This window comes from Planifilum fimeticola (genome assembly GCF_003001905.1).
Classification (GTDB): Bacteria; Bacillota; Bacilli; order Thermoactinomycetales; family DSM-44946; genus Planifilum; species Planifilum fimeticola.
Genome location: NZ_PVNE01000009.1, coordinates 1 through 57,671, shown reverse-complemented (window position 1 = coordinate 57,671; position 57,671 = coordinate 1). Strand labels below are relative to the sequence as shown.

Annotated in this window: 46 protein-coding genes and 1 pseudogene (1 of these 47 running past the window's edge); 12 read left to right on the top strand and 35 right to left on the bottom strand. The window is 56.9% G+C overall.

Annotated elements, in window-relative coordinates; translation table 11 throughout:
- The 8 genes from CLV97_RS07340 to CLV97_RS07305 form a co-directional block, all read right to left on the bottom strand.
- Positions 1 to 7 carry the start of a nitrous oxide reductase accessory protein NosL gene (locus CLV97_RS07340; protein WP_170070399.1) on the bottom strand. The gene continues 455 nt to the left of window position 1, outside the view, so 7 of the gene's 462 nt are visible here — the first part of the coding sequence; its start codon is at positions 5 to 7; the stop codon falls past the left edge of the window.
- A gap of 30 nt (positions 8 to 37) precedes the next feature.
- On the bottom strand, positions 38 to 1,429 hold the full coding sequence (nosD, locus tag CLV97_RS07335) for a nitrous oxide reductase family maturation protein NosD (protein ID WP_106344877.1): 1,392 nt from the start codon (positions 1,427 to 1,429) through the stop codon (positions 38 to 40).
- The gene (locus tag CLV97_RS07330; protein ID WP_245891424.1) at positions 1,393 to 1,995 is read right to left on the bottom strand and encodes a hypothetical protein; all 603 of its coding nucleotides are present in this window, start codon (positions 1,993 to 1,995) and stop codon (positions 1,393 to 1,395) included. The genes nosD and CLV97_RS07330 overlap by 37 nt, the downstream gene beginning before the upstream one ends.
- 66 nt (positions 1,996 to 2,061) lie before the next feature.
- On the bottom strand, positions 2,062 to 3,900 hold the full coding sequence (nosZ, locus tag CLV97_RS07325) for a Sec-dependent nitrous-oxide reductase (RefSeq protein WP_106344876.1): 1,839 nt from the start codon (positions 3,898 to 3,900) through the stop codon (positions 2,062 to 2,064).
- 767 nt (positions 3,901 to 4,667) lie between these two features.
- On the bottom strand, positions 4,668 to 5,510 hold the full coding sequence (locus CLV97_RS07320; RefSeq protein WP_106344875.1) for a nucleotidyltransferase domain-containing protein: 843 nt from the start codon (positions 5,508 to 5,510) through the stop codon (positions 4,668 to 4,670).
- A gap of 20 nt (positions 5,511 to 5,530) precedes the next feature.
- Positions 5,531 to 6,844 carry a DRTGG domain-containing protein gene (locus CLV97_RS07315; RefSeq protein WP_106344874.1) on the bottom strand — a complete coding sequence of 438 codons (1,314 nt, stop codon included), beginning with the start codon at positions 6,842 to 6,844 and terminating at the stop codon, positions 5,531 to 5,533.
- Positions 6,845 to 7,039: 195 nt separating this feature from the next.
- Entirely contained in the window at positions 7,040 to 7,330 is a 291-nt protein-coding gene (locus CLV97_RS07310) for a hypothetical protein (protein ID WP_106344873.1), read from the bottom strand.
- A gap of 253 nt (positions 7,331 to 7,583) precedes the next feature.
- A complete protein-coding gene (locus tag CLV97_RS07305) occupies positions 7,584 to 8,273 on the bottom strand; it encodes a metal-dependent hydrolase (RefSeq protein ID WP_106344872.1) in 690 nt (229 codons plus the stop codon).
- A gap of 248 nt (positions 8,274 to 8,521) precedes the next feature.
- Between CLV97_RS07305 and CLV97_RS07300 the strand changes: the two genes are divergently transcribed.
- From CLV97_RS07300 to CLV97_RS07280, 5 genes are read left to right on the top strand one after another with little or no spacing between them, the layout of a single operon-like run.
- A complete protein-coding gene (locus CLV97_RS07300) occupies positions 8,522 to 9,952 on the top strand; it encodes a YheC/YheD family endospore coat-associated protein (protein ID WP_170070398.1) in 1,431 nt (476 codons plus the stop codon).
- A complete protein-coding gene (locus CLV97_RS07295; RefSeq protein ID WP_106344870.1) occupies positions 9,949 to 11,046 on the top strand; it encodes a YheC/YheD family endospore coat-associated protein in 1,098 nt (365 codons plus the stop codon). Before CLV97_RS07300 ends, CLV97_RS07295 begins: the two co-directional genes overlap by 4 nt.
- 3 nt (positions 11,047 to 11,049) lie before the next feature.
- Positions 11,050 to 12,429 (top strand): YheC/YheD family endospore coat-associated protein, encoded by a 1,380-nt coding sequence (locus tag CLV97_RS07290; RefSeq protein ID WP_106344869.1) that lies wholly within the window; start codon positions 11,050 to 11,052, stop codon positions 12,427 to 12,429.
- A 17-nt stretch (positions 12,430 to 12,446) separates the two neighbouring features.
- A complete protein-coding gene (locus CLV97_RS07285; protein ID WP_106344868.1) occupies positions 12,447 to 13,778 on the top strand; it encodes a YheC/YheD family endospore coat-associated protein in 1,332 nt (443 codons plus the stop codon).
- Complete coding sequence (locus CLV97_RS07280; RefSeq protein ID WP_106344867.1) at positions 13,775 to 14,251, top strand: GNAT family N-acetyltransferase; 477 nt, start codon at positions 13,775 to 13,777, stop codon at positions 14,249 to 14,251. Before CLV97_RS07285 ends, CLV97_RS07280 begins: the two co-directional genes overlap by 4 nt.
- 84 nt (positions 14,252 to 14,335) lie before the next feature.
- On the opposite strand, the gene CLV97_RS07275 is transcribed toward CLV97_RS07280, so the two are convergent.
- The 3 genes from CLV97_RS07275 to CLV97_RS07265 form a co-directional block, all read right to left on the bottom strand.
- Positions 14,336 to 15,025, bottom strand: a complete 690-nt coding sequence (locus tag CLV97_RS07275; RefSeq protein WP_245891423.1) for a C40 family peptidase — start codon at positions 15,023 to 15,025, stop codon at positions 14,336 to 14,338.
- A 328-nt stretch (positions 15,026 to 15,353) separates the two neighbouring features.
- Positions 15,354 to 16,124, bottom strand: coding sequence for an RCC1 domain-containing protein (locus CLV97_RS07270; RefSeq protein ID WP_106344865.1), 771 nt, complete (start codon positions 16,122 to 16,124; stop codon positions 15,354 to 15,356).
- Between the two features lie 257 nt (positions 16,125 to 16,381).
- Positions 16,382 to 17,794 carry a SpoVR family protein gene (locus CLV97_RS07265; protein ID WP_106344864.1) on the bottom strand — a complete coding sequence of 471 codons (1,413 nt, stop codon included), beginning with the start codon at positions 17,792 to 17,794 and terminating at the stop codon, positions 16,382 to 16,384.
- A gap of 189 nt (positions 17,795 to 17,983) precedes the next feature.
- Here CLV97_RS07265 and CLV97_RS07260 point away from each other — a divergent pair, with 189 nt between their 5' ends.
- The 3 genes from CLV97_RS07260 (at position 17,984) to CLV97_RS07250 (ending at position 21,513) form a co-directional block, all read left to right on the top strand.
- Positions 17,984 to 19,177: an MFS transporter gene (locus CLV97_RS07260; protein WP_106344924.1), complete on the top strand. Its 1,194-nt coding sequence runs from the start codon at positions 17,984 to 17,986 to the stop codon at positions 19,175 to 19,177.
- A 189-nt stretch (positions 19,178 to 19,366) separates the two neighbouring features.
- Positions 19,367 to 19,636 carry an acylphosphatase gene (locus CLV97_RS07255; protein WP_106344863.1) on the top strand — a complete coding sequence of 90 codons (270 nt, stop codon included), beginning with the start codon at positions 19,367 to 19,369 and terminating at the stop codon, positions 19,634 to 19,636.
- 380 nt (positions 19,637 to 20,016) lie between these two features.
- Positions 20,017 to 21,513, top strand: coding sequence for a golvesin C-terminal-like domain-containing protein (locus tag CLV97_RS07250; protein ID WP_106344862.1), 1,497 nt, complete (start codon positions 20,017 to 20,019; stop codon positions 21,511 to 21,513).
- A 79-nt stretch (positions 21,514 to 21,592) separates the two neighbouring features.
- Here CLV97_RS07250 and CLV97_RS07245 read toward each other — a convergent pair whose 3' ends face one another.
- The 3 genes from CLV97_RS07245 to CLV97_RS07235 form a co-directional block, all read right to left on the bottom strand.
- Complete coding sequence (locus CLV97_RS07245; RefSeq protein ID WP_106344861.1) at positions 21,593 to 22,117, bottom strand: DinB family protein; 525 nt, start codon at positions 22,115 to 22,117, stop codon at positions 21,593 to 21,595.
- Between the two features lie 151 nt (positions 22,118 to 22,268).
- Positions 22,269 to 23,093, bottom strand: a complete 825-nt coding sequence (locus tag CLV97_RS07240; protein WP_281257593.1) for an AAC(3) family N-acetyltransferase — start codon at positions 23,091 to 23,093, stop codon at positions 22,269 to 22,271.
- Between the two features lie 171 nt (positions 23,094 to 23,264).
- On the bottom strand, positions 23,265 to 24,167 hold the full coding sequence (locus tag CLV97_RS07235; protein ID WP_106344860.1) for a TIGR01777 family oxidoreductase: 903 nt from the start codon (positions 24,165 to 24,167) through the stop codon (positions 23,265 to 23,267).
- Between the two features lie 239 nt (positions 24,168 to 24,406).
- Between CLV97_RS07235 and CLV97_RS07230 the strand changes: the two genes are divergently transcribed.
- On the top strand, positions 24,407 to 24,610 hold the full coding sequence (locus CLV97_RS07230; RefSeq protein ID WP_146130428.1) for a hypothetical protein: 204 nt from the start codon (positions 24,407 to 24,409) through the stop codon (positions 24,608 to 24,610).
- A 288-nt stretch (positions 24,611 to 24,898) separates the two neighbouring features.
- On the opposite strand, the gene CLV97_RS18080 is transcribed toward CLV97_RS07230, so the two are convergent.
- The 19 genes from CLV97_RS18080 to CLV97_RS07140 form a co-directional block, all read right to left on the bottom strand.
- Positions 24,899 to 25,054, bottom strand: a complete 156-nt coding sequence (locus CLV97_RS18080) for a protein kinase family protein (RefSeq protein WP_170070397.1) — start codon at positions 25,052 to 25,054, stop codon at positions 24,899 to 24,901.
- Positions 25,055 to 25,180: 126 nt separating this feature from the next.
- Positions 25,181 to 26,152, bottom strand: a complete 972-nt coding sequence (locus CLV97_RS07225) for a hypothetical protein (protein WP_106344858.1) — start codon at positions 26,150 to 26,152, stop codon at positions 25,181 to 25,183.
- 281 nt (positions 26,153 to 26,433) lie between these two features.
- Positions 26,434 to 27,060: an ABC-2 transporter permease gene (locus CLV97_RS07220; protein ID WP_106344857.1), complete on the bottom strand. Its 627-nt coding sequence runs from the start codon at positions 27,058 to 27,060 to the stop codon at positions 26,434 to 26,436.
- A complete protein-coding gene (locus tag CLV97_RS07215) occupies positions 27,057 to 27,941 on the bottom strand; it encodes an ABC transporter ATP-binding protein (protein ID WP_106344856.1) in 885 nt (294 codons plus the stop codon). Before CLV97_RS07215 ends, CLV97_RS07220 begins: the two co-directional genes overlap by 4 nt.
- A 20-nt stretch (positions 27,942 to 27,961) precedes the next feature.
- Positions 27,962 to 28,336, bottom strand: coding sequence for a GntR family transcriptional regulator (locus CLV97_RS07210; RefSeq protein WP_106344855.1), 375 nt, complete (start codon positions 28,334 to 28,336; stop codon positions 27,962 to 27,964).
- A 147-nt stretch (positions 28,337 to 28,483) separates the two neighbouring features.
- Positions 28,484 to 30,589, bottom strand: a complete 2,106-nt coding sequence (locus tag CLV97_RS07205; protein ID WP_170070396.1) for a glycoside hydrolase family 2 protein — start codon at positions 30,587 to 30,589, stop codon at positions 28,484 to 28,486.
- Between the two features lie 260 nt (positions 30,590 to 30,849).
- On the bottom strand, positions 30,850 to 32,727 hold the full coding sequence (locus CLV97_RS07200; protein WP_211295702.1) for a glucoamylase family protein: 1,878 nt from the start codon (positions 32,725 to 32,727) through the stop codon (positions 30,850 to 30,852).
- Positions 32,728 to 32,812: 85 nt separating this feature from the next.
- Positions 32,813 to 35,170, bottom strand: coding sequence for a beta-galactosidase (locus tag CLV97_RS07195; RefSeq protein WP_245891422.1), 2,358 nt, complete (start codon positions 35,168 to 35,170; stop codon positions 32,813 to 32,815).
- Between the two features lie 24 nt (positions 35,171 to 35,194).
- Positions 35,195 to 36,064: a carbohydrate ABC transporter permease gene (locus tag CLV97_RS07190; protein ID WP_106344852.1), complete on the bottom strand. Its 870-nt coding sequence runs from the start codon at positions 36,062 to 36,064 to the stop codon at positions 35,195 to 35,197.
- Between the two features lie 4 nt (positions 36,065 to 36,068).
- Positions 36,069 to 36,959 carry a carbohydrate ABC transporter permease gene (locus tag CLV97_RS07185; protein WP_106344851.1) on the bottom strand — a complete coding sequence of 297 codons (891 nt, stop codon included), beginning with the start codon at positions 36,957 to 36,959 and terminating at the stop codon, positions 36,069 to 36,071.
- Between the two features lie 240 nt (positions 36,960 to 37,199).
- Positions 37,200 to 38,489 carry an ABC transporter substrate-binding protein gene (locus CLV97_RS07180; RefSeq protein ID WP_245891421.1) on the bottom strand — a complete coding sequence of 430 codons (1,290 nt, stop codon included), beginning with the start codon at positions 38,487 to 38,489 and terminating at the stop codon, positions 37,200 to 37,202.
- 13 nt (positions 38,490 to 38,502) lie between these two features.
- Complete coding sequence (locus CLV97_RS07175) at positions 38,503 to 39,144, bottom strand: YesL family protein (protein ID WP_106344850.1); 642 nt, start codon at positions 39,142 to 39,144, stop codon at positions 38,503 to 38,505.
- On the bottom strand, positions 39,101 to 40,153 hold the full coding sequence (locus tag CLV97_RS07170) for a LacI family DNA-binding transcriptional regulator (protein ID WP_106344849.1): 1,053 nt from the start codon (positions 40,151 to 40,153) through the stop codon (positions 39,101 to 39,103). The genes CLV97_RS07175 and CLV97_RS07170 overlap by 44 nt, the downstream gene beginning before the upstream one ends.
- Positions 40,154 to 40,426: 273 nt before the next feature.
- A complete protein-coding gene (locus CLV97_RS07165; RefSeq protein ID WP_106344848.1) occupies positions 40,427 to 41,107 on the bottom strand; it encodes a 3-oxoacid CoA-transferase subunit B in 681 nt (226 codons plus the stop codon).
- Between the two features lie 5 nt (positions 41,108 to 41,112).
- On the bottom strand, positions 41,113 to 41,757 hold the full coding sequence (locus CLV97_RS07160; RefSeq protein WP_106344847.1) for a CoA transferase subunit A: 645 nt from the start codon (positions 41,755 to 41,757) through the stop codon (positions 41,113 to 41,115).
- A 307-nt stretch (positions 41,758 to 42,064) separates the two neighbouring features.
- Entirely contained in the window at positions 42,065 to 42,871 is an 807-nt protein-coding gene (locus CLV97_RS07155) for an ABC transporter permease (RefSeq protein WP_245891420.1), read from the bottom strand.
- Positions 42,852 to 43,676 carry an ABC transporter permease gene (locus CLV97_RS07150; RefSeq protein ID WP_106344846.1) on the bottom strand — a complete coding sequence of 275 codons (825 nt, stop codon included), beginning with the start codon at positions 43,674 to 43,676 and terminating at the stop codon, positions 42,852 to 42,854. The genes CLV97_RS07155 and CLV97_RS07150 overlap by 20 nt, the downstream gene beginning before the upstream one ends.
- Positions 43,677 to 43,680: 4 nt before the next feature.
- On the bottom strand, positions 43,681 to 44,664 hold the full coding sequence (locus tag CLV97_RS07145) for an ABC transporter ATP-binding protein (protein WP_106344845.1): 984 nt from the start codon (positions 44,662 to 44,664) through the stop codon (positions 43,681 to 43,683).
- Positions 44,665 to 44,996: 332 nt separating this feature from the next.
- Entirely contained in the window at positions 44,997 to 49,187 is a 4,191-nt protein-coding gene (locus CLV97_RS07140; protein WP_106344844.1) for a GH92 family glycosyl hydrolase, read from the bottom strand.
- Between the two features lie 341 nt (positions 49,188 to 49,528).
- Between CLV97_RS07140 and CLV97_RS07135 the strand changes: the two genes are divergently transcribed.
- The 3 genes and pseudogenes from CLV97_RS07135 to CLV97_RS07125 form a co-directional block, all read left to right on the top strand.
- The gene (locus CLV97_RS07135; RefSeq protein ID WP_106344843.1) at positions 49,529 to 50,722 is read left to right on the top strand and encodes an amino acid deaminase/aldolase; all 1,194 of its coding nucleotides are present in this window, start codon (positions 49,529 to 49,531) and stop codon (positions 50,720 to 50,722) included.
- Positions 50,710 to 52,050 carry a D-arabinono-1,4-lactone oxidase gene (locus tag CLV97_RS07130; RefSeq protein ID WP_425440553.1) on the top strand — a complete coding sequence of 447 codons (1,341 nt, stop codon included), beginning with the start codon at positions 50,710 to 50,712 and terminating at the stop codon, positions 52,048 to 52,050. Before CLV97_RS07135 ends, CLV97_RS07130 begins: the two co-directional genes overlap by 13 nt.
- 158 nt (positions 52,051 to 52,208) lie before the next feature.
- Positions 52,209 to 52,805, top strand: a pseudogene (locus CLV97_RS07125) (aldo/keto reductase); the annotation flags it as partial.
- 445 nt (positions 52,806 to 53,250) lie between these two features.
- Here CLV97_RS07125 and odhB read toward each other — a convergent pair.
- Both odhB and CLV97_RS07115 read right to left on the bottom strand, forming a co-directional pair.
- A complete protein-coding gene (gene odhB, locus CLV97_RS07120; protein ID WP_106344841.1) occupies positions 53,251 to 54,501 on the bottom strand; it encodes a 2-oxoglutarate dehydrogenase complex dihydrolipoyllysine-residue succinyltransferase in 1,251 nt (416 codons plus the stop codon).
- Positions 54,498 to 57,371 carry a 2-oxoglutarate dehydrogenase E1 component gene (locus CLV97_RS07115; protein WP_425440552.1) on the bottom strand — a complete coding sequence of 958 codons (2,874 nt, stop codon included), beginning with the start codon at positions 57,369 to 57,371 and terminating at the stop codon, positions 54,498 to 54,500. The genes odhB and CLV97_RS07115 overlap by 4 nt, the downstream gene beginning before the upstream one ends.
- Positions 57,372 to 57,671: the final 300 nt, after the last annotated feature.

The window sequence follows — 57,671 nt, the reverse complement described above, 5'->3', positions numbered from 1 at the left end:
TCCCCATCATTTCAACCTCCCGTTCGCCGGTTTGTCATCACCGGTTTCTTCTGTGTACGGTCCAAAACGCTCCTCCGCCCGTCAAAAGCAGGGCCGCGGAAATCACCCATGCGAAAGCCGCTTTCCCGCCCGCTTCCGAGCGTCGTCGCAATCGGTCGTAGGTTTCATGACGGACGGGTTTCATCAGCGGATACGGATCCGTCACACTCGGCCGGGAGACAACGGGAAACCAGCGGTCAATCGCCTCGAGCATTTTGGCCGTCGGACTCTGAATGAAGAGACGGGTGTGCGGATATTTGGTCATCAAATACTCAAACAGGTTGCCGGATTGATATTTCGGCTTACCGATTCCCTCCCCGTCTACATCCACTCCCTCATAATCGCTCCAGTAATTGCCCCTCTCCTCCTTGAACCAGTCGATTTTCGTCGTTTGCTCATTGATCGCCAATTGTTGCAGGTTGTCGATGAAATTGTTCTGGTAGACAGCCCCGTCCCAATTGCTGCCCAGCATTTCCATTCCGATGTCATTGGCCAGGAAGGTGTTGTGGTGGATTTGGATGTTTCGGGACAAATCACTGAAGACGCCGATGGAGTTGTGCAGGAACAAATTGTCGTAGGCTTCGCTGTCCTCCACGGTTTGGAAAAACATCCCGAAGGAACGCAGCCCCTGGCTGTTCTCAAACCGGTTGTTTGTCAATTTCACCCGTTTGGAGTACATGATCGCCGCTCCCGACACGTTGCGAAGAAACACATTCCCCTCAAACACATTGTCATCGGACCACATATAGTGGACACCGTACCGGGAATCCTCCACCCGGTTGGAGTGAAGCCGGTTGCGGTGGGAAAACTCCACATAGATCCCGTCCCGCACATGGCGAAAGCGGTTTCTCTCCACCCGGTTGCCGTGGGAATAATAGATTTGAAGACCGTTCCCCCGCTCGGAAAAGGAGCGCTTTTCCCGGCCGACGATATCGTTTCCCCGGATCACATGGTTGCTCGACTTTTTCAGGTAAATGCCGAAGAGGGATCGCCGAATCCGATTGTTTTCGATGCGGGCGCCGTCCCGGTTCACCATGATGGCGGCGTCGTTTTTCAAATAGTTGAGCCCACCGGAGGAAATCTCAAACCCCCTGATGGTCACCCCGGGGTGATCAATGGTGATCACATTCCCCTCTCCGTCGCCGATGATTTTCGCTCGTCCCTCCTCCACCGCCTCCAGAGTGACGGATCGGTCGATCACCAGATTTCCGCGGTATTCACCGGGATAAACGCGGATCACGTCGCCGTTCTCCGCCTCGCGCAGGGCCTCGGCCAGTTGCGCATTGGGCTTCCCTTCGCCCACTTCCCGGACGGCGGATTCCGCTTTTTCCGGCATCCACACGAAAAGGATCGCTATGAAGAACAAGCAGAGGATGACTTTTCGTTCCACAGCCGATCCCCCCAGAGCCCCAGCGCTATTGCCACCATCCCGAGAAGCAGGAAATAGAAACCTCTTTTAAAACCGGTATACGTCGTAAAATTGGCCAGCTGATTCTCCCCCACGACCGGCGGTACAAAGGGATCGATTTGTATCGGTGCCCGGGGATCCAGTTGCGTGCCGAAAGTATGCAGCCAATGATACATGTCGTATATCCCGAAAATCCCTCCGATCGCGATCAGACCGATCATCACATGGCCCAACCTCTTGGATCCGGCAGCGGCGGTGAAGGCAAAGCCGATTGCAATTCCCCAAATCGCATAGGGGATGTACTGAAACTCCGGAAAATCCTCCTCATGGATCTCTTTCATGCCGATATAATGGTTCAAAATGTTGATCGTATCCAATTGCCCCTCCAGCTTGTAGGGATAAACGTATAGATTCAAGCCTTCGGGATACATGGTCGCGATCAGCTTCATCCCCCACCAGGGAAAGTAGACGGATATCACCAACAGGGCGGCTCCGACCAAGATCAGTCCCCGGGAGCGCATGGACATTCGGGAGCGCTTCAGTCCCACTGGAATCCCTCCTGTTTCATGCTGCAGAGAGGGGTGTTTCCCCTCTCTGCAGCAGATGATGGGCCGTTATTTCTTGGGTTTGACCAGGAGATAACCCTGCATTTCCTGGTGGAGCGCCGAACAGAAGTTGGAGCAGTAGAAGGGATACACTCCCGGCTTGTCCGCCACAAATTCGATCTTTTTCGTCTCTCCGGGCTGCACTTCCACATCGATGTCATAGAGGTTGATGGCGAAGCCGTGGGTGATATCCTGGTCCAGATCGATGTTGGTCAAATAGATCGTCACCTTGTCTCCTTCGTTGACCTCGATCTTATCCGGATAGAACCGGGTCCGGACCGCCAAACCGTGTACCGTCACATGGTTTCCCTCGCGCTCGATGCGCACATCTTCCTTCTTCCAGACCGAGTGGGGGCGCTTCTCATCTTTTTCGTACTTCAGTATCGGCTTGATTTTATCCGCTTTGACCATTTGCGCGTAATGGGGTTCCGGATCGATCGGCGCCTCGTTGATCACCTTCATTTTGTCTCCGGAAATGTCGATCAGCTGCATATTTTCCGGATGGGAGGGTCCGACAGAAAGATGCCGGTCCTTGGAAAGCTTGTTCAGCGCCACCAGGTATTTCCCGTCCGGAGACACCGTGTCCCCTTCCGCGGCGGAACTGTGGCCGGGACTGTAGTGAACGGTCACTTTGTCCAGCACCTTCCATTCGCCCAGCTTCCACTTGGCCACGGCGCTTTCCACAAACAACGTGGTGTAGGCGTAACCGTCCGGTCCGAACTGGGTGTGGAGAGGGCCCAATCCGACCTTCACCGTTGCCTCTTTCACCGACTCGAAATTGACGACGGGCAGTCCTTTTTTCGTCCCGGAGAAATCTTCCTTTTCAATGGCCTTGATGAACTTCTTGAAATCGTACACCGTCACCGTGGGATCCAGTTTGCCGCTACCCACGATCCAGCGACCGTCCGGAGAAACGTCAACCCCGTGGGGGCTTTTGGGCAGCGGAATCAAATAGGCGATTCCTTTCACCTTCGTCGGATCCACCACTTTGACGCCGTTGATCACCTCAAACTTCTTGTCCTTAACGGCTTGTTCCGCTTTTTTCCAGTTAATCGCGACCAGATAGTCGGTTTCGTTGGCGGATGCGTTGATCTCCAAAAGCTCCGTCGCTTCTTCCGTGTTGTAGGTGGTGAAGAAGGCCCAGTCGCCGCTGATTTTCTTCCCGGCATCGGAGAGATCGTAGTTCCAGGGCGGCAGTTTCAACTGCCAGGCGACCTTCATCTTGCCTGTCTTCTGGTCGATTTTCTGGGCAGACAAGGCTCCATGGTACTCTTTACTGTATTTGTCCAGGGGCGCATATTTCCCGCCCATGGGAACGGAAAAACGTGTCGCCATCATGAAATATTCCGTGTTGGGCGTAACAAACGCCGCCGAATGGGGGCCCATAATGTTGGGGATCGGACCCAAGATCTGCTTCGTGGTAAAGGTTTTCAAATCGATCATCGCCGCCCGGTTGTTGGCGTTATCATTGACGTAAAGAAAGCGTCCGTCATACTCGCCGTCGGTTTCACTGAGGGCCGGATGGTGCAAATCCCCCCAGGTGTAGCCGCCGAGCATTTTTTTGGACTCCTCGTCCCAACCATATCCGGTGGCGGAATCCCGGCTGAAGACGGGAATCGTGCGAATTCTGCGCATGGATGGAATTCCAATCACATATACCTGCCCCGAATGCCCTCCCGAGGCAAACATATAATACTCATCCTTTTTACCGGGAGGGACAAAAGCACCGGAAACCGCCTGCTCTCCCTCCGTTGTCGGGGCCGGACTGACATAGCTGACGATGGAACCGGCCACAAGTCCCAGGATTACTCCCAGTGCCACGGGAACATACCATTTCCCCAGCTTCATGTTTTCACCTTCCTCAGTCTTTTGTGGGTCCGTCTCGTGGTTCAACAATTTTCGCTCAGGCTCCAGTGGTCTCAGCCCAGAAACAAAAGAATTCCCGCAAAGCCGATAACCAGTCCCACCGCAAACAATACCACCCACCGAAGCGTCGGATTCACTGTAAATCCACCTTCTTCCCAATGAATCGGATTCCGTGAGAAGGGACGGACGGCATCTCTTAACACGATCGCGGAGAGTTCCCGTTTTCACCTCCCGCGCAAAATACGGTACAGTTTTTATCAAATCATCAAGTTATTGTTATAAATGTGATTATTTTCACTCTAAATGCCGACAGTTATGTATTTTCTGTGGAGCGCGAGCGCCATCCATTCATTTCTTCTCGCTCCACCTTAATGAAATCAAAACCGAATCAGCATAATTGTGATTCAGAACACAAATTGTTTGTACGTTTTTTGCCCGTATAAGGGCAAATTATTGATCCTTCATATTTAAAAAGGGGTGTTTCGTGATAAAAATCACATATAGCAAACCGCCCGGAGCGCGGGTGGCCGGCGGAAAATCCCGAAAAAATCACGCCCCTCGAAAACGAGCGTTTAGATATAAAAGGAACGACAAAACCCGATGGACGGGGTCATCCCCGGTGGCAGCACCTCTTCACGATGGGTGGTTTTAAACATCAGCTGGAAATGAATGCACCAAAAAACGCATGAAGATGAACTTCATGCGCCGTTGAACGTATGGCTTTTTTGTGCGGAATCGGTCCGCTCCCTCTAGCGCCGGACCAATTCCTCCGTCTCGGATATGAGCTGCCGAAGCGTGGCGACAGCCTCCTCCGTACTCCGGCTGTCCTTTGAAGACAGCTTTGTAAACACCTGATCGACCCGTTCCTTGTAATGTTCCGGCTTGAGAGGGAATCGGGCCGCCATCGCCACCGCCTTTTTCTCGTTGATGCAATATTCCTCGTTCTTGGCAAACAGGACGTGATTCAAAGAGGCCACGGTGCGGAAGCAGCACCCTGCCACATAGGAGAGATCATCGTTTCCTCGATGGGCCTCGGCATGCACCAGCGAAAAGGACGCTTCGAACAGAAACCGGCCGATGACGACCACCTGCAAGGCTTCCGGGTACGGCCGGGTTTTGGCCTTCAGCTCCGCAATCCGCCCCTCCGGATCGGCCAGCACCCTGCACAGGTCCACTTCGCCCATATACATCAGGTTCAAATAGGCGTGGGGATGCCCGGTCTGATAATCCGCCGTGACGATTCCTTTCGCGCAATCGTCGATCACCCGAGCAACCCGTCTCACGTCGCGAAACAAAAAGTCCACGTGATATCCACCGATGACGAGCCAGCCGCCGCCATTGACCCAAGGTCCCCATGCCCCCAGGGGCGTGATCAGTTCGGTTCGGTGCTCATCATCCAGCTCCGTCGCGATCTCCTCCACGGACCGTACCTCGAAGCCTTTGCTTTCGTCGTAATAGATCCCGATATCGATGTCGGAATCGGGCCGGTGAGTCCCCTTTGCCCGGGAACCTCCCAGCACCACTCCCACGACCCCGGGAAGCCCTTCCAGCTTTCGCGTCACATCATCCAAAATCTTTTGCACCGGGTCCACGCTCGTTCATCCCCTGTACTTTACCGCTCGATCATCTGCGCCGTCAGCATGGCCTTGGACACCAGGTTGCCGTCGTGAAACACTTCCAGTTCCAATTTGGCCGATTTCCGCCCCATTTCCAAAACCCGGGGGATCAATTCCACTTCGCTCTCCAGCTGCACCGGCTTCAGGGAATAGATGGTCAGGTTCTCGGTGACCAGATCCCCCCTCCGATGCCGCCGGAGGATCCGGATCGCCGCCTCCGTCATCAGACCGGTCAACACGCCGATGCTGAGGGTTCCGAGGGAATCGCTCATTTGCGGCGTCACCTTTCCGCGAAAGACGAGGGTGCCGTTCTTTTCCCGGACCTCTTCAAAGCCCCGGAAAATAATGTCGTTGATCGTTTCCCCCACCTGCGGCTGCTTCTGCATATACTGCAGCGACTTGATCACATCTTGCCTGCTGATCACCCCGAGGAGGCGCCGCTGATCATTCACCACCGGGAGCAATTCGATTCCTTCCCACACCATTTCGTGGGCGGCGGACGCCAGGGAGGTTTTCGGAGTCACCGTGATCGGATTCCGGGTCATCACCCGCTCGATCCGTTCCGTCGAGTCGTGACCCACCACATCCTTCGCCGTCACCATTCCCTGCACCTTCCCGCCGTCGTCCACCACGGGATAGCGGCTGTGGCCCGTCTCCTTCACCTTCTCGTGAAAACGGGCGACCGGATCATCCACTTTCAGATAGACCGGCTTGTGATCCCGCGCGATCACGTCTTCCACCAGCAGAATCTCCTTTTTGATCAGACGGTCGTAGATCGCCCGGTTGATCATGGACGCCACCGTGAAGGTGTCATAGCTGCAGGAAATCACCGGAAGCTCCAGTTCGTCTGCAAGCGCTTTCACTTCTTCCGTCGTGTCAAAACCGCCGGTGATCAAGACGGCCGCCCCCCGTTGAAGCGAGATGCGGTGCACGTTATACCGGTTTCCGACGATCAACAGGTTTCCCGGTTCCACATAGCGCATCATCGCCTCCAGCTTCATGGCGCCGATGACAAACTTGTTGAGGGTCTTGTGAAGCCCGGCCCGTCCCCCCAGCACGTGACCGTCCACGATGTTGACCACTTCGGCGAAGGTGAGCCGCTCGATGTTGGAACGCCGTTTCCGCTCAACGCGAACCGTTCCCACCCGTTCCACGGTATTGACCAGCCCTTGGTTTTCCGCTTCCTTGATCGCCCGGTACGCGGTCCCTTCGCTCACCCCCAGCTCGCGGGCGATGGTGCGGACGGAAATCTTCTCACCCACGTCGAGCTGTTCAATATACCGGAGAATCTGTTCGTGCTTCGTGGGCATTCGCATCCCTTCTTTCCTTTCAACGATAAAACCCTGTTACAATCATTATACAACACAGTCCAAAAACAAAATAAATAGGGGGTTTCCCTCAAGCCCCCTACAAACTTTGATACAGTAAATCGGAAAAGGATGATACAATCCTCCCGAACCCTCCGCTTGTCCGGCTGAAGCAGACATGGCGGGCGAGTGCGCCCCTCAGGAAAACAACCGCCTTCGTTGTCCCGCCCCCGTTCCGAAGCGCCGCTGCTTGCGCTGGGCCTCCAGCCAGCGAAGCCTCCTTTCCCATTCGGAGCGCCGCTCCCTCTCCTCGTCCACCCGGAGCACCATCCGCCAGTTGGCGGCGATCACCAGAAGAGCCAAGGCCAGCCACGAAAGAGCGAAAACGGAATCGGCATCCGCTTCCAGTGCCACCGGCAGCCGGGGAACCGCCATGAACAGCAGGCCCAGGGCCAGCACCAATGCGATTCCGTACTTACTCCGCCACACGCTCGATCCCCCCATTCTGTACCCATCATACGTACAAGCCCCGGCCTTTATGCCAAGATCCCGGCTTCTTTTGGGCGAAAATCGCAGTTGCTCGCGGCGGGTGGGACCGGCTGCCGTCCCTTCTTTTCGCAAAAAAAAAGAGACGGTAGTTCCAGCCGCCTCCAAATAAGGGGGTTTTCATCCTGTAAATATAGTAAGCAATACGTATTACACTCAAGTTACAAGGTATTTACAGTTCGTTGTCGTTTTTTACCTACCATTCCCTCGTTTCGCCGCTCTCCATGACCACGCCTTTGATCCCTTTCGCCTCCAGGTTCCGGACAAAGGCGACCGCATCCTGTTCAATGAGCGGGAAGGTGTTGTAATGCATGGGGATCACCCATTTGGCCTTCACCCACTCCGCCGCAGTCAGGGCGTCCTCGGGACCCATGGTGAAGTTGTCGCCGATCGGCAGCATCGCGATATCGACCGGATGCCGTTCCCCGATCAATTTCATGTCGGAGAAAAGGCCCGTGTCACCGGCATGATAGACGGTCTTGTCCCCCAGCATCAACAAAATTCCCGCCGGCATCCCCAGATAGATGATCTCCTTCCGGTCATCCACGGTAAAGCCGGAGCCGTGGAAGGCCTGGGTCAGTTTCACGCGGCCGAAGGGAAAGGCATGGCTTCCGCCGATATGCAACGGATGGGCCTTCACCCCCTGCCAACCCAACCATTCGGCCAATTCAAAGGGAGCGATCACCGTGGCATCATTGTTCTTGGCGATTTCCAGCGCGTCCCCCACATGATCGTTGTGGCCGTGGGTGAGGAGCACATAGTCCACCTTGATATCCTTGGGATCCGCCTTCGCCATGGGATTTCCCCGCAAAAAAGGATCAATGATCAGCCGGTGGCCTTCATGGTGAATTTCGAAACAGCTGTGTCCGTGAAAGTGAATCTTCATATTGAAACTCCTTTCTTCTGTATCTAGGTTGAAGGAGAGCTCCTTCCGAATCGGCATCGCCCGTCGACCAACCGCATCGCCCTTTCAATCCGCTTTTCGACATCCCCATTATGCCATATACCACACGGCGAAAAAAAATCCTCCCGCCTTCAGCCTCCGCGATTCCTAAAACCAAGCCCCTTTTTTTCACCCGAATATACATGCCCACATACGATGAAGTAGTCAGCTCATGCCGGAGGGGATCCCGAATGGGGATTGCACGCTGTGAAATTCAGGTAGTACCCGACCACACTTTTCCTCAAAGCATCAACATGGTCATGAGCCGTACCCTGGCGGAAAAACTGAACCTCTCCCATTTTCCTGTCTGGGTCAAATTCGGATCGAGAGTCGCCAAGGGATGGATTGCCATTCATTCGGCAAAATCCCCCTTGATCAGGATCAGCTCCCATCTTGCCCGTTCCCTCAAACTGCCGGACCACCTCTCCATTTGCGCATCCTACGATTCCCAGTCGCACTGCTTACGCATCGGTCCCCTCCTCGGGATCCTCATCAACACCGAAACAACCATGAATCAACCGGTTTTCGGCGCCATGACCCGCTTTCTGGAGGAATGCTCCCTGACCGGCCAGGAGCGGGGGGTATGTGTCGCCGTTTTTACGCCGGAGCAAATGATGGCGGAAGGCGGGACCAGCAAGGGTTGGCTGTTCCATAACAGAAAGTGGCGATCCAGAGAGCTCCCCTTTCCGGATGTCCTTTACAATCGGATCACATCCCGGCGAATCGAGAGGAAGCCGCGCCTTCAGAGCATCCTCCGATTTTTGCGCATGCACCACGGTGTCTATGTCTTCAACACAACCTTTTTGGATAAGCGGCAGGTCCACGAAACCCTGATGCGGGATCCCCGCATGCAGAACATGCTCCCGGAAACCCATCCTTATCATCCCAATCGAATCCGGACCATGTTGAACCGCCACGGCAGCCTCTATCTCAAGCCGACCAACGGAAGCCTCGGATCCGGCATCATTCGCCTCATCAAAACCGGACGCTTCATCGTCTGTCAATATGCCACCGCAAATGGAACGACCACCCGCGTGTACAGAAAGATCGAAACGGTCATCACCCACTTGAACCGTCGCGTAAAAGGCTCGTCCTACCTGATCCAGCAGGGACTCCACCTGGTCACCTCCAGGGGGCGTCCCGTCGATTTCCGCGTCCTGGTTCAAAAAAATCTGCACGGCAACTGGGCGATCACCTCCGTCGTCGGACGCATCGCCAACGATCAGCATATCGTCTCCAACCTGGCCCGGGGCGGCACCGTGCGGAAAGCCTCCGACGTCATCGAGGAGCTGGATGCCCATCAGTCCAGACCCTCCATCTCCAAAATCCGGTCAACGGCGCTGGATGTGGCCAACGCCTTTGAAGAGCTGGTCGATGGCCATTACGCCGAGTTGGGCATCGATCTGGCCGTTGACAAGGCGGGAAAAGTCTGGCTTCTCGAAATCAATTCAAAACCCTCCAAAACCGATGACACCGTCATCAATCCGTCCCTGTCCACGCGTCCCTCGGTGATCCGCCTCATCGATTACACCCTGTATTTAACCCGTTTCGCACAAATCAGGGGTCCGTTCCCACAACCCCGAAACCAACCCCGAAACGTTGCCGGGAGGAAACGAATATGAGGACCCTCGGAATCATCGTCTGCACGGTTCGCAAGTCCCCGCCCTTTCACGAAGCAGGCTTTTTCAAGCGCCTCGCCCTGGAAGGCAGGCGGCTGGGCGTCGGACTGCTGATCTTTTCCCCGAAACAGGTGGACTGGAACCGTCGACGGGTGAAAGGATGGACCTTCTCAACGGAAGAAAACCGGTGGGTGGCCGGTGAGCATCCCCTGCCGACGCTGGTCTACGACCGCTGCTTTTACACCCACAGCAGCCAATACAGGGAATACAAACCCTTTGTCATGCGACTGGATAAGGATCCCCACGTTCAGCTGCTCGGCCGGGGACTCGTCGGGAAATGGGACACCCACCTCATCCTGTCCCGAAACGCTTCGCTCCTTCCCCACCTGCCGGAAACCCGTAAATGGGAAGGCCCCGACAAGGCCCTCTCCTTTCTCCGGCAACACCGAAAGATCGTGATCAAGCCCAACGGCGGTAGCCACGGCAGGGGAGTGGCGGCCATCCAGCAAAGCGGAAACGGATATCAAGTGCACGGTCGGACCAGGGAAAACCGGTTCTTTCACCTCACCTTCGACGACGAATCCTCCTTGAAACAATGGTTGAGCCGCTTTGTCGCAACCACCCGCTACGTGATGCAACCCTACCTTGAATTGAACACCCCGGACGGAAGGCCGTACGATCTGCGCATGCTGATTCAGAAGAACGAACGGGGCGAGTGGATAACCACCGGAATGGCCATACGCACCGGAAAACCCCACAGCCTCACCTCCAACCTGCACGGGGGTGGCCGGGCGGAGAAGGCGCTTCCCTTTCTTCTCCGCCACTTTCGCCGGGAACAGGTAGAGGACATCATGGAAAAGATCCACTGGCTCGCGGCAGTCGTTCCTCCACACATCGAGCGTCACCACGGCCGTCTTTTGGAATTGGGGCTGGATGTGGGCATCGACGCCGACGGTCGCGTATGGATACTGGAAGTCAATTCCAAACCCGGACGCAGCGTTTTCCTCCTCACAGGACAAAAGGATGTCTACCGACAGGCGACCCTGCTTCCGATCCGAGTGGCCCAGGCCATTTTCAACAGGCAAACGGGAGGGTAAGGCATGAACTCCATCATTTGCAGAATTCGTCTCGTACCCAACGCCCCCACCAAAGCCGTCATTCTTTCGAAATTCCTGATGAACCGGTGGGGATGCATCCATGGTCAATCCATAAAAATCCGCCTCGGTAACAAAACGTTGATCAGCCGCGTCGTAGGGGTTCGCGGACGAGAACCCGTGATTTATCTACCCCCATCGATCGTCCGACAACTGTCGATTCCCTATCTGGGAGAAACCCGGGCTTCCTTCGCAAACCGGCAACTCCGCCTCGGTCCGGTCCTCGCCATCCTGACCACCGGCTTCACCGGTTCGCCATCCCAGCCCTTCGGCAGCCGATCATCCCTGTTTCGCCAATTCATCCTGGCGGGCATGGAGGAAAAACCCTTTTTCTATGTATTTACCCCGGAGATGGTGAATTGGGCCAACCGAACGATTTCCGGCTGGTTTTATCGGAAAGACGAATCGGGAAACATGGGGTGGGTTCGAATGACCGCACCGTTCCCCGATGTGATCTACGAACGGGTGCCCAACCGAAAATCCGAATCCCTCCCCCAGGTCCAGGTATGTCGCGAACGCTTAACGAGACTTGGGCATGCGCGGATATTCAACCAGGGATTTTTCAACAAGTGGACGGTGCACGAGCGGCTCTACAGGCATCCGGACACCTATGACCTGATCCCCGAAACCTCCCTGTCCCCTTCCATCGAAACCATTCGCCACATGATCGACAAATACGGAATGGTCTATCTGAAACCCAGCGGCGGAAGCCTGGGACTGGGCATCTTTCGAATCACACGCGACCCGAATGGAGGGTACTATTGCCGGTTTCGGAATGGCGACAAAAACATTTTGTACCGGTTCCGCTCACTGGAAAAACTGATTCGCTACGCCTTCGGCAATCAAAAATCCCGGATTCACCGCTACCTGGTCCAGCAGGGCATCCGCCTGATCAAATACCAGGGACGTCCGGTCGATTTCCGGGTTCACCTGCACAAGGACCGCACCGGGGAATGGCGGATCGTCGGAATCGGTGCAAAGGCCGCCGGACCGGGCAGTGTCACCACTCACGTCCGCACCGGCGGATCGCTCCTCTCCGCCTCGGAGCTTCTGCGCAAAGTGTTCGGAATGGATGGGCCGAGGGTGGAAAGCAACATACGCAACGCCGCCATCCGGATCGCCAAAACCCTGGAACATCAAGTAAACGGTCCCCTCGGCGAATTGGGCATGGACATCGGGGTGGACCGGGACCTCCGCGTATGGCTGTTTGAAGTCAACTCCAAACCGGGCCGGCACATCTTCCACCATCCGAGCCTGCGCCAGGCAGGCTGGAGATCCGCCAAGTACATCACCGAATACAGTCTGAAACTGGCCAATTTCCTTTGACAGGGAGGAGGTACACCGTGACGTATCCCACCGCGGGCTGGTTGGCCGTACAAGGGTCCAAAAAACCGTCAGCTTTTATTCCCTATCCACAACAGGTGAAGCAATCACTGCCGGAACAACTTCGACTGATCCTGGGCGGACGCATGACGGTGGAAGTTCCGGTCAGACAACATCGCGGATTTCAACCGTCCGCATCCCTTTTGCCAGTCCGGCTCACGCAAACCCAGCCTCATACTTATAAAGCGGGACCCTTCATCGCCATCCTGACATCCGACGGAAATCGCACCTTCCGGGGAAACCGGAAAAATTTCATCGACCTGATTCGCATGGGGAGAAAAATGGGGGTCACGATTTTCGTGCTCACCCCCAGCGGCATTCAGCCCGGAAAATCAACGGTACGCGGTTTTATCCACCGGCCGCTGAAAACCGGGGATCCTTTCATCCCGGCGACGCTTCCCCTGCCGGACGTGGTATACAACCGGATTCCCACGCGAAATGCCGAACAGCGGAAAAGTGAACAACAAGCCCTTCAATATCTGGGAAAGACCCTGGGGATTCCCCTGTTCAACCCGGGATTTTTCAACAAATGGACCCTATACCAATTCCTCCGACAATCGGGAGAACTGGCTGAACTGGTACCGGCGACGGGAAAGTGGAATGCCGACAAACCGCCGGTACACATCTTGAAGCGTTTTCCGACGGTCTACCTGAAACCCAACGATGGATTGGCCGGCAACGGAATGATCCGCATCGCCCGGAACAGCTCGGGGTATGAGGTGGTTCTCCAAACCCTCAAGGAGAAGAAGCGGTTTCCGGTAAGAGACATGGCGAACCTGCTGAAATTGCTTCGAAGGGTGGCGGGCAAGCGATCCTATGTATGGCAGCAGGGCATCCCCTTGGCCACCTTTCGGGGGCGCCCCTTCGACCTGCGGATTCTCCTGCAAAAGGGAGGAAACGGCAGGTGGGGCATCACGGGCATCGGCATCCGCGTGGCGGGGCCGGATGCCATATCCACCCATGTGCCGATGGGCGGCACCATTGAAAACCAGCAATCCGTTTTGAAGACCGTCTTTGGAGACCGCTGCCGGGAAGTCACTCGACGGATCGAGGAAACGGCCCTGCGCATCGCCCGCCAGATCGAGCGGAGCCAGGAAGGGAACATCGGGGAAATGTCGATCGACATGGGAATCGAAAAGAGCGGCCGACTCTGGTTTTTCGAGGCCAACGCCAAGCCGATGAAATTTGACGAACCCGATATCCGAGAGCGTTCCCTCAAGCGGCTGATTCAATATTCCCTTTACCTGAGCGGTTTCCAGGGGGCGCGCAGGAAAGGAGGCGCATCCCTGTGAGAATCAAATCCCTGACCCCGGAAGGGATGGCCGCCATCCGATCCTCTCTCCTGGCCTTTTGCCGAAAATACGGGGATCGCCGGATCACCCACCGCGCTCTCCGCTGGTTTCAACGCCTTCCATCCACCCGGTGGGGGCAGGGAACGCTGGTGGCCATCGCCGCCGAAGGAAAGAAGCTTGTCGGAGTGATCGCCTTCGGATCTTACGGATTGGAGGAATCCTTCATCGTCGTCCATCCGGATTACCGCAACCGAGGGATCGGGGAACAATTGCTTACCCACTCTCTGAAATTGTTGAACAAGGTGTACACCCGGGTGGCCTGCGACAATCTTCCCAGCCTGAAACTCTGTTTCTCCTGCGGACTGGTCGCCTTCCGACTGATTCGCGGACCCACCGGCAAACCGACCCTCTGCTTGGCCGGCGGCAACTGGAACCCGGCGGAAGTCCCCTGGGGGACATCCGCCAGCGCCTGAAACCCCCGCGCCCTGCCGAAAAGCATCGAGCCCTCTTCCCCTTCGGGGGACAGAGGGCTCGACTTAAAATCTCGGGAAATGTCTTTATTGGATCACCCGACGGGCCGTAACATAGCTTTCCCGCAGCCACTTCATGCCGTTCATGTCATCGTAGCGGACGCCACCGGGACCCCAGGAGTGCAGTATCTTGTTGTTTCCGGCATAAATGCCGACATGGGCGATTTGGTTGGGAGAGTAGCTGGTGGTGAAGAAGACCAGGTCTCCTTTTTGAAGCTGGCTCTTGGGTACGTGGGTTCCCACCTTCGCCTGCTGTCGCGAGGTGCGGGGCAGGTTGATCCCGTTTTCCTTAAACACCCGCTGGACGAAGGAAGAACAGTCGAAATAGTTAGTCTGATTGGACGATGCTCCGTACTTGTAAGGGGTGCCCAGATACTTTTCACCGGTTTGGATAATCCGGTCCGCCAAGGCGGAAGACTTCGGTTGCTCCGGCTTGGTCGGTTGCTCGGGCTGGGCCGGTTGCTCTTGTCTGCCCTCTTCCTGCGGAGGAGGGGTCGGCGCCGGTGCCGGTTTCACCTCATCGCTCTTCGGAGGCGTCTTGGCCTTCGCCTTCGGCACCTCGTATTTCAGTCCGACCCGGTTAAAGATGCTCTGAATCAGGCTATGGGCATCGTCAGCAGCAGCCGCATGGCTTGTCCCAACCGGAATGAACGCAGACACAGCCAGCGTCAAAGCTCCCATCCACAAGACTTTCTTGAAGCGTTTAAAAAACCGCATGGCAACCTCCTTTGGGTTTCGGATTTGCATCCGTTAATCACGTTAAATGGTAACATAAATAACAGTTGATATATTATGCAATTATATCCAGTTTGCATTATTTTCTGTAAAATTTCGCATGAAAAGAAAATTGACGGATGAATCCCCTCGTTCCTGTTCCTCCAAGGCTTGTGAAAAGAAAAATGGCGAGGAGTTTTCCTCGCCTTATCCGATAAAATGCGGATAGATAACGCCCCAATAGCTTGTCCCAAAATAAGATGGTGAATCGGTGACTATCTAAGGATATGCGCGGATGTCAACCGGTCATCAGGACATTGATACCTGAATACTAATTGCCGGGCAGTTGGATGCCGCGCCAGCCGCTTACATTGCATTGGCCAAATTGATTATCACCCACAGCAATTAATTGAAGCCCGACGGTATGGACGCACCCCGCCGCGATCGCCACAATATCGCGCCAACCGCTTACATTGCATTGGCCATGCTTGCTCCAACCCACAGCCACTACCGTGCCGTCCGATTGAAGTCCAACGGTACGCCGCCAGCCCGCGGCAACCGCCACAATATCACGCCAGCCGCTTACATTGCATTGACCTTCATTATTTTGACCCACAGCCACAACCGTGCCGTCCGATCGAAGTCCAACGGTACGCCGCCAGCCCGCGGCAACCGCCACAATATCACGCCAGCCGCTTACATTGCATTGACCTTCATTATTTTGACCCACAGCCACAACCGTGCCGTCCGATCGAAGTCCAACGGTACGCCGCCAGCCCGCGGCAACCGCCACAATATCACGCCAGCCACTTACATTGCATTGACCATGTTTGTTCCAACCCACAGCCACTACCGTGCCGTCCGATTGAAGGCCGATGGTATGAGCATTACCCGTGTTCGGAGCCATATGAACATTGCCCGCCGCGACCGCCACAATTTCGCGCCAACCGCTTACGTTGCATTGTCCAAATTTATTATCACCCACAGCCGTCACCGATCCGTCAGATTTAAGGCCTACGGTGTGACGACGACCCGCCGCTATGGTATCTTTAGGCCACCGTTTCACCCTTAACGACGCTTTGTTCGGTGAATTGCAATCCATGTTTTACCTCCTTGATGCCGCGAAATTCGTGTTTCTGGGCGATCCACGTCTCCACTGCGGGCAACATCCAGCTCGGGTCGGTGAAGTCGCGGGCACGGCCCGAACCCGCCACTCGGGGTGCCGTATAGAATCACCGCCGTGCGCCTTGGGTAGGGTAGGTCCCACAGCTCAAATAAGAGTTATGGGACCTTATTTTTTACCCTTGATCTTGGGGCCTTCTCGAACGTTTCCTTTTCTCGTCCGATTCTACGGTCTCATCAAACGAACCGTCTGCTGCATTTTTTTCCATTATAACTGAACACCACCGGTCGATCCTCGACGACCGTCTCCAGATGAACCGACCTGCCCCACAAAGCGTAGACGTGGGGCAAAGTTTTCTCCAGGTATTTCAAATCCAGCTCGATCCCCTCGTACCGATGTTCCAGGTACAGCTCCCCGTTCCGGAGATAATCCCCGTCCTTGACGACAATATAAGGGTGACCGCCGTTTACCCGGCTGGCGACGAGCTGGTCCCGCACGCGCCTCCAATCCTTGTCCGTAACGGTCCAGGCATTGCCCGTCCGCTCAAACACATACAAGTCCAGCTCCTCCACCAAATCCTTGGTCAAGTAATTGCGCAGGAAGGAAATGTCGGATTCCAGTTCACGCACTTCGAAAATCTTTTCCCTCCCCTTTCCGGGAAGGCGCCCGTACTTCTCCCGCTCCTCCTTCGTGGGATGATCCCAGCGCTTCTCGATGTCCTCGAAAATCTTCAGTCCCAGATAGTAGGGATTGATGGAGGTGGCGAACGGCTGGATTACGGCGGCGTTCAGCTTGGCAAATTCGATCGTCTCTTCCTCCGTCAGGTCCATCTCCCGGAGAATCCGGATGTGCCAATAGGAGGCCCATCCCTCGTTCATGATCTTGGTCTCCAGCTGGGGCCAGAAGTAGAGCATCTCATTGCGGAGGATGGACAGGATGTCCTGTTGCCAATCCTCCAAAATCCGGCTGTGATTCATGATAAAGAGGAGCAGATCCTTTTCCGGGGTTTCCGGAAACCGTCTTTGGACCGGCTTTTCCTCCTCTTTTTTCTCCGGCAGACCGTCCAGCCGCCACAAATCGTCATAGGGTGTTTTCACACGGCTTCTTCTCGGCTGCTCCGTTTTTTGATCCTCCCGTTTGCGCCTCGGTTTTGTCAAACTGGGGTCAATATGCTCCTGGATCGACAATGCGTGGTCGAGAAACTCCTCGACCCGTTCCTTTCCGTATTTCATTTCGTAAAAGCGGATGCGTTCGGCGCTGGCCGCCATGGTTTCCACCATGTCCCGGGAAGTGTTGGAAAAGCGGACGTTGTTCTTGAAAAAATCGGAGTGGGCGAGGACATGGGCGACGATCAGCTTGTTTTGAATCAGACTGTTTCCCTTGAGCAAAAAAGCGTAACAGGGATTGGAATTGATGACCAATTCGTAAATCTTGTTCAGTCCCAGATCGTATTCCATTTTCATGCGGTGGAAAGCCTTGCCGAAACTCCAGTGGGAAAAGCGGGTCGGCATACCGTACGCTCCGAAGGTGTAGATAATGTCCGCCGGACAAATCTCAAAGCGCATCGGAAAAAAATCGAGCTGAAACTTCCGGGCGATCTCGGTGATCTCCTCTATGGCCTTCTCCAGCTTCCGGATTTCCTCGGTCATGGCCTTTATCCTCCCTTTTCCGTCGGAGAACCATCCATCACGGTTTGTACCTCCTCCCTGTTATCCTATGACGGGGCGACGGCTCCGAACACCGACAGGTCCCGCGGGGTTCCCGCCGGAAGCCGCGTTTGCAAAAATTCCGCGACCCTCGCTATAATGGGATTCAAAAACACGGGGAGAAACCGAACGATGAGCCGACTCACCGAAGGAACACCCGCTTTCCGGCGGGCCAACGGGGCTTTGTTTGCCGGCGGATTTGTCACCTTCTCCATCCTGTATGCCGTGCAACCGCTGATCCCCGTATTTGCGCAGGAATTTTCCATCTCACCCGCGATGGGAAGTTTGGCGTTGTCCGTGACCACGGCCTCCTTGGCCGTTTCCATGTTGCTCCTGGGTTCTTTATCCGACAGTTGGGGACGGAAGCCGATCATGGTCGTTTCCCTTTTTCTTTCTTCCTTGCTGGCGATGGTGACCGCCTGGAGTCCCAACTTTTCCTCCCTCCTGTTGTTCCGCCTGTTGGAGGGAATCATCCTGGCGGGACTGCCCGCGGTGGCGATGGCCTATCTGGGGGAAGAAATGGCTCCCTCCAGCCTCGGAGCGGCGATGGGACTGTACATCAGCGGCAACTCGATCGGCGGATTGGCCGGGCGCGTGTTGAGCGGCACCCTGACCGACCTCTTGTCCTGGCGGATGGCTTTGGCAACCATCGGCGGGATCAGCCTCCTTCTCAGCCTCTGGTTTTGGCGGGCCTTGCCCCCGTCCAACCACTTTCAACCCCGCCGGCCCGACGCCAAGGAGCTGCTCCTCTCGATGGGGCGCCATCTGAAAAACCCGTCGCTCCTGCGGCTCTTTTTCGTCTCCTTTGTCCTGATGGGAAGTTTTGTGACCCTGTTCAACTATATCGGTTTTCATCTTCTCGCTCCGCCCTATTCGCTCAGCCATTCGATCATCGGCTGGCTTTTCCTGGTCTACCTCACCGGATCCTTCAGTTCGGCCTGGATGGGCAGGGAGGCCGACCGCCGCGGCCGAAAAAAAGTGCTTTGGTCGGGTCTCGCGGTGATGCTGGTCGGAGCGATGTTCACCCTGTTGTCTCCTCTTTGGTGCAAGGTGTTGGGGCTCGCCCTTTTCACCTTCGGGTTTTTCGGTTCCCACTCCGTCGCCAGCGGATGGGTGGGAATCACGGCTCAAACCGCAAAGGCGCAGGCGGCATCCCTGTATCTGTTTTTTTATTACGCGGGTTCCAGCGTGTTCGGCACCTTGGGCGGGTGGTTCTGGAGCGGCTTTGGATGGTTCGGGGTGACCGGTTTGATCCTGTTTTTGATCCTGCTCTCCTTTCCCCTCACCCGGCCCCTGTCGGACAAGGAAACGGCTGCGACCAAATAAGCCTCACAGCGGATCGGCGGCTGAACACTCCATGCCCTTCCCCGGGAAAAGCATCGGTTGACCGTCCGCAAAAGCCGGCACATCCAGCTCAAGTGTAGACTCCGAGCCTTCGTGGAAAAAAGATTTACGGAACCAAATTCTGCGCTCAAACGGCGCGTCCCCTCATCGGAAAAGAAAGGATGGAGGCAAATGGTCCGAAAGCGGATCGTCGTTCACGGAAAGGTTCAGGGCGTCGGTTTTCGTTACCATGTGTATCAGCAGGCGCTCCGCATCGGCATTCACGGCTGGGTGAAAAACCTCCCCGACGGCACCGTGGAGATTGACGCGGAAGGTCCGTCATCCCGGATGAAACAGTTCGTAGAAGCGGTCAAAAGAGGAAGTCCGGCGTCAAAGGTCACCCACCTGGACATCCGCGACGAAAAGCCGACCGGTTTTCAACAGTTTGAGATCCGCTATTGAGAGGAGGTACCTTCGCAAGCCGCCCCCGGGAGTTTGAGACAAATCCGCTCAATTCCATCCCGGGGCGCGGGCCAAAATCGGTCTGCCGGCGCTATCCTCCTTTTAATTCTCGCTCTTGTTGTCACAAATTTTCCCCGCCATCCGGTGGAAAATTTATCAAATCCGCCCCCCTTCCGTCGGCGAATCGGCCGGACCATTTTCCCCCTTTGCTCGATTCCTCCTTGAATTTCCCTCTTCTCCTTGATGCATCTTCTTATAGATCTTCCCTGAATTCGCCGCGTTTGTTTTTATAATAAATATTTTTTAGTATTGTCTATAAAAATAAAATTGTTATATAATTGAAATAGAGGGAGCCATTTCACCTGAAGGGGGAATCCGGCATGAGAAAATGGGGAATCTCGGTGCTTCTTTTCAGCATGCTCCTTTTCATCCTGAGCCCTGCGACCGGTATCGCATCCGACCAGTTTCATCCGGGAAGTCTGTACAATACCTTCCGACAAGCCGCCGATGAATTTAAAGTCCCCAGCGAAATTTTGCTGGCAGTCAGCTATGTGGAGACGCGTTGGCAAGATCACAAGGGGCAGCCCAGCCAACTCAACGGTTACGGCTTGATGCACTTGGCCGACAACCCCTCCAACCAATCCTTGAAAGAGGCCAGCCGGTTGTTGGGACTCCCCGAATCGACGCTGAAGAAAAACATTAAACATAACATCCGGGGGGGCGCCGCCGTCCTGGCCGAACTGGCGAAGGAAAACAACGGCGGAACGATTCCGCAAAACCTGGCTGACTGGTATGTGACCGTAGCCGAATACAGCGGACTGTCTTCCGAGATCGCCGCCAAATGGTACGCGGATGAAGTGTTCAAAGTGATCAACGAAGGGGCGCAACGGGTGATTGACGGGAAAGATATTTTTATTCTGCCGACGCCGGTGACACCGCATAAGGGCAAATATGAAAACATCGAAAAGTCCATGGACAAACAGGCGACCCCGGATTATCCCGGCGCAAGATGGATTCCCGCTTCCAGCACCAACTACACGGCGGCCAACCGGGAAAGCGACGGCAATTCCATTGACTACGTCATCATTCACACGACCGAGGGCTCCTACAGCGGAACGATCAGCTGGTTCCAAAACCCTGCCTCCAATGTGAGCGCCCACTACGTAATCCGTTCCAGCGACGGCGAGATCACACAAATGGTGCAAAACAAGGATATTGCGTGGCACGCGGGCAACTGGAACTACAATGTCCACAGCATCGGGATCGAACACGAAGGATATGTCAGCGATCCGGCCTGGTACACGGATGCCATGTATCGCGCTTCCGCCAATCTGACCCGCTGGTTATGCGACCGGTACGGCATTCCGAAAAACCGGAACCACATTATCGCGCACAGCGAAGTGCCGGGAGCGACCCATACCGACCCGGGACCCCACTGGGATTGGAACTACTACATGTCCCTGATCAACCAGTCCGAGGAATACGTTTTTGACAACACGGGTCCCCATATGGCCAGCGACGCGTGGGGGACAAGCTCCTGGAATTCCCAAAAATACGGGAGCAATTATCGATTTGCCGACCCGGTTCTGGCCAGCGATCCCTTCTGGTACCAGATCACCGTCCCTTCCGCCGGAAACTACGATGTTTACGGCTGGTGGCCGGCCAACAGCGGCTACAACTCCAGAGCCCCCGTCGTCATCAAAACCACATCCGGATATCAAACGGTTTACGTCAACCAGCAGTTAAACGGCGGCAAATGGAACTACCTGGGCCGATTCAACTTGGCTCAGGGCACCGATTATTTCATCGGCGTATCCCGATGGACATCCAGTCCCGGATACGTCGTGGCGGATGCTTTCAAGCTGGTCAAGCAATGAGGTTTTCCGGATTTGCAAAAAACCGGCGGTATGCGCCGGTTTTTTGCGATCATGGTCTGACGATCCGAAAACTTCGACCTCACTCTCCCGCCTCATCGCCGTCCGGCTCCCGATGCAGGCCTAACCTCTCCCTGGTTTCCCTGATTTGCTCGAGATGCCTTTGTTCATGCAAACTGACAAATTCAACCCATTGCTCCAGGCTCATGGTCCCAAACAGAGGGTGGCGCATCGAGCAACGCCTCAGTTGATCCGGTGTCAAATCCCGCAAGACGCCGGCAAAAAACCGGTGGGAGCGACACAACTTCTCTCTCAGCGAATCAAGCGTCTTGAAATCGTCGCTCGGTTCCAGATCCGGAATGGGCACCTTCACCCGGAGACTGCGGTCCAAAAGCAGTCGAATCGGCTTTTCCCCGGAGATCTGCTTGTCCGTCCGATCTGCCGCCTTCTTCATCCGACGGGCCACGGTCAGTTCGGTCAAATACAAATGCTCCAGGATTTGCGCGATACTCCAACGATCCGGGGAGGGCTTCCGGTTGATCTCCTCATCCGACAGCCGCTCAACCTCTCGCCATACCTTCTGCCGAATCCGGGCGTTTGCGTCCATGGCGAAGCCTCTCTTTCTTGAGGGGTAATAACAGCATTTTCTACAGAACTTTCCGAACTCCTCCCCCTTCTTGGTTCGGAGGTTGATCCGGGCGGATTTTCCCTGTGCCCAACGATGGTCGGATCCGGACCGTCCCCCGCTCCGGACCGTTTTAACGTTCACTTCTTTCTTCGCGCTTCCGAAACCACTCCAGAGCGAAGTCCACCGCCGCCCGCTGGGGGAACAGGCGCACCTCACCGGGACCGATCCGGAACAACCGAACCTTTCCCGTCCTTTCAAAATCTTTGCCCATCTCTTCGAACTGTTCCGTCATCAAAGAAATATCCCGAAATGTCACCCACTGCCGCTTCCCCTCCAGAATCATGGGCGCTCCCTCCAAATGAGACGGCCGGGTTCCCAGACGGTGCTCCGCCAGATGAAAGGAGGTGTTGTTGTCATAACCGACACCGATCAACAAAACCCAACCCGCCCGCTCATAAATCCGCGCCAGCGGGGACTGCTCGCCCAGGGGAAAATCGAGGGAATGGTCCTCGACAATGGCCTCTGCCTCCCGTCCCCAGGCGGCGAAAGAGAAGCTGGGATGGCGGCTCCGCTTCACTCCCGGCATGGTCCGGAACACCTCGACAATCTTCCCCATTTTCCAGGTCGGGGTATATACCGGGTCGTAGGCAGGCATCGCTTCACGGATCACCGGCCACCAGCTCTCCGGCACCGGCGGGTTTTCCCAGCGGGACGGATCGGAATAATCAGCGGAAAAGGCGGGCATGACAAGCGTTCCTTCCTCGGTGATGACCCTCATCAATGCCTGAACCACTGCCACCGGCCCGCCGCACACAAACCCCAGAGAGCGGAGGGAAGAATGGACGATAACCGTCATCCCCTCCTCCAGCCCCAGCCGGCGGAAATCCGCTGCCAAACTGTCTACGGTGTGGGGGCCTTTCATGCTTTGGATGGATATTGCTTGATTCAACGGAATCAACCCTTTCATCCCTTGTCCAGGGCATTTGTTGCGAATCGGGAACTCCATTGCGGCTATTTCAATCCTTCAAATGCATTGCGGCATTCCGTCTCCATGAACTTCTTAAGGTCAGGAAAAACAGAAGTTGTCATGTCAACGCCATTCTTCCTCTCAAAAAGTTCGTCCTCCTCAGCCGGCTTTCCCCCTCAGCATCTCCCGCAGTGCCGGCTCCAGATCGGGATACCGGAACGTATAGCCCGCATCCAGCAATTTTTTCGGGATCGCCCGGTTGCCCTTCAGGAGCAATTCCTCCCCCACCTCCCCGAACATCAGCTTCAGGGCGAAGGCCGGCATGGGGATCAGAGCGGGACGCCTGAGCGCTTCTCCGAGGGCCCGGATGAACTCGGCGTTGGACACCGGGTTGGGGGATACGATGTTGACCGGGCCCGACACCTCTTCCCGATCGATCAGAAAACGGACGATACGGGGAATCTCCTCCAAGGCCACCCAGCTCACCCCCTGCCGCCCGTGACCGAGGCGACCGCCCAGCCCCAGTTTGAAGGCCGGGAGCATCTGCTTCAATGCCCCTCCGCGGGGGCTTAGCACCAACCCGAAGCGCAAATGCACAACCCGAATGCCCGCCTCCTCCGCCGGCCTCGTCGACTTCTCCCATTCCTTGATCACGTCGGACAAGAAGCCGGACCCGAGGGAATTCGATTCATCCACCTCCCGGACATCTTCGTGGGTCATGCCGATCCCCGAGGCGGAAAGAAACACCTTGGGCGGACGCTTCAAAGCGGCCAGTGTCTCGGCGATCAGCCGGGTCCCCTTTGTCCGGCTGAGAAGAATCTCCTCCTTTCGCCTCTTCGTCCACCGTCCGTTGATGCTCTTTCCAGCGAGATGAACGAGGACCTCCGTGCCTTCCAGCGCTTCGGCCTCGATCTCCCCCGTCTCCGGCTGCCAATAGGCGGTTTCCCGGCCGCCTTGACCGGTTTTCCGGACAAGGCGGAGCACCTGATGTCCCTCCTCCCGGAAGAACTCCGTCAGCCGCGTCCCCACCAGCCCCGTCGAACCCGTGATCGCGATGCGCATCTGCAGCCCTCCCGAAAAGCGACAATTTACTTTCATTTTACATCCCTTTCCCTCTCAAGAAACCCCGCGGCAGTTTCAACAATGGATTATGAATGAAAACTTTCCGACAACGGAGATGCCGTTTTTGTACAAGATGAGGGGATCCCGTGGGTTAGTGCAGAAAGGAAAGAGAAAAGGGAAAGGTGGAAACCGGAAATGCAAAACATATCGAGCGGCGGCCATTTTTGTGGAGGATCAGGATGCGGCACTTCAATTACCGCGATCAACAGTTGGGACCCAAGGGAAGATGGATCCGTCCGGAAAACGTTCAAACCCTACTGGTGTTGTATCCGAAATGGATGATGCCCGACCGGGAGGATCTGAAGCTCTCCATGATGTTTGGCCGGAGTACATATGAAGCGCGAACCCAAATAGATGGCGTGGGGCACCTTCGTTCAATTTGAGGACCCGGACGGGAACCGGTTTGTGCTGAAGGGATAATTGGTGGGAGCAAACAGGAGCCGTTGACCTGTCGCTTTCAGCCGACAAAAAGCGGTGGTCAACGGCTCATTTTATTTAATCGATCCTCTATGGTTGACGGGCATCTCGTCGGGTGAAACGGCGAACCATGCCGGCCGCTTGGTTTTGACCGGCCCGAAGGGGCGCGAACCCCTGACGAAAACGGTTCTCTCCTCTGACGGATCATCGATCGCCATTGACGGATGCAACAGTCCGAAGGACGTTCTCCTGCATCAGAAAAACTCATCCATCAGCTGAAAAAACTCCACTTTCCGCCGATCCACCCTCTTCAACCCGTAAACTTCAAAGAAATACGGAACATACCCTTCGCCGAGATTGTGCGTAATGCTCCTGGCGGCGATGCCCAGATCCCGGTAGCGGTCCGCCACGCCCCTCCGCGCACAATCGATAAATCATGATGGAAGAGTTGGTTCGCAGGGGCCTTTCCCCCGTTTAGGATACGTACTCATCCATTTTTCAGATCCTTCGCACGGAGGCTTTTCTTCACTCAGGGATCACCCTAATTCCCGAATCAAACGTTGAAAGGTGTAAAAAGCAGGTTTCGGAGTATAATCATCCCGCATGATGCCAAATTGATGAAAGAGGTCATCTTTGGAACTGTCGGCATCCCTGAGGCCGAAAAGCTCATAATGAGTGATATTGAGCTCCTGGCGGAGTTTATAAACGGTCCGTATGACCGCCTCCAAAACTTCAGATTGATGCTCGTAAGACCTGTTTTTGCCCGTGAGGGGGTTTTGGCCGGTCGGCCATCCGTTTTCCGTAATGCGTATGGGAACGGAATCGGGGATACCGGCTGTCCTGAGATTCACTTCCCGAAACCTACGCAAAAGGTGTTCTACGGAAGAGGGGATTTTTTCCAAGGGGAGGGGCGGTTCAAACACATCCACATAAAAATTATGTCCAACATAATCTACGGAGTCGACAAAATCTTTCCCACCGAGTTCGGCGAGGTTTTCCCAGAAATTCGGAACCGCCGCCGGGCCGTCGGGTACAGATCCAAATCCGATATTCAGTTGAACATTCGCAGCTTGCGATTCCTCTTTTGCCGTAATCACTCCCCGCACCAACAATTGCAGGATGTTCGGATTCGCTCCGTCCATAAAGCTTAAGTTGGGTTCGTTCGTAATTTGCAGTGAATCGATGTGGGAACCGTACCGTCTGATGATTTTCCGAATAAGCCCGAGCCAATGATTCATCTCGATGTGCGGTGCCAAAGAGCCGACTGTCAAATCTCCCATTAATCCCAGGCGAACATATTTCTCCACGATCGATAACAGTTTGTCCTCCGAATCGGCGGGCCCCGTATAAACGAGGTACATTCTGGGCAACAATTCGGATTTTCCCTGAAGGCGCTTTAATGCCCGCTGGATTTGCTCATAATCGTCCTGGGGACCGACAGCTAAACCGGTGGGCGTACCGGCAACACTGAGCGGATATATCCCAAACTTGAACCCGGATGAAAGCATGATAAACAATCCTTTTCACCTGATATAGCGGAAAGACCGTTTCACATCCAAGTGTATCCAAATCTTATGCGTCTCAAATCCCCAACGGCTTCAGACCTGTCCAGGCTCTTCTCCCTTCGAAGCATCCGGACCGAATGATCGGACCAAACATCGTAAAGATATGGGGGCGATCGCTTTCATGCAACCACTTTCTGACGTATAAGGAGGCATGCGATGCAAGCAGATCAAGGCGCCTCTTAAAGAACGCACCCCACGGAGAAGCCGGCGTGGCCAATCATGGTTCAAAAATCCTTCCGCCGGTAGAGCCAAGACGACAGGAGCAGGGAGAGGAAAAGCATGATTCCGGTAAAGGCGAGCAAAACGATGACCCAGAAAAGGGAGGGGTACGATTCAAACACCTCCAGGAGGCCCCAGAAGTTGTTTTTGACCCCCATATTGTACAACATCGGCGCAACACCGAAGGCGACGATAAAAGTGACAAACAGGCCGATCTTGACAAAGACGGGACCCAACCAATAATACAGCGGGTAAAAAACCGCCGTGAAACCCCAGATTCCCACAAAGGCGATCAGCAGATCCCAAAAATCTCTTTCGGACGGGAGCGAAAAAAATACATTCACCATCTTCGCCGCGCCGATCAAAAGGGTGCTCACGAGGAGCGTGAAGAGGTATTTGGCCCCAACCACCGCGTTTCGGTCGACGGGAAGACTGTTTACAAAGATGTGGCTGTTGTTTTTTTCTTCCACCGAAATCAATTGAAACGGGATAGTCATCGCGACAATTGCGGCCGCCGGCAACAGCTCGTTGATTTTGATAAACCCGATCAGTAACAGAAAAATCACCGACGCGAGAAAAAATAACAAAAAGGTGCGCAGGGCAAGAAAATCTTTGTAAAGCAGGCTTTTCACCGGACATCACCTCGCGCGTTTCGGGCATCTCCTTTGATGGTGTAAACCATGATCTCCTCCAACGAAGGAGCTTCATACAAAGCTTTGTCCCGGAACGCCGCCCGGGCCCCCTTCGGGTCATCCGTCAGCCCCTCAAAGCCGTAGGGCGTCTCCCGCAGGCCCAGAAACAGCTTCCGCTTATCCACATCCAAAAGCTCCGTCCCTCCCTTGACCACCTGGTAGCGATCCGGTATTTCCTCCTTGGTCAGGCTGAAGCGCAGGCGGCCGTCGTGGATGAAGGTGATGTAATCGGCAATGCTCTCCAAATCCGACGTGATGTGGGTGGAGAAAAAGATCGTTTTCTCCCCGTCCTGAATCAGTTCCGCCATCAGCTCCAGGATTTCATGGCGAACCACCGGGTCGAGGCCGGATGTCGGCTCATCCATGATGATCAGTTCCGCGTGATGGGAAAGGGCCAGGGCGATGGACAATTTCATCTTCATTCCCCTGGACAGATGCTTGATCTTTTTGTGGGGAGGAAGGGAAAACCGCTTCAGGTACCCCTGAAACGCCTCCTCATCCCACCACCGATACAGGGAGGCGGTGATCCGCTTGATCTGATCGACGGTCAGTTCATCGTAAAAGTGATCGTCCGCGTAAACAAAGCCGATGCGCTCCTTGATCTCCTTCTCGTGCGCCCGGTGATCGAGGCCGAACAGTCTGATTTGGCCGGCATCCGGGCGGATCAGGTTCATCATCAGTTTGATCGTCGTCGTTTTCCCCGCCCCGTTCGCTCCGATAAAGCCGTGAATATATCCCTTTTGGAGGGTGAACGACAAGGGACCGAGCCGAAAGCCCGGAAAAGCTTTGCTCACCTGGTCCAATACGGCGACCTCTTCCATGATCTCTCCTCCTTATCCGATCATCGCTCCTCGTACAAGAGGGTCAGCATCTCCTTCAGCTCCTCTAGGGAGATATCCAGCGCTTTGCTTTCCGACACAATCTCGGTCAATCGCTCTTCGATCCACTTCAGCCGCTTCTCCCGGAGAAAGGACCGGTTGTGCCCCGCCACAAAGGAGCCCTTGCCCACCACCGAGGTGATCAGGCCTTCCTTTTCCAGCTCGTCGTAGGCCCGTTTGGTGGTGATCACGCTGATGCGCAAGTCCCTGGCCAGCTGGCGGATCGAGGGAAGGGGTTCCCCCTCCTTCAATTCTCCCCGGAGGATGCTTTCTTTGATCTGCCGCTGAATCTGTTCGTAAATCGGCTCTTTGCTGGTGTTGGACAGAACGATCTTCATGGCTCGTCCTTCTTTGAGCAAGTGATAATATTGAACTAAGTGTTCATATACAATATATACATTATGAACTGTGCTGTCAACCGCGTGAAACAAAAAAGCCGGGGCAACAACTTGCCCGGCTGAATGAAGATCGTATCCAAAGCCGTTTCAATGTACCCGAAAATCCTCTTTTCGCTTTTTCGGCGGCGGACAAACGGTGATGGATTCACGGTTGGACGTGAGAACGCATTCTCCTTGAACCAGCGAGGCGACGACGATGTACTCCCCCGGCGGCAGATCTTCGGGAACCTTCCATTCCGGCTTCAGACCGGTGTCGATCAGGACGGTGACGCCGTTTGGTCCGATATCCCAAGTCCGGTCGCTCCGCCGTTCCATCACTGTCCGCCCCGCTTCGTCTTCCAAACGAACCTCCACGGACACATCGGAAAATTCACGGGGATAATCATTGACGGCCACCATCCGTTTAAACAGGGCAAACCCCGGAAGCACTCGGGTCCTTTCCCTTTCCATGCTGACGAGAAGGGGAGCGTATGCCAAACGCATCGCCCCGTAGCCCTTTTTGGGACGCCGATGAACGTCGACGACCGACCAGGTGATGCCCGGCCAGCAATCCACGAACATGAATTGGAACAAGCCCGTGATTTTCCCCTTGTGGCGCCGGTAATGCTCGATCGCGAATTTCAGCAGCTCCGCCTGGTATTGCTGGCTGTTCTCGATGAAATCTTCCAGGCGGTGTCCCAGTTCGACTCCCGCCACGTGAAACATCTGATCGTACTGGAAATTGTGGTAGGCCCAGACGTCCCAATTGGGCGGCCACAAATCCTTTTCGGCCATCATGGATTTCATGGTCTCATGCGACGGCAACGCCTGGGCACCGAATTCCGTCACGAAGGGAGCGCCGGGCAAGGTGACAAAGTCCCGCATCTCGCCGACGTACCAGCCGGGATACACGTGCTCGGCGTATCCCGAAGATTCCTTCACGATGCGCTTTCCGTCCTCCTCCCGCACCGCATGGGCCAGGAGAGGATCCAGATATTTCTCATTGCTGGACGGCTCATTGTGACAACACCAGAGCAGGATGGACGCATGGTTGTACAATTGATTCACCATGTCCTTGATCTGGGAGACGGCACTTTCGACAAATTCGTCCGATTCCTCATAGGACCATTGCAGGGCAAAATCCTGCCAGACGAAAAAGCCCTGTTCATCGCACGCGCGGTAAAATTCTTCCCTCGTAACGTGCGCGTGAACCCGGATCGCGTTGATATGCGCCTCTCTCATCATCTTTAAATCCCGGGCGAAATCCTTCTCGGTCCACCGGCTCAGCCACTGCGTCGGAATGTAGTTGGTCCCCCGGAGAAATATCTCCCGGCTGTTGAGAAATACTTTCCCGTCCCCGTCCTGGCGAACTTCGCGAAGGCCGAAGCGGAACACCTCCTTTGTCTCCTGCCCATCCACCTCATGGGAGACCACCAAACGGTAGAGGGAAGGATCCCCCTGATCCCAAGTCCACCACAGTTTGGGTTCATCAATGGTGATCGCCGTGTAAAGGGTGTGAACTCCGGGCGGCATGTGCCGGGTGATCACCCGCTCGTAGACGGAGTCGGAGGAGAAGTTGTCCGGTTCAATGCGAAAGCGGACCGTTACCGCCTCTTCCCGAAACGCCGCAAACCGGGTTTCAACCGTGACGACGGCGTCGCGTTCCCTGAGATGCGGGGTGATTTTGCATCGCTCCAGCTTGACGGGCGGTGTCGAGTACAAGCGGACGTCGTTCCAAATTCCTCCCGTGGTTTGATCCTGCCCGGTTTCCGGAAAACAGCCCCCGGGACGGGCATCGTGGTGGCTGAACACTCCCTTGATCAACCGCTTGCGATCCGGCCATACGGTTCCCGGTTCCTCCCGCGGGGAAATCACCTTCGAAACCAGCTCGTTCTCGCCCTCCCTCAGCACGTCGGTCACATCAAACTCATGACATTGAAAGTACCCCTCGTGTTCGCCCACCTTTTTTCCGTTGAGGAAGACCTCGTGAAAATAATCGACGCCCTTGAACTGCAAAAAGTAGCGTTGATCCGGATTCAACCGGTCAATCCGGAAAACCCGCCGAAACCAGACCGGCCCGTGAATCTTCTCAAGCCCTTCCTGCACCCAATTGGAAGGGATCCGGATGGTTCCCTCCCACCGGGGGAACGCCGCATCTTCCGAATCCCCCTCGCCCACCGCATATTCCCACATGCCGTTCAGCAGCAATTCCATGGGAATCCCCTTTCCAGCGTATTTGACTGAACTCGGCTGCGGGCGGATCGATGATCCGCCCGCAGCTTCGATGTTCGATCCTCCCCTCCGGACATGCATCCGGGGAAGATCGGCAACCATCCGCCACCGATTCTCCATGCGTTGTGTTTATTTGAACACCTGGAGCTTTTTGGGCCTTTCCTTTCCATCCATTTCCCTTCAGGCAACGCCGCTCCGGGAAAGATGACCCGCATGGGTCATGGCAACCGCAACTCTTTCAATCACCGGGGCTGTCCAGCGGGACCGCACGCATTGGCGCTATCCTCGGCAGAAACGTCCCGGCACTCGTTGGAGCCGGTTCCGCCCTCGAAGTGGTCCTCGCCCGCGCCACCCGTCAACGCATCCCGACCGGGTCCCGCCGACAGGACATCGTCACCGCGTCCTCCGAAGAGCTGATCTTCACCCTCTCCGCCGTACAGGACATCGTCGCCGTTCATCCCATAGATCCGGTCATCGCCCGCATCACCGTAGATGACATCGTCGCCTCCGCCTCCGTAAATGACGTCATTGCCGCCCAGTCCGCAAATCACGTCGTCGCCCGGGGTGCCGTGGATGACATCATCGCCCGGAGTCCCTACGATGGTGCAGGCGCGCGGATGGGCGTTGAACTCTTCCACCGCCATCGGCGGCCGCAGCCTCTTCTCGAATTGCGGCGTGACAAAGGAGCGACGCAGCATGTCATCGGCCAGGAAGTTGCCGATGGACGCCATGATCATGCCCTGGTCGAGGGCCAGGTAGAAATCGGACACCTCACCGGTCTCGACGTTGACGGAGTCACGGAACCCCCACTTGGTATAGATGTCGAAGTCGCGCTCCAGTCTGGTCAAGTTCTTCACCGTCTCCTCCGGCGCCCACCGGAGTGCCAGGAACGCCGCATGGGGCGTCACGACGCCGTTGGTGTACTCCTCAGGCTTCGGGAGGGGCTTGGGCTCACGTCCCTCGCATCCTTCATAGCCGAAATCCGCGAAGGTGTCGTCGTTGTTCGACGGATAACCGTCGGGATTCATGCCGAGAGCGTCGACCCCGTAAGCGCGGTAGCCCCCTTCCGGAACATCCGAAGGGGAAAAACCCCAATATCCGTAACCGGCTTCAACCATGCCGTGATAAATCTGTGCCCGGACGTACAGCGGGTGATTCACCCGCCAGCTGCCCGGCGCCCATTTCTCCTCGGGCACGAACAGCGGAACCATCAAAGCCTCAAACATGCTGCCGCCCCAGTTGGGCACGATGCGCGAGCCGTTGTACCGGTATGCGCCCTCAAACACATCGACGCCGAAGTACTGCCGGTGGAAGCCCTGCGGCCGCATCTCCTGCCATCCCCAATCCTTGCAGCTGTCGGGAAACGTCCGCCACGCCCCGAAGTAATGCTTCTGCGGCATCTCTCCCTTGGCCATGCCGATGTAGCTGGCGATTCGGATCTCGCCGAGCGTGTCATAGCAGCAATGCTTTTCTCCGGTGCTCGGTACGTAGCTGAACAGAAGACGGTTGGTGTCCGGGTCGTAGAAGATGCTGAAGTCCATGCTGTCGAACAGCGCACCGGCTCGGTGCGACAACTCCGGCACGGACTGTCTCACAAGGTGCAGGCCGGTGGCCAGCCATCCATTGTCCACCGACGACAGGATCGGCGTGAGCGGATCACCGGTGCTCGGCCACTCGGTCAATTTCTCACCCGTCCGGTGGTCGTACCAGTTGTAGTACTGTCCGCTCTCCTTATGGCGCTCCATCTTCTCCAGGGTTCCGAGGGTTTTGGAAAGCCGGGATACGAGCTCCTCGTGATCGATGAAGCCGAGCTTCTCGGCCACCAGCGCGCTCCACATATACGCGCCGATATTCGTCGTAGAGGTTTCCACACTGCGGGTGCCATCGACATGCAGGCGGTCCGCCGGCAAACCGCTTTTCTCATCGGTCATGGCGACAAACGATTCCCAGGTATCCTCGGCGTAGCGAAGCAGGATCTTCTCATAGCGGGAAGATGCGGCAGGGCCTGTCGATACGGCGTCCGAACGCCCGCCGCCGTCATCGATGACGGGCGCGGCCGAGGTCACGTTGAGACTGAAAAGCAAGACGAGGGTTACCAGCAAAACCAGCCATTTTCGCATCCCTTTTCACCTCTTTTTCAATCGACCCGGGTTTATAAGAGGCGGGTTTCTTCTCCCGTGAAACCGCCCTTAGAACGCTCAAACGTCAAGTTTCCCGCCAAAACGTCAGCGTCACGGGCGCATCGATCGGTCCGATGCGAAGTAAGCCCTTTTCCGGCGAACCGCCGATGTTCGCGCGCCACCCGTCTCCCATCCGAACCTTCAGCACCCCGCTTCGTCCCACGGGCTTGACGGTCAGAGATGCACGACCCTCCGCCGATTCCCAATGCGTCATCTCCACGGTGGCGTACTCGATGACCAAATCTTCGGCGATCGGGAAATTTCGAAGATACATCGCCCCCGAACGCGGGGGAAGAACAATTTTTTCCCCATCGAAGAGGGGCCGTCCCCCTTCATACAGGTTGGTTTCCTGCTCCCATTCCGTGTAGTTGTGCACGAAAAGGAAAGACTCACTGCCGTTTCTCCTCTCAATCGCCGACAGATGGGGAGTATCCGCCGAAAGATGAGGCCGGATTCCGACCCGTTCCGCGACGGCCCGGATGACGTCCAGTTGGTAGTCGAAATCCTGTCCGATCGCAATTCCCAATACCAAAACCTCTCCGCTTCCCGCCTTCTTGTGGTACGCCGCCGTCTCCCGACGGTTTTGGCGCGTACAGAGAGCGATCGGCTCCCCTTCGTACCTCTCAAATCGCAGCCGCTGCTTGACCGCAATCGATTCCATCCCCAATACGTCGACCACGTCATTTCCGGGGATCACTTCCCACTTCCCGAGTTCCAGGCGATCGGCCAGAATGCGGCAGGGGTTTCCCTCCAAATCGTGCGTCGGAATTTCGGGGTAAAGGACCAACTTCCCCCCTTCCTGCACATAGCGAGCCAAACGCTCCTGCAGATCGGGATCCATATAGGAGGTGGAAAAGACCCACAGGGTGGGGATCTCTTCAGCGGAAAAAGGCTTCAGCAAATCGACGGCGTCAAAGGAGATGTTGGCGGCCGACAGCAACCGCAGGATCCCGTCAAAGGCGAAGTGCTCCCGTTTAAAGGAAAGTTCGTCCATCCGGGGACGGAAACGGGGTTCCACCACATCCGTCAAGTAATCGTCCGGGTTGAAACCGACGTGGGTGTGAACCACCTTCTGCGCCCTGACCAGCCTGTTTCCGACGGTCTTGAGCATTCGGCCGAGATGCCGGGCGGTTTCATATTGAGGGCGCGGCCGTCCCTTCGAATCGACCGGCGCCTGCCACTCGTGGCGGCGGCCGAAAATCCCGATGTCCTCGTAGTTCTCGCCGGCGGTAAACATATAGTAGTTCAACGCCTTCATCCCGTGAGCGATGCACGTCCGGGTAATCAAGTCGAGGTCCTGCGGATAAAGCCGCGGCCTGTCCGCCAGGCGGCCCGACTGGAATTCCGCGGAGAACAGGGGCTGCTCCTTTCGGGAAACCGCTTGCGTGTACACGGAAGCCAGGACGAGATCGTGAAAATTGTCGTAACCCACGTGGCCGGGATAAAAGTCGCCGGCCAACACCGCTTTTTCGATGGATGCAGCTTCGCAGAGTTGGGACAGGCCGATCGGGTAGTCCACCCCCCGGCTGTAGATGGAATAATCCTTGAATCCGTGAACATTGACGACGAAAGGAACTTCGATGCCGTCCTCTTCCGCGAAGCATTTCAACTGATCGATGTACTCCCGGAAGTACCTCCGCCAAAATCGCCGCCATTCGTAATGAAGGGAAAGGGAATCGTCACCCGCTCCCTTTCGAAACGATTCGATCCAATGCGAAAAAGAATCGGCATCCGTGCCGTGTTTTTTGTTCAACGCATGGACGGTTCCGTATTTTTCCTTCAGGTATCGCTCAAATGCGGCGAGGGTTACTTCGTTGAAATCAGACGTGTTGGAAACCCAGTGAAGCATCCCCACTTCGTTGCACAGTTGATACAGGATGACGGGCCCCCCTCGGGTGTGCTGCATCGGAGCGATTACCCGGTTCACTTCGCGGTACCACCGCCGGACCTTCTCGAGAAAGAGGGGGTGTCGGTAAGAGACGACGCGCGTGGGGTGATCCGTTCCATCGGCCCTCTTGGCGACGACCTCCGGATACCGTTCAACCAGCCACGAAGGAATCCCCTCGAAGCGGATTTCCGCCATGACATAGGGACCGGGACGAACGAAGCAATATAGCCCCTTTTCTCTCACCAGCTCGAGGAATGCTTTCAAATCCTTTTCCCTTCTCGTCCGTCCGGCCAGGTCGATATCGCCCTCTTCCCTTTCATGCCACACCCACGGAACGTAAGTGCTGACCAGATTGCATCCCGCTTGGGCGATCATCTCCAGCCGCTGCTCCCACTCTTCGCGCCTCACCCGGAAATAATGCAGTTCTCCGCCGAAGAGGAAAGTCTCCTTACCATCGATCACAAACCTTCCCTTTTCCACACGGACTGAATTCAATACCATCCACTCCTATGATCCGAATCATTTATATTGCACAAGCTGTGTTCCTGCCTGGATAAAATACTTTTGCCCGATGAAGTAGGCGATGACGGAAGGGAGGGTAAACAGGGTTGCCGCCGCCATCAACAGTTCCCATTGAGCGCCATGTTGCTGAAGAAACCCTTGCAGTCCCACCGATATGGTCCACAGCCGTTCATCGTTCAGATAGATCAGCGGACCGAAAAAGTCGTGCCAGACCCCCTGGAAGGTAAAAATGGCGATCGCCGCCAGGGGAGGCATGAGAAGCGGAAGCATGATCTGCCAGTAGATTCGGAACTCCGAGGCGCCGTCGATCCGGGCCGCATCCGACAACTCGTTCGGAATCCCCAGAAGGAACTGGCGCAACAGGAAAATGTTGAAGGACGATCCGAGAAAACTGGGAATGATCAGCGGAAGGTAGGTATTCACCCAACCCAACTTCGCAAAGATGATGTACATGGGAATCATCGTCACCTGGGGAGGCAGGATCACGGTGGCCAAAACCAGCGCAAAGACGGCTCCTCTCCCCCTCCAGCGAATCTTGGCCAGCGAATAGGCGACCAGCGGCGCCGAAAACAGATGGCCGACGATATTGGCAATGACGAGAAACAGCGTGTTAAGCACATAACCGAAAAAGGGCATCGACTGAAACGCGCGCGCATAATTGCTCCATTGGAGCTCTTCCGGCCACAGCTTGGGCGGCAGGGAAAAGATCTCCTGGGGCGTCTTCAGCGAGTTCAAAAACAACCAGACAAAGGGAAACAGAAAGATCAACCCCACCAGGGATAAGAAGACATGGGGCAAAACGGTGCGCTTCAGATGATACGCAAGACTTCGACGTTTTCCTGCGGCCTTCGATTGATCCCTCGTCATCTTCCTATTCACCCCCGTAATACACCCAACGGAGTGATGTTTTGAAAATGATGAGGGTGATCAGCATGACAATCACGAACAAGATCCACGCCAATGCGGATGCATACCCCATGTTCAGGTTGACAAAGGCTTCGCGGTAGAGATTGACGGCGTAGAACAACAAGGACTGATCCGGTCCCCCGGTCGCTCCGTCGGCGAAAATAAAGGATTCGGTAAAGATTTGAAAAGCCCCGATCAAGCCCATGATCAGCTGAAACAGGGTGACCGGCGACAGCGCCGGAAAAGTGATGTGACGAAACCGATCCCAGGCGGTGGCGCCGTCGATCGCCGCCGCTTCATACAATTCCTTCGGGATTCCCTGCAGTGCCGCCAAATAAATGAGCGCCCCTCCTCCGGTTGCCCACAGGCCCATGATGATCAGCGAGGGTTTGGTGAGCGCCGGATCCATCAGCCAAGCCTGATCCGGCAAGTTGAGTCCCCTCAACATCTCGTTCAGAATGCCGTATTGGGGATTGAAAATCCACAGCCACAGGATGGAGTTGGCGACCACCGGGATCGCCACCGGCAGGTAATAAAGCGTCCGGTACAGGGCAATTCCCTTCACTTTCATATTGAGGAGCAAAGCGATCAGCAAGCTGACCGTCAAATGGAAGGGGACCGCGATAAACGCCATGAAAAACGTGTTGGAAAGGGATTTGTAAAAGGATGGATCCTCCAGGATTCTCCGATAGTTTTCCAGCCCGACCCACCGGGGTTCATTGAACAAATCGTATTCCGTCAGGCTGTAGTAGAAAGACTGGGCAAAGGGAATCAACGTCAGAAACAGAAATCCAATGATGAAGGGGGAAGCGAATGCCAACCCCAGCCACAGACTCCGCCATTCTCTTTTTGCCATGTCTCCTCATCCCCCTGAGATGACGACGACGAAAATCGTGCAATCGATGTTCATTTTTGCGCTGCGGAGACCGGCAAAGGTGAATGCGGCTCCTGATCAAACTCCGGCCCTGCGCAGGACAGATCGGGCTGTCCTGCGCAAAGGGGATCCGGAATCCGCATTCAGTTCCTTGCACGCCGGGTCTTCCGCCCTTCCCCGTAAGCGACGATACCGTGATGCCGTCCCAAACGACCGGCTGCTCTACTTCATCGTTTTATCCGCGATGGGCTGGATTTTCTCCGCGATTTTTCTCATCCCTTCATCAAGGGAAATTTTTCCCCGCAGGATTTGATCCATCTGCTTTTGGATCTCATTCAGATATTCTTCCTTGAACGGAAGAGACGGAAGCGGCTTCAATTCGTGCTCTTTCGCGTATTTTGCAAACCGATCAAATCCGGGCACCTTGTCAAAGGCGGGGTCGTCCACCGCACTTTTGCGGGGTGCCAGATTGCCGAGAGCCACGTCGAATTTGAGCATCTGTTCCTTGGCGGTCAGCCATTTGAGGAATTCCCAGGCGGCGTCGGGGTTTTTGGCCCCCTTCGGAATATAGAGCAGGTTGACGTTCATATATCCGACCTTTTTCGCTTCCGGATGCTTTTCGTCATGGGGAATGGGAGCGATTCCGTAATTCAGATTCGGCGCAAACCGATCGATGTGCGTGGCCAGCCACTCTCCGTCGATCGTCATCGCGCACTTCCCGATGAAAAAGGGGTTTTGAGGCGAATCGTACTTGCCGAAACCGGATTGGAAGCGATCCATGTTTTGGGCACCGTGGCGCTTCCAGTTGTCCGCGACCAGCTCAACCGAGGACCGGAATCCCGGATCGGTCGGGGTCACCTTTTTGTCCTTCGGATCCCACATCTTTCCTTCGAAGGAATACATCCAGATGTACTGCTGGTGGGCTCCGGTACAGAGTCCCAACCGTTCCAGGCGCCCCTTCGCATCCGTCTTGTCCAGTTTTTCGCTGTATTCCTTAAGTTCCTGAATGGTTTCGGGAGGCCCGTCCAATCCCGCTTCCTTCAGAAGGTCTTCGTTGTAATACAGCATCCAGGTGTTCATCCCGAGGGGCAGGCCGTACGTCTTCCCCTCGTACTGCACCGCTTCCAGCGCGCCCGGCAAAAAATCGCTCAGATCATAGTTATCCTTTTCAATGTAGGGATCCAACGGCTGCATCGCGCCCTTGTTCGCCCACGAGGCGAGCCGGTTCTCATCGTAATGGACCGCCAGATCCGGCGGGTTGCCGCCCACAATCGCCGTCAACTGCTTTTGCAGATCGCCCTGACTCAAACCCTCCACCTGGATCTTGTCCTGGCTGGAGTTGAACTCGTCGATCAGCTTCTCCATCTGCTCCGCCTCGGCACCCTGCCATGTGTACCAAAACTTCACCACCGTTTTCCCTTGCGCTTGATTGGGTTCCGCGCAACCGGCCAGGATCGTGGCCGCGATCAGACACACCGCCAGAACCGGCGCAAAGGGTTTGATCCTCTTCATCATCCCGCCTCCTTTAATGCGCTTTTCGGGATTGCCCTGCGGAAAAATGCTCCGCGGACATCGGAAATAATCGGAGAACCGCCCACATCGACACCAGGCAAACGACGCTTCCGCTCAAAAACGGGATCAATCCGGGGAACACCGCGTTGACCAGGGCGATCATCGCGATGCTCGCGAGCAGGAACAAAGTCAGCAGAGGCTGTTTCATCCCCGCAAACAGGGCCAGACGGACAATTTCCCGTTTCCTCAGTCGGAGATGGACAGACAGAGGAAAAGCATACAAAAGCACCACGAGATACAAGAACCCAAAACCCAGTGCGGCGAAAGAAAGGAGATCAAAGAACGGATGGTTGAAACTCCGCATCAAACGGATGTCGACATAAAGGAGAATGCCGACAGCCAAGAGGAAATACCCCAGCAGGTTGGCATCGATCCAATTCTTTCGGCAGCTTCTCCAAAACGCGTGAAAAACCTTGAATTCTTGCCCGTTCAACCACCCCCGAACCAGAGTAAACATGGCTGAAGTGGCCGGAAAAAATCCCAGAACCCCCAAGCCGAGGAAGGTAAATAACAGCCACAGCAAATTGACATAGGCCAAGCGCATGATCCATTCACACATTTCGTAGGCTCCACCGATCACTCCCCTCCATTCCATTTCCCATCCCCCCCGATATGGATGGATTGCCGCCGCAAGACTCGCGGATGATCAACTCCGTCTCCAACATCACGGATCGAACGCTCCGGTCTTTCTGGAACAACCGGAACAGAAGGCTGGCAGCCATGGATCCCATGTCGTACATGGGTTGCCGAACGGTGGTCAAGGCAGGCCGAACATAACGGGCGAGCTGAATATCGTCAAATCCGACGATGGCCACCTCTTGGGGCACTTTGATTCCCCGCTCCTCCAGAGCCTCCATCGCTCCGATGGCCATTTCGTCGTTGGCGGAGAAAATGGCCTCCGGCAACAGATCCTGAGCGGCCAGCAGTTTGACTGCCTGATATCCTCCCTCCTTGACGAACCTGCCTTGCAGACACCACTTGGGTTCCACTTTGAGTCCTTGGGCCTTCAGCGCGTCTCGATATCCGAGAAACCGCTGCTGATTATCCGTTGAATTGCTGGGCCCTCCCAAATAACCGATGCGGCGGTATCCCTTTTTCAACAGGTAACTCACCGCCTCAAAGGCGGCTTTCCGGTTGTCCACCCCGACACTGTAGATATGGTCCGCTTCCATCTTCCGGTCGAGAACGATGATGGGGAAATCGGGGCGTGCCGCCTTTCGAATCATCTCGGTGGAAATATTGTGAGCCATGATGATCATGCCGTCCGTCCGCTTCTCCTGAATGTAGCGGACGGATTTCGGATTTTCCCCGACGGCGCTGAGGGCCACAAGATCGTATCCGTTGGAGGCTGTCACATCCTGAATGCCTCGAATCAACTCCGAATAGAAGGGACCGGCCAAATCGGCGAGGATCAATCCGATCGTGTAGGTTTTGCTTGATTTCAGATCCCGGGCAATGCCATTGGGCTGATAGTTCAACTGTTTGGCCGCTTCCAGCACTTTTTTTCGGGTTTCCTCCCGGACATGGGGTTGATTGTTCAGGGCGAGGGAAGCGGTGGAAATGGAGACCCCGGCCAATTTCGCTACATCCTTGATCGTCGCCAACTGGTCATCTTCCTCCGTTTATCAAATATCGAAACGTTTTTGTTTAAAAACAGACAATATTCAGCTCGCATATTCGACATTTATTTAAAACGTTTCGATCTGATTGTAACAGAAATATTCTGTAATTGGCAACGGCTTTTTATTCCCTCCATTTTCTCAATAATGAAAAAATGGATGCGGCTGGACGGTGTCGCCTTCCCGTCACCGACAGAAGCGCGAAAAAAACCGCCCCCCGGGCGGCAAGCATTGAAAACTCGCTCTATATCCGTGCTTTCACTCCAATCCTTCCCACCGGTTTACCACTTTGAGATGGGGATGGATTTCGTATTCGGCGGGAGTGATCGATTTCAAATCTTCCAACGCCAGGTGATCCCCGATCTCGACGAGGATCATTTTTCCCCTCTCAAAGCGGAATACCGCGTGCTCCGTCACCAACACATCCACTTCTTCCCGGGCGGTTAAGGGATACGTGCACTCCGGAAGGATCTTCGGCTGTCCATCCTTGGTCTGATGTGTCGTGGCCACGATCACCCGCTTGGCCCCCACCACCAGATCCATCGCTCCCCCCACGCCGAGGATCGGTTTTCCCGGAATGGCCCAGCTGGCCAGATCCCCTTTCTGGCTGACCTGGAGGGCCCCGATGACCGTGGCGTCCAGATGTCCTCCCCGCATGATGGCAAAAGAAAGGCCGCTGTCGAAATAGGAGGCGCCGGGGAGTTCCGAGACCGGATGGCGGCTGGCGTTGACCAGCCGCGGATCAGCCTGATCCGGCGGAGGGGTGGGACCCACTTCCAGCATGCCGTTTTCCGTGTGGAAGTGGACGGTCACCCCCGGCGGGATGTAATCGCCGACCAGTGTGGGGATCCCGATGCCCAGATTGACCACATCCCCGTCCTTGAGCTCCCGCGCCGCTCTTTTGGCGATGCAATGTCGTATCCGTTCCTTCCGGTTCATTGACCTCACTCCGTCACCAAAATATCGACAAAGACATGGGGGGTGACAATCGCCTCCGGATCCAGACTGCCCGCGGGTACGATCTCATCCACTTCCGCGATGACCCAATCGGACGCCATGACCATCAGCGGATTGAAGTTGCGGGCCGTTTTGTAATACACCAGATTCCCCAATTCGTCCGCCTTGTGGGCCCGGATCAGGGAGACGTCCCCCCTGAGCGCCCGTTCCAACACGTACGGCCTGCCGTCAAAGTACCGGATCTCCTTCCCCTTGGCCAGATCGGTCCCGACCGACGTCGGCGTGTAGAAAGCGGGAATGCCGCTGCCTCCGGCACGGATGGCCTCACAGAAGGTTCCCTGGGGAAGCAACTCCACTTCAATCCTTCCGTCATGGTACGCCTCCACCACATCCGGGTTGGTAGTGAAATAGGTCCCGACCGCCTTCTTCACCATGCCCGCCTGGACCCATTTCCCCAGAGACCGCCGCTCGATGTTGTCGGAGATCACCGTCAGGTCCCGGACCCCCGCCCTCTCCAACGCATCGATGAGGCGCAGAGGAGCGCCGGACAAGCCGAATCCGCCCACCATCACGGTGGAACCCGATCGGATGAGACGAACCGCTTCCTCGGCCGTTTTTCGGATGGCTGGCACCTTTCCCCTCTCCTTCCTTCCGGACAGCCGATTGTTTGTCTGCTTTTTGTGGATATGTTCACATTTTCGTTTTGGAAGTTTCCCAATCTGCAATCCATTATAAGGAGTTACCTGTCAATCATATGTGATAAATTTCACATGTTGTGGTTGTTCACAGACCTGTCCGTGGCATTTTTTTGTCCGTGGACTTCCCCGCAAAAAGCAAGTCCGGAAGCGCTGCAGCGCCTCCGGACTTGCGGTTTCGTTTTCAGCTTCGGGGGATTCTCCCCCCTTCTGACGGTGGATCGCGCCTTCACCGCTACCTTATTCACATTCTCAAGCCGATCATGTTTCCGGACTCATATCGGCGCAATCCTTTGCGGAACAGCCATACAGACGCAAGAAGGAAAAGCATGGAGACCCCGGTCGCCCACAAGGCGAGCGACCAGCTGAAATCGCGGATGAGGGTCACCGGCATCGAACTGATCAACCCCGCCGGCAGAACGGTAAACAGCAGGATCCGCGTGACTCCGCTGAAGATGTCGATGGGATAGGTGGTAAAGGTGATCAGGGCGATCTGCACCTGCTGGGCGATCCCCTCGGCGTTGCCGATGACAAAGGCCAAACACTGCACCAGGATCATCACGCCCAGGACGATGATTCCTCCCAAAAGTTGCGCCGCCAGGAACTTCACCAGATCCAGCCATCCCTCTCCGACGGCGGCGAACAAAATCCAGGCGAACAGGATATCTCCCCAGGCGGAAAAGTTCATCCGGCTGATCAGGATGTGAAGGAGCACGGGTTTGGGCATCGTCAGATAAAGGTCCAGGTGACCGTTGGCGATCATGTGGGCCAGACGAAAAACGTTGCCGAAAAAGGCGCTCACCCACCCCACCGCCCCGGAGGCGATGGCCCACAACCAGAGAATATCCTCCATGGACCAGCCCTTCACCACCGGAAACCGGCTGAAATAGAGCCACCAAAACACGATCCAGACGCTGTTGTTGAGAAGCATCGCCCCCGCCTGGGCCAGGAAGCTGGCGCGAAATTCCATCGCCCCTTGCCAGTTCGCCCGCCAATAGGCCCACAGGAAGCGGAGAATCACCCACCCCTTTTTAACCGCCGTTGAGATCAAGGTTCCGCACCCCCCGTCGGTAGATGACCCCCATCAACCCGAGGGAGAAGAGCGCCCAGCCGATCTGCTTCAGCCACAGGCTCCACCACAAGCCGCCCGGTTCCGTCACCATCATTTTGGCGGGCAGATAGATTACCGCCTGAAAGGGAAGAACGTGGGCCAACCGTTCAACCGATTCCGGAAAAATCTCCAGGGGAAGCATCATCCCGCCCAGGGTCATGAGCAGGCGGGTGTAAATCAGATGAAAGCCCTGCACCTCTTCAAACCAGAAGGCGAAGAGGGCGATGCACATCGTGAAGCTGAAATGGATGACGAGCGACACGGGCAGAAAGAGGAGAAATCTCCCCAGCTGCCCGGGCCCCACCTCCGGCGGGCCGAACAGGAGAAACACCAGGGCGCCGCCGATGGCGAGATTGATGGACAGGCGCAGGATGAATTCGGCGAGATAGGCGCTGAAGTGGGCGCCCACATAGCTGAAGGGACGGATCAGGGTTACGGCCACCTGTCCGCTTTTCACCTCCTGTTCCACCCTCTCCACCAGCGGCGGATAAGCCATCATCATGGACTCCGTCACCGTAAGGTACCACATCATCATGGGAAGGGAAAAGCCGGCGATTCGGTCCTTGCCTGTCACCTCGTAGGTGACTCCCCACAATTGGGTGAAGATAAACAGAACGACGATCAAAAACAGGGTCCGGATCAGAAAGTCCTGGATGTAAGCGAAATGGTTTTTCAGATGGATCCGAAACAGCCCGACATATTTCCTCCCCTTGCGCAGGTAAGAAAAAATCGACCCGCTTTGCAACGCTTCACCCCCCTTTCGCCTCGTAGAGCGTCGTGATCACATCCTCCATCGACGGATCCTCCACGTTGATGTCCAAAATCGGATACCGCTCGAGCAGTCGGCCGATCGCCGCCTCCACCGATGTCTTCAGGATATCCACCTTCAACTTCAGCCCTGTTCCCTTTTGCTTCAGCACCTCCGTCCCCGGAAGGGTGAAGTCGTCCGGTTCCGCCCCCAGTTTCAGATGGACGATCTTGTACTTCAAGACATCCCGCTTCAATTGATGCACCGGAACGTCCATCACCACCTCTCCGTGATTGATGATGATCGCCCGGTCGCACAACTCTTCCACATCCCCGGTGTCGTGGGAGGTGAGAAAAACCGTCACCCCCTCTTTCCGGTTGAAGAGGCGCATCATCTCCCGGATTTTTTGCTTCACCACCACGTCCATCCCGATCGTCGGCTCATCCAGAAACAGAATCTCCGGTCGGTGCAGCAGCGCCACCGCCATCTCGCATCGCATCCGCTCTCCCAGGGAGAGCTTTCGGACCGGCGTGTGCAGATAAGGCTCCAGCCCGAACATCTCCACCAGTTCGTCGCGCCGCTCCCGGAAGGGTTTCGCCGGCAGTTCATAAATGTCGGCCATCAGGGCGAAGGTGTCGGCGGGAGGGAGATGATACCACAGCTGCGACTTCTGGCCGAAGACCGTCCCGATGCGGAAGGCCAGGCGGGCCCTTTCCCTCTGCGGCACCATCCCGAGCACCTCCAACCGGCCGGAAGTGGGATGCAGGATCCCCGTGAGCATCTTGATCGTCGTCGACTTGCCCGCCCCGTTGGGCCCCAGAAAGGCCACCGTCTCCCCCTTTTCGACCCGGAAGCCGATGCCGCGGACCGCTTCCTTCTCAACCACGTCGGGTTTTACCAGCGATTGAAGGCTGCCCCAAAACCCCGGCGCCTTCCGCTTCACCCGAAAGGTTTTCGTCAGATTCTCCGCTTGGATCACCGTCATGGAACATCCCCCCTGAAACCATTTGGAAAACGCGCTTCATCCCCCAAGATCCTCTGCTTCGCGGATGAAACGCATCCCCTTCCCCGCGCGTCCCCTCCTGCGCTTCATCTCTTTATCGGACTAAAACAAAAAGCCCTTCGCCGGTTCCCATTGGGAACCTGCCGCGAAAGGCTTTTATCCTTACGGTGTGACGCAATCTGCGCCTGGTGTCGCTCGGACCGGACCCGTCCGCTCGGCGGACGGCGGAACCCTAGACACCCTCCCCAATTGTTACGATGATTATACACACCGGAGAAAAGATTGGCAAGAGGATTGTTCCCGTTCCGCGGGAATCATCTCCTCAAAGCGATGATCAAGGCATGGGCCTCCGCAGCCAGCCTCTTTCGCGCGCGGTCCGTCACGCGATCCTTCATCCCCTTATCGTTCAGGTGCTTGAGAAAATCCTCCATGTGCTTGACGGCCTGTTCGGTGTGCCCCTTTTGCTCTTGGCGGCCGGCCTGCTTCAGGCTGCGGGACAATTGCCTGGCCAGCGGATCTTTCAGCTCCCCGGATCGCTTGTAATCCCGGATCAGCTGGTCGACCGCTCCGAAAAAGCGATTCACGTCGTCATATCCGAGCAATTCCACTTCGGCCAGCCTCGTGGAATCGGCCCCGTTGTTTTCGGTGATTTCCAGCCTGTAATGGGAATACTTGCCGGGATGTCTCACCTCAAAGGCCCGGGTTTGGCGGCGCCACTGGAAGGATTCCCCGCTTCTTTCATCCAGCACGGTCCAGTTTCGGCCGTCCCTGGAGCCTTTAAGCACCCAGCTCTTCGGATCTCCCACCGGGGATCCGTCTCCGGATGTCAAGGTGTACATCCTCACCTTCTCCGGACCTTCCGCAAATCGCCATTCCACCCGGGGGGAAGAGGTGTCAAAGGTCATATGGGTGTCCGAGGAATCGTCGAACAACCCTTCGGCATCACCGCCTCCTTCCGAGCGATCCGTCAAATCCCTCATCGGGCGGGGCATCAGGGAGGACCCGTCGGTGGAGGGGGCGGTGATGGACGGCGGAAGGGCCTGCTCCCCGGTCCCCCATTTGGAGGGTTTGGGGCCCATTTCGAAATCCAGCGTGGCTCCCCGGATCAGGTCGAAATGGGAAAGGGTGGTTTTGTTGTATTCGACGCCGTTCAGTTTGACCCTTTGGATGTATTTGTTCCTGTCGCTGACCTTCGGGGCGTTGATGACGATCTTGTTGCCGTTTTCCAGGTGGATGGTCATTTTCTTGAAGTAAGGGGCGCCGATCACATATTCCGGCGTTCCCAGCCGCAGCGGATAAAAACCGGCCGCACTGAAGATGTACCAGGCGGACATTTCTCCGTTGTCTTCATCTCCGGGGTATCCCTGCCCGATTTCGCTGCCGATGTAAAGCCGGGACAGGACCTCCCGCACCTTCTCCTGGGTTTTCCAGGGCTGGCCGGCATAGTTGTACATGTAAAGGATGTGATGGGAGGGCTGATTGCTGTGGGCGTACATGCCCATCCGGACATCCCTTGCTTCCCTCATCTCGTGGATGACACCGCCGTAATGCCCCTTAAACTTCGGCAGGGCCGTCTCCGGTGTGCGGAAGAACTCATCCAGCTTGGCGGCCAGCGCCTCCCTTCCCCCGTAAAGATTGGCCAATCCCTGGCCGTCCTGCGGGGCGTGAAAGGCCATGTTCCAGGCATTGGTCTCCGTATAATCCCTTCCCCACTCGCGGGGATCGAAGTCTTCGGGTGAGACGCGCCACGCGCCAGAAGGCGTCCGGCCCATGAAGAAATTCACATTCGGATTGAACATGTGCACATAGTTTTGGGCCCTGTTTAAGAAGTACAGGTAATCATCCTTGTATCGGGAACGATCGGGATCGTCCCCGTCTCCCCGCTCATACAGGGCCTTGGCCAGATTGGCGATGCCGAAGTCGTTGATATAGCCGTCCATCGCCCAGGACATGCCCTCCGGCGTGGAGGTGTCGGTGTATCCCTTGAAAATGGAGGTGACCAGGCCCTTTCTCCCCGTTCCCGGGTCGGGGCTGACCGCCGTGGCATTTTTCACCGCCGACTGGTAGAAGCTTTTCACATCAAAGTTCGTCACCCCTTTGATGTACGCATCGGCGAAGGCGATATCCGAGCTGGTCCCCACCATCAGGTCCGCATATCCCGGGGAAGACCAGCGGGCGATCCAGCCGCCGTCCCTGTAATGCTGGACAAAGCCGTCGATCATCTCCCCCGCTTTGGTGGGTGTCAGCAGGACGTAGGCGGGCCACGCCGTCCGGTAGGTATCCCAGAAGCCGTTGTTCACATAGACTTTTCCCTCCACGATTTTGGCTCCCGTCTTTGTGGGCGTATTCTCCCCGACCGGCGGCGAAAAGGGGCTGGCATACTTGTAAACGGGCTTGTCCGCGGTGCCGACGTTTTCGTACGCGGAATTGGGGTACAGGAACAGGCGGTACAGGTTGGAGTACAGCGTCACCAGATCCTCTTCGGACGCACCTTCCACCTCGATGATCTTCAGCTTGTCATCCCACAGTTTCTGGGCCCTTTCCCTGACGGTTTCCAAGGTGTCCGCGGGGGAGATTTCCTGTTTCAGGTTTTTCTCGGCCTGCGCCACGCTGATGAGGGAGGTGGCAATCCGCATCGTCACCGTCCGATCGCCCTGGCCGGTGTCAAACCGGTAATAGGCCATCACATCATCCCGGCCGTGACCGGAAATCCGGCCGCTCTCGAGAACCGGTTTGTCGAATTCCGCGTAAAAGAACATCCGCGTGGCACCCGTGGACAATCCGCTTTTTACATCGGAGAAGCCGGTGATCGCGCGCTTCTCCGGATCCAGCCGGATGCCGCCGCTATTGTTCACATTGTCGAAGATGAGGGTGGATCGATCCCCCTTGAACGTGAACCGGAACAGGGCGGCGTGATCGGTGGGAGCGATCTCCGTCCGGATGCCGTTCTCGAAGGTCACGCTGTAGTAATGGGCCTTCGCGATTTCATTCTCCCGCTGGAAGGGCAGGGCCCGGTCACTGCGGCCGGCCTCCGGAACCCCTTCGGCGGAATCCGAGGGCATCACCTGAAAGGTCTGGCGGTCACCCATCCAGGGGCTGGGTTCGTGGCTGAGTGAAAAGGCCTGAATTTCCGGGAGATTGTCCTCGTTGTTCTGCTCGTGGTACTGATACAACCAGCTGGTCGAACCCGCATCGGTCACCGGCGTCCAGAAGTTGAAGCCGTGGGGGACGGCGACGGCCGGGAAGGTATTTCCCCGGGAAAAGGTGCCGTTGGAATGGGTGCCCCGCAGGGTGTTCACGTAATCGGAGGGCCTGGATGCGCTTAGCTTTGCCGGATTCCCCTCGATTCGGATATCGTCGATGTGCCCCCGAAATACGGCAGGTCCCTTCGGATTGTCATAGGCCACCAGGATGCGCTTGATCCTTTTTCCGGCAGCCACTTTGCCGATGTGGGCCTTTTTGAAGTTCCATTGATGCGGGTACAGCGTTTTCGACTTGCCCTGATCCCGCGGGTTCAGCTTCACCCCGTGTTGATCCACGGCCCCCAGTTCGCTCAAATAGGTTCCGTCCGAAAAGGCGAGATCGACGGCGGCATAGGTGCTGGCATACTCCAGGTGATCCTTGTCCGTAAATTCCGGGAAAATGTGATAGGACAACCGGGTGTCGGGGGTAACCAAAATGTCCACTTCGTAAATCTTGTTGTAGGAGTAGGCCCTGCCTTTGGCGACATGGGTGCCGTAGTAGGTCAGGGCGCGGCGACCGGTCCAGCCGGCGTTCCGCTTGGCGGTGTAAGCCTTGGACGGACCCGATGCGATATGGGATTTCATATCGGAAGGCGGGGGCGGCGGCACTTCGATGCCGTTGGAAAGCTGCAGCTCCGCCAGCTGCGTGATATTGGCGCCGGCATTCCGCGTAATCTCCAGGCGGTAATAGGAATACTCGGTGTCATTCTCGAATTCGTACACTTTGGTCTGGAAGCGTTCGTCAAAGCGCTCTCCCTCTCTCCGGTCCAACACGGTCCAGTTTTCCCCGTCCTCGGAACCGGAAAGGGTCCAGTCGCGGGGATCCCGCTCCGGGTAGTCGTTGGCCGAGGTCAGCGCATATTTCACCACCGCTTCCGGTTCGGAAAGCCGGAGCTCGATCCAGGCCGTGGGTTCAAAGGCGAGCCATTTGGTGGTCACATCGCCGTCGATCAATTGCTGATCCGTTTCATGGGGCGGGTTGTTGGCACTGGCCTTGATCTCTTTCACCTTCTCGGTGATATCCCCCGGGATGCGATCTTCGGGGACAATGTGACCGTCAACTCCCTTCGCCCTTTTATTGCCTTTCAAATCGGTTTCAACCGTATTTTCCCAGGTCAAATCATCCACTTCAAAGGACGAGAAAAAGTCGGTTTGAACCTCCCGGGCCGACGCCGCCGGGGGAGGGGGAACAAGCGACATTTGCAACAGAAAGACAACCATCACCAATGCGCTGAAAGCCTTCCTCGCACCCACTCTTTTCATCGCCGCACCTCCGGGGACAAGGGTTGTCAAAGGGATTCGACGCCTGTCCAGTTGGATAATGTTTTAATCAAATGGTACTAAATTTTTAATTGTTTGTAAATATCGGCCGCATGTCTTCCGGTTGACCGCCTCCCGCCCGTCGGCTGCCGGAAACCCCCGCTGCGCTGCTCCCGCCCGCCGACTGTTCACCGGCAAAAAATGAACGCGGCAAAAGGAGTTCCGCCGCATGACGGGGAAAATGGATAAGGAGGACAAGGAACACAAGCGTCCGCCCTTTTCGGAATTGAACGTCACGGTTGAACATTCCGCCGAATGAACGCGGCGGTTTGGGAGGAACCGCGATGATCAAACGGGATTACGAAGAGTACCGCCGCGCCTTTGAAGGCGTCCCCAAACCCTTTGCCTACCTCGACCTGGATCTCCTCTCGGAAAACATCCGCAACATCGCAGGGAAATGCGGCGATAAAACCCTCCGCCTCGCCAGCAAATCCCTGCGCAGCGTCCGGGTCATCCAGTTCGTGCTCCAAGCCTCCGACCGCTTCCGGGGCGTCATGTGCTTCACCGTCCCCGAAGCGGTGTATCTCGCCGAACAGGGGCTGGACGATCTGCTCGTCGGGTATCCCGCCTGGGAGCCGGAGCACCTCCGGCAAGCGGCGCGGAAGATCGCGGACGGCCGCCGCATCACCCTGATGGCGGACTCGGCCGAGCATATCGACCATCTGGAGGCGATCGCCCGGGAGACGGGCGTGCGCATCCCCGTCTGTTTGGACATCGACATGTCCGTCTCCTATCCCGGCCTCCACTTCGGCGTCCGGCGGTCCCCCCTCCGAACCGCGGAGGAAGCGCTGGCGCTGGTCCGACGGATCGCCTCCTCGCCCCACCTCCTGCTGGACGGGCTGATGGGTTACGAAGCCCAGATCGCCGGGGTGGGCGACCGCTATCCGGGCGCCTGGGCCAAAAACCTCCTCGTCCGCATGCTCAAACGGCACTCCGTCCGGGTCGTGGCGGAGAGGCGGGGGGCACTGGTTCAGGCCGTCCGCGATCTGGGAATCCCCCTCCGCTTCGTCAACGGGGGAGGGACGGGAAGCCTCGCCACCACCGCCCGGGACCCGTCGGTGACGGAGGTGACCGTGGGGTCGGGACTCTATGCGCCGGCCTTGTTCGATTATTACCGGGATTTCCGGTATCAGCCCGCCGCGGGATTCGCCATCGAGATCGTCCGCAGGCCGCACCCCGGCATCTACACCTGCGCGGGGGGCGGTTACGTGGCCTCCGGCGCCGCCGGGCGCGACAAACTGCCGGTGCCATATCTGCCGGAGGGAGCGCGCCTGCTCCCGCTGGAAGGCGCCGGCGAGGTTCAGACGCCCCTCCGTTACGAGGGACCGATTGCCCTGAACCTGGGGGATCCGGTCTTTCTGCGCCATGCCAAGGCCGGTGAATTGTGCGAGCGATTCGACCGACTCCACCTGTTTTCGGAGGGGCGGATCGTCGGGGAGGCTTCCACTTACCGCGGAGACGGGAGGTGTTTTCTGTGAGTCAGAAGGAATGGAGCAACTGGTCCGGTTCCGTCCGCTTTCGGCCAAAGCGCGTCCTTTATCCGGCTTCCGTGGAGGATGTGGCCCGGATCATCCGGGAGGCCGCCGATGAAGGCAAACAGATCCGCGTCGTCGGTTCGGGCCATTCCTTCACGCCCCTGGTCCCGACCGACATCCTTCTCTCCCTCGACCGACTTCGCGGTTTGGAAGCGGTGGACAAAGAGCGCCGGCTCGTCACGGTCCGGGCCGGAACCAAATTGAAGGAGCTGGGGAAGCTCCTCCACGGGCACGGATTGGCCCAGGAAAACCTGGGGGACATCAACGCCCAGTCCATTGCGGGGGCGATCAGCACCGGCACCCACGGCACCGGGATGAATTTCGGAATTCTGTCCACACAGGCGGCCGCCCTCACCCTCGTCAACGCAAGGGGGGAGGTGGTCGAATGCTCCCCGGACCGAAATCCGGAGCTATTCAAGGCGGCGCAGGTTTCCCTCGGCGCCCTGGGGGTGATTGTCCGCGTCACCCTGCGGGTGCTTCCCCGGTACCGGCTCCATTACCGGAGCGGACGGATGTCCCTAACGGAATGCCTGAACCACCTGGACCGCTACCGCCGCGAACACCGCCACTTCGAATTTTACTGGTTTCCCCACACGGATCAGGTCCAAGTGAAGTTCATGGATGAAACCGATCGGGCGGCAACCGCCGGCGGACTCTGGAGCCGGTTCAGCAAATGGTTCCTCGAAAACGGCGCCTTCTGGCTCCTTTCCGAGACCGCCCGCCGCTTTCCCCGGTTGTGCCCTTCCATCAGCCGCCTGTCCGCCCGGGGAGTGCCCGCGGTGGAAGAGGTGGGGGACAGCCACCGGCTGTTCGCGACGCCTCGCCTGGTCCGCTTCAACGAAATGGAGTACGCCCTTCCGGCGGAGAAGCTGGCGGAAGTGGTGCGGGAGATCCGGGAGACGATCCAGCGCCGCCGGTTTGCCGTCCATTTCCCCATCGAGTGCCGGTACGTCAAGGGGGACGACATCTGGCTCAGTCCCGCCTACGGCCGGGACACGGCCTTCGTCGCGGTGCACATGTACCGAGGGATGCCTCATGAAGCGTACTTCTCCGCGGTGGAGGCGATCTTCCGCCGCCACGGGGGCCGTCCCCACTGGGGCAAGATGCACTCGCTGACCGCCGAGGAGCTGAGCCGCCTGTATCCTCGGTGGAACGACTTTTGCCGGATCCGCGGCGAGCAGGATCCCGAGGGACGCTTTCTCAACTCCCACCTGCGCACCCTGTTCGGCGTGCCTTCCGGACAGGCGGCGGAATCTGCGACCGCCCGGTAGCGCCGGCAGGCCGGGAGGGAGCCCCGCGACAAATTGTCATGCCCATGGAGAGCCAACCAAGCCTTCCCCTCCTCCGCAGGTGCGTCATGTAACCGGGCGAAGCATCTCCCGCTTCGAATTCATCCCCTTCAGTTGAGCGCGAACTCAACCGGTTGCGAAAACGGGCCTTCGAAAAATCTTTGAAGAAGTTGCAGCTCGATTACCTCGATCTGTACTTGATACACCAGCCGTTCGGCGATTATTACGGCACTTGGCGAGCGATGGAAGAGCTGTATCGCGAAGGCCAAATCCGGGCGATCGGGGTCAGCAACTTTCTGCCGGATCGCCTGATGGATCTGATCGTGCATAACGACATCGTGCCCGCCGTCAACCAGATCGAGACCCATCCGTTCTACCAGCAGTGGGAGACCCAGGCCTTCTTGAAAGAGCTGGGCGTCCAGCACCAGTCGTGGGCTCCTTTTGCCGAAGGGAAGAACAATCTATTCAGCAACGAAGTGTTGAGCTCGATTGCCGCCAAACATGGCAAAACCGTCGCGCAAGTCGTATTGCGCTGGCTGGTGCAGCGGGGTATTGTGGTGATTCCGAAATCGGTGCGCAAGGAGCGGATCATCGAAAACTTCAACATCTTCAATTTTGAATTGGACGCAGACGATATGGAGCGCATTTCGGCTCTCGATACGGGGAATACGCTCTTCCTGTCCTACCACGATCCGGCAGTTGCCAAGATGATGGGCAACTGGAAAGTCGAGCTGTAAATGCCGTCCGCCATTTTAAGAAAAACGCCTGACGGCGTTCATTAAGCGTGCATCTATGTTCATAAGAGCTATATCTGGCTGGGTGTGGGTTCGTCCCCTACACCCAGTTTAATTTCCGTCTGTCGAACTTAACCAATTCAGGGTCCCCACCTCTTTCTAAACCCGACTAAACCTTACTAGAGCGAGAAAAAAAGTGTTTACTTGGATGATAATCACTTACCGTATCGACCACGATCGATACCAATGCAAAAGACGGAGCCTACGGCATTCACGTTCTGTAACTCGTTGTTAAAGCGACAGAAGGCATAAGGAGCCAATTGGAATTCAGCGACGAGAAGGCGGAACAGCGGCGATGACGTGACGGAAAACGCGGATTTCCCCTCCAAAAAAGGAATCGACCCAAAGGGCAGGTCGATTCCTTTCGTCCTTTTTCTTTTTTGGAAACTCAGCCTTCCAGCAGCAGCTGCTCCGGATCCTCCACCAATTCCTTCACCCGAACCAGGAAGCTGACCGCTTCCTTCCCGTCGATGATCCGGTGGTCGTAGGAAAGGGCGAGATACATCATCGGCCGGACTTCCACCCGGTCATCCTCCACGACGACCGGTCGCTTCTGGATCTTGTGCATGCCCAGGATCCCCACCTGCGGAGGGTTGAGGATGGGAGTGGAATACAGGGAACCGAACACGCCGCCGTTGGTGATGGTGAAGGTGCCGCCCTGCAGTTCCTCCAGGGTGAGGGAGCCGGACCGGGCCCTTTCGGCCAGGGCGGCGATCCGGCGCTCGATCTCCGGAAAGCTGAGCCGGTCCGCATTACGGACGACCGGGACGACAAGACCCTGATCCGTAGATACGGCGATGCCGATGTCGTAGTACTTCTTGATCAGGATCTCCTCTCCCCGAATCTCCGCGTTGAGCAGGGGAAAGGCCTTCAGTGCCCCCACGACGGCCTTGGTGAAGAAGGACATGAACCCCAGCCCCACCTCATGCCGCTCCCGGAACCATTCTTTCCGGCGGCGACGAATCTCCATGACGGCGCTCATGTCCACTTCGTTGAAGGTGGTGAGCATCGCCGTCGACTGCTTGGCCTCCAGAAGCCGGCGGGCGATGGTGAGGCGGCGGCGGGACATCCGGATCCGCTCCACCGGCCGTTCTCCTTCCCCCGACGGGTGGTCCCGTTCCGGCCCGCCGGGAGCCTTTCCCGCGGAGGGGGCTTCGGCCGCGTGATCCCGGACGTCCTCCGCCGTCACCCTTCCCCGGGGATCCCGCGCTGAAACCTGCCGAAGATCGATCCCCCGCTCCCGCGCCCATTTTCGAGCGGCGGGCGTGGCGACGGGGAGTTCGGCGGGTGATGGCCGGACGTCCCCCCCGGGTTCGGCGCCTTCCGCCTCCCTGGGTTCCGGAGGCGGATCGGAAATCGGCTCCTCCGCTTTTTTCTCCGCCTCGGGATCGGCAGCTTCCCCATCCGCTTCACCGAGCAGGGCGATCGCCTCTCCCACGCGGACAGTCTCTCCCTCCTCCTTCAAAATCTTTTTCAAAACTCCGCTCTGTTCCGCGCTGATTTCCACATTCACCTTGTCGGTTTCCAGCTCCGCGACGACATCCCCTTCCCGCACGGGGTCCCCCGCCCGTTTCACCCACCTGGAGATGGTCCCCTCGGTGATGGATTCCGCCAGTTCCGGCACTTTGATTTCCATCATGTTTCCTTCCCTCCCGGTTTGGAAGCGGTATAGGTCAGGGTCAAGCGAGTCGCTTCATCGAGAATGCGCCGTTGCTCGATATCGTGGATTTCGGAGAAACCCTCCGCCGGACTGGACCGCTCGGGACGACCGATGTAGCAGACGGCTATCCCCTCAGGTGCCACAGCGCGCAATCGGGGGGCCACGTAGGTCCAGGCGCCCATATTTCTCGGCTCCTCCTGAATCCAAACCATTTCCCGCAGGCGGGGGAAGCGCCGCACCACCCGGCGGATCTCCTCCTCCGGGAACGGATACAGCTGTTCCACCCGCACCAGGTGCATCCGTTCCCCGGCTTTTTCGCCCTCCATCTTCTCTTCCAGTTCCACGGCAATTTTCCCGCTCGCAAGGAGCAGCCGCTCCACGCGGTCGGCCCTTTTCCGCCAACCCGGCCGTTCGATCACGCTTTGAAACCGGCCCTCCGTGAAATCCGTCAGGGGAGAGGCGGTCTGAGGATGGCGCAGCAGGCTTTTCGGCGTCATCAGGATGAGGGGCCGTTCGGCATGCTCCCCGAGCAGCAGCGCCTGACGCCGCAGCAGGTGAAAAATCTGGGAGGCCCGGGTCAGATTGGCCACCACCCAGTTGTTCTCCGCCGCCAGTTGCAGAAACCGCTCCAGGCGGGCGCTGGAATGCTCAGGCCCCTGGCCTTCGTACCCGTGGGGCAGGAGCATCACCAGTCCGGACCGCTGCCCCCACTTGGCGCGGCCGGAGGAGAGAAACTGATCGATGATCACCTGGGCGGCATTGGCGAAATCGCCAAACTGCGCTTCCCAGAGGACGAGGGTGTCGGTTGCGAACACGTCGTACCCGTATTCAAAGCCCAGTACGGAAGCTTCGGAAAGGGGGCTGTTGTATATGGCGAAGGAGGCCCGCGCCTGGCTGAGAAGGTGCAGGGGAGAGTACGAACGGCCCGTTTTCGGATCGTGGAGGACCAGGTGCCGATGGGCGAAGGTCCCCCGCTCCGTATCCTGGCCGGACATGCGGATGGCGATTCCGTCGGCCAAGATGGTGGCATAGGCCAGGGTTTCCGCCAGGGACCAATCCACCCGTCCCTCCTTCTCCAGGGCTTCGGCCCGGCGGAGAAGAATCCGTTCCAGTTTCGGGTATCGGCGGAAGCCCTCCGGTTTGTTCAGCAGCTCGCGGTTGAGCCGGCGAAGGGTCTCCTCCTCCACCGCCGTCACCACTTCCGGCAGCTCCGGGACCGGAGCCTCTTTTTCCATCACCGCCCACTCGTCGGGGGGATCCTCTTTCATCTTCCGGTACGCCCGCCTCAGCCGTTCCTCCACTTCCTTCTCCGCCCGCTCCACCTCCTCCCGGGATATCCTCCCTTCCTTCTCCAGCCGCCTGGCATATTGAGCGGCCAGACTCGGATGTTTTTGGATCTGCTCGTACATCTGCGGCTGCGTCGCGACGGGATCGTCCATTTCATTGTGACCGTAGCGCCGGTAACCCACCAAGTCGATCAGGAAATCCTTCCGGAATCGGCAGCGGTACGCCCAGGCCAGGCGGACGGCGGCCAGACACGCCTCCGGATCATCCGCATTGACATGAACCACCGGGATCTCAAAACCTTTGGCCAAATCGCCGGCGTAAGCGGTGGATCGGGCATCGGAGCTTTCGGTGGTGAACCCCAGCTGGTTGTTGGCGATGATGTGGACCGTCCCTCCCGTGGAGTAGCCCCGAAGCCGGCTCAGGTTGAGGGTTTCGGCCACGATCCCTTCACCGGGAAAGGCCGCGTCTCCGTGGATCAGAATGGCCAAGGCCCGGTTCACGTCCTGTTCCGGAAATCCGGGGCGCCCGCGCTCCTCCTGAGCGGCGCGGGCAAACCCTTCGACGACGGGATTGACAAATTCCAAATGGCTGGGGTTGTTGGCGAGGGTCAACCGGGCGTAGAGGATTTCCCTCCGATCCGCCTCTTCCCATTCCCGTTCGGCGCCCAGGTGATACTTCACATCCCCCGTCCATCCGAAATTGATCCCCGCTGAGCCCTCGGAAGGAACCCGCTCCTTGTCGGGGGAGTGATGAAATTCGGAAAAAATGACTTCGTAGGGCTTCCCAAGCACGTGGGCCAACACGTTGAGCCGACCGCGGTGGGCCATGCCGATCATGACGTTTTTGACGCCGTCATTGACGCTTCGGCGGATCAACTCATCCAGCATCGGCACCAGCACATCGATGCCTTCGATGGAGAACCGCTTCTGTCCCGGAAACGTGCGATGCAGAAACCGCTCGAATCCCTCCACCTCAATCAATCGCTTCAACAGATCGACCTGCTTTTCCGGCGGCAAAAAGGGACGAATTGCCCCGGATTCCACCTGGCGCTCCAACCATTCCCGCTCTTCGGGATCATGCACATGGGAAAATTCGAAGGCCAGGGATCCGGTGTAAATCTCCCTGAGCTTGGCGATGGCCTCCAAGCCCGTCCGCACACCCTCGGGGGCTTCCGGCCAGATCCATTCGGCCCGCATCCTCCGGAGATCCTCCTCGCTGAGACCGCAGGCGGCGGGGTCGAGCCGGGGATCGGGACGGATCTCCGTTTTCAGGGGATTGATTCGCGCCTGTCGGTGGCCGTAGGTGCGGATCCGCTGCGCCAGCTCCACAGCGGTCATCACCTTCCGGATCAGCGCCGGATCCTCCACCTTTTCCCCGGAAACAACCTCCGTCGGTACGAAGGGCGGCGGACCCAGGCGCTCAAAAAGCGTCCGGACGGACGCTTCTACCGAACGGGGATCCTCGACATACCGTTCGTATTGCTCGACGAGATACGCCAGATTGGCGCCGTGAAAACTCTCCCACTTCATGGACCCGTAGTTCCTCTCCACTCTCTGTCCCATCCTCTCAAAAAGGACTTCTTTACCTGTTTTTCCCTAATCCTGTTCCTTTAATCAAAAACTGCCGGAAAACTGCGGTCGGAAACCCCTCGACAAAAGAAAACGCCACCTAAAGGGTGGCGGGAGGCTATTGACAAACCCAGCGGAAAAACCGCTGGGTTTGTATGCTAATTGGAAGAAAATAGAGAAGAACAGACGGATAAAGGACCCGCCTTGGGGCCCATTGTTCCTCTTCCAAAGGAGCAAGGCCATTTTCTTGATGTTTTGGCAAACGGCAGTAAGGAGGCATTGCTCTGTTACTCT

What these genes read in the sequence shown, in the direction of transcription:
- nosZ (WP_106344876.1), bottom strand. Translation starts at nt 3,900, where the DNA reads ATGAAGCTGGGGAAATGGTATGTTCCCGTGGCACTGGGAGTAATCCTG.
- CLV97_RS07315 (WP_106344874.1), bottom strand. Translation starts at nt 6,844, where the DNA reads ATGCCCACGAAGCACGAACAGATTCTCCGGTATATTGAACAGCTCGAC.
- CLV97_RS07305 (WP_106344872.1), bottom strand. Translation starts at nt 8,273, where the DNA reads ATGAAGATTCACTTTCACGGACACAGCTGTTTCGAAATTCACCATGAA.
- CLV97_RS07300 (WP_170070398.1), top strand. Translation starts at nt 8,522, where the DNA reads ATGGGGATTGCACGCTGTGAAATTCAGGTAGTACCCGACCACACTTTT.
- CLV97_RS07295 (WP_106344870.1), top strand. Translation starts at nt 9,949, where the DNA reads ATGAGGACCCTCGGAATCATCGTCTGCACGGTTCGCAAGTCCCCGCCC.
- CLV97_RS07290 (WP_106344869.1), top strand. Translation starts at nt 11,050, where the DNA reads ATGAACTCCATCATTTGCAGAATTCGTCTCGTACCCAACGCCCCCACC.
- CLV97_RS07275 (WP_245891423.1), bottom strand. Translation starts at nt 15,025, where the DNA reads ATGCGGTTTTTTAAACGCTTCAAGAAAGTCTTGTGGATGGGAGCTTTG.
- CLV97_RS07270 (WP_106344865.1), bottom strand. Translation starts at nt 16,124, where the DNA reads ATGGATTGCAATTCACCGAACAAAGCGTCGTTAAGGGTGAAACGGTGG.
- CLV97_RS07265 (WP_106344864.1), bottom strand. Translation starts at nt 17,794, where the DNA reads ATGACCGAGGAAATCCGGAAGCTGGAGAAGGCCATAGAGGAGATCACC.
- CLV97_RS07260 (WP_106344924.1), top strand. Translation starts at nt 17,984, where the DNA reads ATGAGCCGACTCACCGAAGGAACACCCGCTTTCCGGCGGGCCAACGGG.
- CLV97_RS07255 (WP_106344863.1), top strand. Translation starts at nt 19,367, where the DNA reads ATGGTCCGAAAGCGGATCGTCGTTCACGGAAAGGTTCAGGGCGTCGGT.
- CLV97_RS07250 (WP_106344862.1), top strand. Translation starts at nt 20,017, where the DNA reads ATGAGAAAATGGGGAATCTCGGTGCTTCTTTTCAGCATGCTCCTTTTC.
- CLV97_RS07245 (WP_106344861.1), bottom strand. Translation starts at nt 22,117, where the DNA reads ATGGACGCAAACGCCCGGATTCGGCAGAAGGTATGGCGAGAGGTTGAG.
- CLV97_RS07235 (WP_106344860.1), bottom strand. Translation starts at nt 24,167, where the DNA reads ATGCGCATCGCGATCACGGGTTCGACGGGGCTGGTGGGGACGCGGCTG.
- CLV97_RS07230 (WP_146130428.1), top strand. Translation starts at nt 24,407, where the DNA reads ATGCGGCACTTCAATTACCGCGATCAACAGTTGGGACCCAAGGGAAGA.
- CLV97_RS07225 (WP_106344858.1), bottom strand. Translation starts at nt 26,152, where the DNA reads ATGCTTTCATCCGGGTTCAAGTTTGGGATATATCCGCTCAGTGTTGCC.
- CLV97_RS07215 (WP_106344856.1), bottom strand. Translation starts at nt 27,941, where the DNA reads ATGGAAGAGGTCGCCGTATTGGACCAGGTGAGCAAAGCTTTTCCGGGC.
- CLV97_RS07210 (WP_106344855.1), bottom strand. Translation starts at nt 28,336, where the DNA reads ATGAAGATCGTTCTGTCCAACACCAGCAAAGAGCCGATTTACGAACAG.
- CLV97_RS07205 (WP_170070396.1), bottom strand. Translation starts at nt 30,589, where the DNA reads ATGGAATTGCTGCTGAACGGCATGTGGGAATATGCGGTGGGCGAGGGG.
- CLV97_RS07200 (WP_211295702.1), bottom strand. Translation starts at nt 32,727, where the DNA reads ATGCGAAAATGGCTGGTTTTGCTGGTAACCCTCGTCTTGCTTTTCAGT.
- CLV97_RS07190 (WP_106344852.1), bottom strand. Translation starts at nt 36,064, where the DNA reads ATGACGAGGGATCAATCGAAGGCCGCAGGAAAACGTCGAAGTCTTGCG.
- CLV97_RS07185 (WP_106344851.1), bottom strand. Translation starts at nt 36,959, where the DNA reads ATGGCAAAAAGAGAATGGCGGAGTCTGTGGCTGGGGTTGGCATTCGCT.
- CLV97_RS07180 (WP_245891421.1), bottom strand. Translation starts at nt 38,489, where the DNA reads ATGAAGAGGATCAAACCCTTTGCGCCGGTTCTGGCGGTGTGTCTGATC.
- CLV97_RS07175 (WP_106344850.1), bottom strand. Translation starts at nt 39,144, where the DNA reads ATGGAATGGAGGGGAGTGATCGGTGGAGCCTACGAAATGTGTGAATGG.
- CLV97_RS07165 (WP_106344848.1), bottom strand. Translation starts at nt 41,107, where the DNA reads ATGAACCGGAAGGAACGGATACGACATTGCATCGCCAAAAGAGCGGCG.
- CLV97_RS07145 (WP_106344845.1), bottom strand. Translation starts at nt 44,664, where the DNA reads ATGACGGTGATCCAAGCGGAGAATCTGACGAAAACCTTTCGGGTGAAG.
- CLV97_RS07140 (WP_106344844.1), bottom strand. Translation starts at nt 49,187, where the DNA reads ATGAAAAGAGTGGGTGCGAGGAAGGCTTTCAGCGCATTGGTGATGGTT.
- CLV97_RS07135 (WP_106344843.1), top strand. Translation starts at nt 49,529, where the DNA reads ATGATCAAACGGGATTACGAAGAGTACCGCCGCGCCTTTGAAGGCGTC.
- odhB (WP_106344841.1), bottom strand. Translation starts at nt 54,501, where the DNA reads ATGATGGAAATCAAAGTGCCGGAACTGGCGGAATCCATCACCGAGGGG.
- CLV97_RS07115 (WP_425440552.1), bottom strand. Translation starts at nt 57,371, where the DNA reads ATGGGACAGAGAGTGGAGAGGAACTACGGGTCCATGAAGTGGGAGAGT.